General features: G+C 67.3%; 56 protein-coding genes and 1 tRNA gene (1 of these 57 only partly in view). 25 read left to right on the plus strand and 32 right to left on the minus strand.

The window, feature by feature from the left end:
• Both ABZ004_RS36310 and ABZ004_RS36315 read right to left on the minus strand, forming a co-directional pair.
• The coding region (locus ABZ004_RS36310) for a hypothetical protein (protein ID WP_355686222.1) at positions 1–671 on the minus strand (671 nt) is incomplete at its 3' end.
• 70 nt (positions 672–741) lie between these two features.
• A complete protein-coding gene (locus ABZ004_RS36315) occupies positions 742–1,557 on the minus strand; it encodes a helix-turn-helix transcriptional regulator (RefSeq protein WP_355686224.1) in 816 nt (271 codons plus the stop codon).
• Positions 1,558–1,659: 102 nt separating this feature from the next.
• On the opposite strand from ABZ004_RS36315, the gene ABZ004_RS36320 reads away from it, so the two are divergent.
• Entirely contained in the window at positions 1,660–2,403 is a 744-nt protein-coding gene (locus tag ABZ004_RS36320) for an SDR family oxidoreductase (protein WP_355686226.1), read from the plus strand.
• Positions 2,404–2,459: 56 nt separating this feature from the next.
• The gene (locus ABZ004_RS36325) at positions 2,460–3,089 is read left to right on the plus strand and encodes a LysE family translocator (protein WP_355686227.1); all 630 of its coding nucleotides are present in this window, start codon (positions 2,460–2,462) and stop codon (positions 3,087–3,089) included.
• Between the two features lie 6 nt (positions 3,090–3,095).
• Here the strand turns inward: ABZ004_RS36325 and ABZ004_RS36330 are convergent, their stop codons facing one another.
• Together ABZ004_RS36330 and ABZ004_RS36335 are read right to left on the minus strand one after the other, a co-directional pair.
• Positions 3,096–3,971: a hypothetical protein gene (locus tag ABZ004_RS36330; RefSeq protein ID WP_355686229.1), complete on the minus strand. Its 876-nt coding sequence runs from the start codon at positions 3,969–3,971 to the stop codon at positions 3,096–3,098.
• Positions 3,968–4,960: an SPFH domain-containing protein gene (locus ABZ004_RS36335; RefSeq protein ID WP_355686231.1), complete on the minus strand. Its 993-nt coding sequence runs from the start codon at positions 4,958–4,960 to the stop codon at positions 3,968–3,970. Before ABZ004_RS36335 ends, ABZ004_RS36330 begins: the two co-directional genes overlap by 4 nt.
• 82 nt (positions 4,961–5,042) lie before the next feature.
• Here ABZ004_RS36335 and ABZ004_RS36340 point away from each other — a divergent pair, with 82 nt between their 5' ends.
• A complete protein-coding gene (locus tag ABZ004_RS36340; RefSeq protein ID WP_355686233.1) occupies positions 5,043–5,726 on the plus strand; it encodes an NUDIX domain-containing protein in 684 nt (227 codons plus the stop codon).
• Here ABZ004_RS36340 and ABZ004_RS36345 read toward each other — a convergent pair.
• The 8 genes from ABZ004_RS36345 to ABZ004_RS36380 all read right to left on the minus strand — a co-directional run bounded on the left by ABZ004_RS36345 (position 5,713) and on the right by ABZ004_RS36380 (position 11,259).
• The gene (locus ABZ004_RS36345; protein ID WP_355686235.1) at positions 5,713–6,606 is read right to left on the minus strand and encodes a PfkB family carbohydrate kinase; all 894 of its coding nucleotides are present in this window, start codon (positions 6,604–6,606) and stop codon (positions 5,713–5,715) included. The genes ABZ004_RS36340 and ABZ004_RS36345 overlap by 14 nt on opposite strands.
• A 186-nt stretch (positions 6,607–6,792) precedes the next feature.
• Positions 6,793–7,422 carry a CoA transferase subunit B gene (locus tag ABZ004_RS36350; protein ID WP_355686237.1) on the minus strand — a complete coding sequence of 210 codons (630 nt, stop codon included), beginning with the start codon at positions 7,420–7,422 and terminating at the stop codon, positions 6,793–6,795.
• Between the two features lies 1 nt (position 7,423).
• Complete coding sequence (locus ABZ004_RS36355; RefSeq protein WP_355686238.1) at positions 7,424–8,212, minus strand: CoA transferase subunit A; 789 nt, start codon at positions 8,210–8,212, stop codon at positions 7,424–7,426.
• Positions 8,213–8,305: 93 nt separating this feature from the next.
• On the minus strand, positions 8,306–9,007 hold the full coding sequence (locus tag ABZ004_RS36360) for a carbohydrate-binding family 9-like protein (protein WP_355686239.1): 702 nt from the start codon (positions 9,005–9,007) through the stop codon (positions 8,306–8,308).
• Positions 9,000–9,503 carry a hypothetical protein gene (locus tag ABZ004_RS36365; RefSeq protein WP_355686241.1) on the minus strand — a complete coding sequence of 168 codons (504 nt, stop codon included), beginning with the start codon at positions 9,501–9,503 and terminating at the stop codon, positions 9,000–9,002. The genes ABZ004_RS36360 and ABZ004_RS36365 overlap by 8 nt, the downstream gene beginning before the upstream one ends.
• A gap of 24 nt (positions 9,504–9,527) precedes the next feature.
• Positions 9,528–10,157 carry a lipoyl(octanoyl) transferase LipB gene (gene lipB, locus ABZ004_RS36370; RefSeq protein WP_355686242.1) on the minus strand — a complete coding sequence of 210 codons (630 nt, stop codon included), beginning with the start codon at positions 10,155–10,157 and terminating at the stop codon, positions 9,528–9,530.
• A 68-nt stretch (positions 10,158–10,225) separates the two neighbouring features.
• A tRNA-Pro gene (locus tag ABZ004_RS36375) sits at positions 10,226–10,299 on the minus strand.
• A 24-nt stretch (positions 10,300–10,323) separates the two neighbouring features.
• On the minus strand, positions 10,324–11,259 hold the full coding sequence (locus ABZ004_RS36380; RefSeq protein ID WP_355686243.1) for a metallophosphoesterase: 936 nt from the start codon (positions 11,257–11,259) through the stop codon (positions 10,324–10,326).
• Positions 11,260–11,285: 26 nt separating this feature from the next.
• Between ABZ004_RS36380 and ABZ004_RS36385 the strand changes: the two genes are divergently transcribed.
• The 3 genes from ABZ004_RS36385 to ABZ004_RS36395 all read left to right on the plus strand — a co-directional run bounded on the left by ABZ004_RS36385 (position 11,286) and on the right by ABZ004_RS36395 (position 12,957).
• Positions 11,286–11,753 carry a GatB/YqeY domain-containing protein gene (locus ABZ004_RS36385; RefSeq protein WP_355686245.1) on the plus strand — a complete coding sequence of 156 codons (468 nt, stop codon included), beginning with the start codon at positions 11,286–11,288 and terminating at the stop codon, positions 11,751–11,753.
• Positions 11,754–12,020: 267 nt separating this feature from the next.
• Positions 12,021–12,500 (plus strand): hypothetical protein, encoded by a 480-nt coding sequence (locus ABZ004_RS36390; protein ID WP_355686247.1) that lies wholly within the window; start codon positions 12,021–12,023, stop codon positions 12,498–12,500.
• Position 12,501: 1 nt separating this feature from the next.
• The gene (locus ABZ004_RS36395) at positions 12,502–12,957 is read left to right on the plus strand and encodes a DUF2690 domain-containing protein (protein WP_355686248.1); all 456 of its coding nucleotides are present in this window, start codon (positions 12,502–12,504) and stop codon (positions 12,955–12,957) included.
• 81 nt (positions 12,958–13,038) lie between these two features.
• Here ABZ004_RS36395 and ABZ004_RS36400 read toward each other — a convergent pair whose 3' ends face one another.
• Positions 13,039–13,296: a hypothetical protein gene (locus ABZ004_RS36400; RefSeq protein ID WP_355686249.1), complete on the minus strand. Its 258-nt coding sequence runs from the start codon at positions 13,294–13,296 to the stop codon at positions 13,039–13,041.
• On the minus strand, positions 13,280–19,789 hold the full coding sequence (locus ABZ004_RS36405; protein WP_355686250.1) for a colicin E3/pyocin S6 family cytotoxin: 6,510 nt from the start codon (positions 19,787–19,789) through the stop codon (positions 13,280–13,282). Before ABZ004_RS36405 ends, ABZ004_RS36400 begins: the two co-directional genes overlap by 17 nt.
• 582 nt (positions 19,790–20,371) lie before the next feature.
• Here ABZ004_RS36405 and ABZ004_RS36410 point away from each other — a divergent pair.
• From ABZ004_RS36410 to ABZ004_RS36425, 4 genes are all read left to right on the plus strand, one after another.
• Entirely contained in the window at positions 20,372–20,827 is a 456-nt protein-coding gene (locus tag ABZ004_RS36410) for a DUF2690 domain-containing protein (protein WP_355686251.1), read from the plus strand.
• 38 nt (positions 20,828–20,865) lie between these two features.
• Positions 20,866–21,324, plus strand: coding sequence for a DUF2690 domain-containing protein (locus ABZ004_RS36415; protein WP_355686253.1), 459 nt, complete (start codon positions 20,866–20,868; stop codon positions 21,322–21,324).
• Between the two features lie 84 nt (positions 21,325–21,408).
• Complete coding sequence (locus ABZ004_RS36420) at positions 21,409–25,299, plus strand: hypothetical protein (protein WP_355686255.1); 3,891 nt, start codon at positions 21,409–21,411, stop codon at positions 25,297–25,299.
• The gene (locus tag ABZ004_RS36425) at positions 25,296–25,763 is read left to right on the plus strand and encodes a hypothetical protein (protein WP_355686256.1); all 468 of its coding nucleotides are present in this window, start codon (positions 25,296–25,298) and stop codon (positions 25,761–25,763) included. The genes ABZ004_RS36420 and ABZ004_RS36425 overlap by 4 nt, the downstream gene beginning before the upstream one ends.
• 499 nt (positions 25,764–26,262) lie before the next feature.
• Here the strand turns inward: ABZ004_RS36425 and ABZ004_RS36430 are convergent, their stop codons facing one another.
• From ABZ004_RS36430 to ABZ004_RS36445, 4 genes are all read right to left on the minus strand, one after another.
• Positions 26,263–28,653: a penicillin-binding protein gene (locus ABZ004_RS36430; RefSeq protein WP_355686258.1), complete on the minus strand. Its 2,391-nt coding sequence runs from the start codon at positions 28,651–28,653 to the stop codon at positions 26,263–26,265.
• A 260-nt stretch (positions 28,654–28,913) separates the two neighbouring features.
• Entirely contained in the window at positions 28,914–31,265 is a 2,352-nt protein-coding gene (lon, locus tag ABZ004_RS36435; RefSeq protein WP_355686259.1) for an endopeptidase La, read from the minus strand.
• Between the two features lie 257 nt (positions 31,266–31,522).
• Positions 31,523–32,644 (minus strand): ArsA family ATPase, encoded by a 1,122-nt coding sequence (locus ABZ004_RS36440; RefSeq protein WP_355686261.1) that lies wholly within the window; start codon positions 32,642–32,644, stop codon positions 31,523–31,525.
• Positions 32,645–32,759: 115 nt separating this feature from the next.
• Entirely contained in the window at positions 32,760–33,710 is a 951-nt protein-coding gene (locus ABZ004_RS36445) for an ArsA-related P-loop ATPase (RefSeq protein WP_355686263.1), read from the minus strand.
• Between the two features lie 75 nt (positions 33,711–33,785).
• On the opposite strand from ABZ004_RS36445, the gene ABZ004_RS36450 reads away from it, so the two are divergent.
• Genes ABZ004_RS36450 through ABZ004_RS36465 form a run of 4 tightly spaced genes read left to right on the plus strand, consistent with a single transcriptional unit; the run spans position 33,786 to position 36,048 of the window.
• On the plus strand, positions 33,786–33,947 hold the full coding sequence (locus ABZ004_RS36450; RefSeq protein WP_185442327.1) for a DUF4177 domain-containing protein: 162 nt from the start codon (positions 33,786–33,788) through the stop codon (positions 33,945–33,947).
• A complete protein-coding gene (locus ABZ004_RS36455) occupies positions 33,944–34,405 on the plus strand; it encodes a RidA family protein (RefSeq protein WP_355686265.1) in 462 nt (153 codons plus the stop codon). The genes ABZ004_RS36450 and ABZ004_RS36455 overlap by 4 nt, the downstream gene beginning before the upstream one ends.
• 42 nt (positions 34,406–34,447) lie before the next feature.
• Positions 34,448–35,275 (plus strand): NUDIX hydrolase, encoded by an 828-nt coding sequence (locus ABZ004_RS36460; protein WP_355686267.1) that lies wholly within the window; start codon positions 34,448–34,450, stop codon positions 35,273–35,275.
• Positions 35,272–36,048, plus strand: coding sequence for an MBL fold metallo-hydrolase (locus ABZ004_RS36465; RefSeq protein ID WP_355686269.1), 777 nt, complete (start codon positions 35,272–35,274; stop codon positions 36,046–36,048). Before ABZ004_RS36460 ends, ABZ004_RS36465 begins: the two co-directional genes overlap by 4 nt.
• Here the strand turns inward: ABZ004_RS36465 and ABZ004_RS36470 are convergent.
• From ABZ004_RS36470 to ABZ004_RS36485, 4 genes are all read right to left on the minus strand, one after another.
• On the minus strand, positions 36,045–36,722 hold the full coding sequence (locus tag ABZ004_RS36470) for a Crp/Fnr family transcriptional regulator (protein WP_185442333.1): 678 nt from the start codon (positions 36,720–36,722) through the stop codon (positions 36,045–36,047). The genes ABZ004_RS36465 and ABZ004_RS36470 overlap by 4 nt on opposite strands.
• Before the next feature lie 159 nt (positions 36,723–36,881).
• Positions 36,882–37,349, minus strand: coding sequence for a TIGR03618 family F420-dependent PPOX class oxidoreductase (locus tag ABZ004_RS36475; protein WP_355686271.1), 468 nt, complete (start codon positions 37,347–37,349; stop codon positions 36,882–36,884).
• Positions 37,342–38,685, minus strand: a complete 1,344-nt coding sequence (locus tag ABZ004_RS36480; RefSeq protein WP_355686273.1) for a carotenoid oxygenase family protein — start codon at positions 38,683–38,685, stop codon at positions 37,342–37,344. Before ABZ004_RS36480 ends, ABZ004_RS36475 begins: the two co-directional genes overlap by 8 nt.
• Before the next feature lie 11 nt (positions 38,686–38,696).
• A complete protein-coding gene (locus tag ABZ004_RS36485; protein ID WP_355686274.1) occupies positions 38,697–39,251 on the minus strand; it encodes a hypothetical protein in 555 nt (184 codons plus the stop codon).
• Positions 39,252–39,351: 100 nt separating this feature from the next.
• On the opposite strand from ABZ004_RS36485, the gene ABZ004_RS36490 reads away from it, so the two are divergent.
• A complete protein-coding gene (locus ABZ004_RS36490; protein ID WP_355686276.1) occupies positions 39,352–39,867 on the plus strand; it encodes a PadR family transcriptional regulator in 516 nt (171 codons plus the stop codon).
• A gap of 13 nt (positions 39,868–39,880) precedes the next feature.
• Here ABZ004_RS36490 and ABZ004_RS36495 read toward each other — a convergent pair whose 3' ends face one another.
• Both ABZ004_RS36495 and ABZ004_RS36500 read right to left on the minus strand, forming a co-directional pair.
• A complete protein-coding gene (locus ABZ004_RS36495) occupies positions 39,881–40,318 on the minus strand; it encodes a hypothetical protein (protein WP_355686278.1) in 438 nt (145 codons plus the stop codon).
• 12 nt (positions 40,319–40,330) lie between these two features.
• On the minus strand, positions 40,331–41,161 hold the full coding sequence (locus ABZ004_RS36500) for an NAD(P)H-binding protein (RefSeq protein ID WP_355686280.1): 831 nt from the start codon (positions 41,159–41,161) through the stop codon (positions 40,331–40,333).
• A 69-nt stretch (positions 41,162–41,230) separates the two neighbouring features.
• Between ABZ004_RS36500 and ABZ004_RS36505 the strand changes: the two genes are divergently transcribed.
• The 6 genes from ABZ004_RS36505 to ABZ004_RS36530 are packed head-to-tail and all read left to right on the plus strand — an operon-like array spanning position 41,231 to position 46,129.
• Complete coding sequence (locus ABZ004_RS36505) at positions 41,231–41,905, plus strand: TetR/AcrR family transcriptional regulator C-terminal domain-containing protein (RefSeq protein ID WP_355686282.1); 675 nt, start codon at positions 41,231–41,233, stop codon at positions 41,903–41,905.
• Positions 41,906–41,942: 37 nt separating this feature from the next.
• Positions 41,943–42,656: a response regulator transcription factor gene (locus ABZ004_RS36510; protein ID WP_355686283.1), complete on the plus strand. Its 714-nt coding sequence runs from the start codon at positions 41,943–41,945 to the stop codon at positions 42,654–42,656.
• 44 nt (positions 42,657–42,700) lie between these two features.
• Positions 42,701–43,468 (plus strand): endonuclease III, encoded by a 768-nt coding sequence (gene nth, locus ABZ004_RS36515; RefSeq protein ID WP_355686285.1) that lies wholly within the window; start codon positions 42,701–42,703, stop codon positions 43,466–43,468.
• Positions 43,465–44,196 (plus strand): TlpA disulfide reductase family protein, encoded by a 732-nt coding sequence (locus ABZ004_RS36520; protein ID WP_355686287.1) that lies wholly within the window; start codon positions 43,465–43,467, stop codon positions 44,194–44,196. The genes nth and ABZ004_RS36520 overlap by 4 nt, the downstream gene beginning before the upstream one ends.
• Entirely contained in the window at positions 44,193–44,960 is a 768-nt protein-coding gene (locus ABZ004_RS36525) for a CoA pyrophosphatase (protein ID WP_355686288.1), read from the plus strand. Before ABZ004_RS36520 ends, ABZ004_RS36525 begins: the two co-directional genes overlap by 4 nt.
• Positions 44,957–46,129, plus strand: coding sequence for a MarP family serine protease (locus ABZ004_RS36530; protein ID WP_355686290.1), 1,173 nt, complete (start codon positions 44,957–44,959; stop codon positions 46,127–46,129). Before ABZ004_RS36525 ends, ABZ004_RS36530 begins: the two co-directional genes overlap by 4 nt.
• On the opposite strand, the gene ABZ004_RS36535 is transcribed toward ABZ004_RS36530, so the two are convergent.
• On the minus strand, positions 46,126–47,256 hold the full coding sequence (locus ABZ004_RS36535) for a hypothetical protein (RefSeq protein WP_355686292.1): 1,131 nt from the start codon (positions 47,254–47,256) through the stop codon (positions 46,126–46,128). The genes ABZ004_RS36530 and ABZ004_RS36535 overlap by 4 nt on opposite strands.
• A 57-nt stretch (positions 47,257–47,313) precedes the next feature.
• Between ABZ004_RS36535 and ABZ004_RS36540 the strand changes: the two genes are divergently transcribed.
• Together ABZ004_RS36540 and ABZ004_RS36545 are read left to right on the plus strand one after the other, a co-directional pair.
• Entirely contained in the window at positions 47,314–47,826 is a 513-nt protein-coding gene (locus ABZ004_RS36540; RefSeq protein WP_355686294.1) for a SigE family RNA polymerase sigma factor, read from the plus strand.
• A 1-nt stretch (position 47,827) separates the two neighbouring features.
• On the plus strand, positions 47,828–48,595 hold the full coding sequence (locus tag ABZ004_RS36545) for a hypothetical protein (protein WP_355686295.1): 768 nt from the start codon (positions 47,828–47,830) through the stop codon (positions 48,593–48,595).
• Here ABZ004_RS36545 and ABZ004_RS36550 read toward each other — a convergent pair.
• The 4 genes from ABZ004_RS36550 to nhaA form a co-directional block, all read right to left on the minus strand.
• Positions 48,592–49,155, minus strand: a complete 564-nt coding sequence (locus tag ABZ004_RS36550; protein WP_355686297.1) for a YbhB/YbcL family Raf kinase inhibitor-like protein — start codon at positions 49,153–49,155, stop codon at positions 48,592–48,594. The two genes, ABZ004_RS36545 and ABZ004_RS36550, sit on opposite strands and share 4 nt — an antisense overlap.
• Positions 49,156–49,190: 35 nt before the next feature.
• A complete protein-coding gene (locus ABZ004_RS36555; RefSeq protein ID WP_355686299.1) occupies positions 49,191–49,979 on the minus strand; it encodes an alpha/beta hydrolase in 789 nt (262 codons plus the stop codon).
• A gap of 113 nt (positions 49,980–50,092) precedes the next feature.
• Positions 50,093–50,491 carry a phage holin family protein gene (locus ABZ004_RS36560; protein ID WP_355686301.1) on the minus strand — a complete coding sequence of 133 codons (399 nt, stop codon included), beginning with the start codon at positions 50,489–50,491 and terminating at the stop codon, positions 50,093–50,095.
• Positions 50,492–50,546: 55 nt separating this feature from the next.
• Positions 50,547–51,764, minus strand: coding sequence for a Na+/H+ antiporter NhaA (nhaA, locus tag ABZ004_RS36565; RefSeq protein WP_355686303.1), 1,218 nt, complete (start codon positions 51,762–51,764; stop codon positions 50,547–50,549).
• 275 nt (positions 51,765–52,039) lie between these two features.
• Between nhaA and ABZ004_RS36570 the strand changes: the two genes are divergently transcribed.
• The gene (locus ABZ004_RS36570; protein WP_355686305.1) at positions 52,040–52,798 is read left to right on the plus strand and encodes a GntR family transcriptional regulator; all 759 of its coding nucleotides are present in this window, start codon (positions 52,040–52,042) and stop codon (positions 52,796–52,798) included.
• A 17-nt stretch (positions 52,799–52,815) separates the two neighbouring features.
• Here ABZ004_RS36570 and ABZ004_RS36575 read toward each other — a convergent pair whose 3' ends face one another.
• The 3 genes from ABZ004_RS36575 to ABZ004_RS36585 form a co-directional block, all read right to left on the minus strand.
• Positions 52,816–53,700: a hypothetical protein gene (locus tag ABZ004_RS36575; RefSeq protein WP_355686307.1), complete on the minus strand. Its 885-nt coding sequence runs from the start codon at positions 53,698–53,700 to the stop codon at positions 52,816–52,818.
• Entirely contained in the window at positions 53,697–54,338 is a 642-nt protein-coding gene (locus tag ABZ004_RS36580; protein WP_355686309.1) for a hypothetical protein, read from the minus strand. The genes ABZ004_RS36575 and ABZ004_RS36580 overlap by 4 nt, the downstream gene beginning before the upstream one ends.
• Positions 54,339–54,461: 123 nt before the next feature.
• Positions 54,462–54,902, minus strand: a complete 441-nt coding sequence (locus tag ABZ004_RS36585) for a hypothetical protein (protein WP_355686310.1) — start codon at positions 54,900–54,902, stop codon at positions 54,462–54,464.
• A gap of 141 nt (positions 54,903–55,043) precedes the next feature.
• Between ABZ004_RS36585 and ABZ004_RS36590 the strand changes: the two genes are divergently transcribed.
• Positions 55,044–55,476: the 5' portion of a hypothetical protein gene (locus ABZ004_RS36590; protein WP_355686312.1), read on the plus strand. Its footprint extends 980 nt past the window's final position; only the first 433 of its 1,413 coding nucleotides appear in the window; it begins with the start codon at positions 55,044–55,046; its stop codon lies off the right edge, out of view.

Consider the following 55,476-nt stretch of genomic DNA (forward strand, 5'->3'; position numbering starts at 1 on the left):
CAGCCGCCACCGGCGCCGGCGTCGGCCTGGCGGTCGAAGGCGGCGAGGGCGACGAAGCTCGCGCCGGCACCTGCTCCGAAGTACCCACGCCCGTACGGCGCGATTGCGGCGCCCGCCTCCCAGTACGGAACCCGGCGATGGCCGACCATGACGTACCGGACCTCGGGCTCCTCGCCCGCCTTCAGTCGCGCCGCGTCCTGTGCGCAAGCCGGCACCTTCCGGGTACCGCGAGCCGGCTGGTTCCAGAGAACGTCGGTCGTGGACGGCCCGTGCTGCGGGTTGAAGAAGCATGGCACCCGTCGCTCGGGCACCGGTTCACCGGCGACACGCGCCCGGACGCAGACGATCGCGTACCGCCCGGCCGCGAGAGCATCCGTCACGGAGCTGATCGAATCCGCCGAGTTGATGTCTCCGACGGCGCGCTGGGCGGCCTCGTAGGCATCGAGCCCGGCCTGGTAGTCGAGCCGGGTCTCCGCGTCGAGTTCGACGCCCTCCACGACCCCGCCAAGCCGGGTGAGTTCTTCGCCGAGCAGCGTCACGTCCTCGTCGGCCAGCTTCTTGACCTGTTCGAGCTCCGCCGCGTCGCCCCGCCTGGCAGCGCGCCGGTCCCACACATAGCGGCCGGCCAGCGCCACTCCGCCCCCACCGAGCACAGCCAGTAACCAGGTCACACCTCGACGATAGGTCCTGAGGCGTTCACCAAGACCGACCTGTCTTCTTCCGGCCGAATAACGCTCGGTCTCAGGCGGTCTGGGTGAGCAGGTTCCTCAGCGTGTACTTCGTCGCCGGGTCGGCCGGTGTGTAGGTGACGACGGTCTGGTCGTCACCGGGCAGCTCCAGCGACTCGAGCGAGAAGACCAGCCGCCCGGCGGTCGGGTGGTTGAGGACCTTCGGGCAGTGCGACCGGCTGCTGACGTCCTGCGTGTTCCAGTACGCCGTGAAGTCGGCGCTCCGGGCCAAGAGTTCGCCGACGAGTTCCGCGAGCTCAGGGTCGTCCGCGTACTCCGCGGAAGCTCGCCGGAGCTGGGCAACAGCGTCCTTGGCGACGAGTTCCCAGTTGTCGTACAACGTCCGTGCGGAACGGTCCAGGAAATAGTGCCGCGCCAGGTTCCGTTCGGCCGGCTCCATCGCGTCGAAGTCGGCGATCAGCGCATCTGCTGCGGGGTTCCACGCGAGCACGTTGCTGAGCCGGTCCAGTACTAGGGCCGGCACCTCTCGCAGCGACTCGATCATCGCCGCGAGCGCGGGTCGTACGACAACGGGCGCCGGCCCGGTGCGAGGGGCCGGTGATGCCAGCGACAGCAGGTGGTTCCGCTCGTCCTCGCTCATCCGCAACGCATCCGCGACGGCCTTCAGTACTACGGCCGACGGGTTCGCGGCGCGGCCCTGTTCCAGCCGGATGTAGTAGTCCATGCTCACGTTCGCGAGCATCGCGACTTCCTCGCGGCGCAGGCCGGCCACCCGGCGGTCCGGGACGGCGGGCAGACCGACCTCCTCGGGACGCACCCGGGCGCGGCGGCTCTGGAGGAACTCTCCGAGCTGGGGCCTGGTCGTCACATCGGCAAGTATCCACCACCCTGGGGCGACCTGGGTGGTACTGCCAGACCCACGGTCGAGGCGGATCTGGTTCTGCGGGCAGCCGCCCGCGACGGTGGAGGTATGACACATCGTGTAGCCCTGATCACCGGCGCCGCCAGCGGAATCGGCGCCGCCATCGCAACCCGGCTGGCTGCGGACGGCGCCGCTGTCGCTCTGCTGTCGCGGCGTCCGGACCGGCTGGAGAAGCTCGCCGCGGGGATCGCGGAGTCCGGCGGCACCGCACTCGCAGTACCGGCCGACGTGACGGACGCCGGATCACTCGCCGCGGCCGCTCAACTCGTGCAGAGCCGGTTCGGAGATCTGGATCTGCTGGTGAACAACGCCGGCGTGATGCTGTTCAACCCGTTCGAGCAGCAGCCCGCGGAGGACGGCCGGCAGATGATCGACATCAACCTGGCCGGCGTCCTGAACACCACCCGCGCCTTCCTCCCCGCCCTGCAACGCTCGGCGGCGACTCGCAGTACGGACCTCGTGAACGTCTCGTCGATCGGCGCCGACCGCTATCTGGCCGGTATGGCGGTGTACGGCGCGACGAAGGCCGCCGTCAGCTATCTGTCCAGGGCCCTCCGCCTGGAGGTGGCGGGACAAGGCATCCGCGTCACCAACCTCGAACCTGGAATGACGGGCGGCACGGAGCTCGCCGACAATTTCCCGGCGGACCTCCAGGCCATGGTGAACGACCTTCGCAGCTCGCTGCCGGCAGTCCAGCCGGAGGAGGTCGCCGACCTGATCTCGTACGTCGTCAGCCGCCCGCGGCACGTCAACCTTCCGCACCTCGTCATCCAGCCCTCGAAAGAAGTCTGAGTCCGGTGGGTGGAAATTGAGCCGCCGCGGTCCGGGCGGGGTGACAACATGACCGTATGGTCGACACTCAGCTGCTGCTGGCGTTCATTGTCACCACTGCGGTGGCGATGATCGTGCCCGGACCGGACATGTTGTTCATCCTCGGCTGTGGCATTCGTGGCGGACCCCGGGCCGGGCTGCTCGCGACGTGTGGCGTGGCGACGAGCGAGACGATTCACGTGGCGCTCGCCGCGGCCGGGTTGACCGCGTTGTTCGTGGCAGTCCCGACGGCGTTCACCGTCGTACGGATCGTCGGTGCGGCCTACCTCATCTACCTGGGTGTTCAGGCGATCCGCGGCCGGGGCAAGCTCGACGTCACCGAGGACTCCGGGCAGGCCGGGATCGGCGGTCGCCAGGCCTACCTGCGCGGCCTGACGACCAATCTGCTCAACCCCAAGATGGTCACCTTCACGATCGCGCTGCTCCCGCAGTTCATCAACCCGGCCCTCGGGCACGTCTGGATCCAGTTCGCGATTCTCGGCTCGATCCTGGTCGTCTTCGAGTTCCTGGTCGACGGCACCGTCGGCGTCCTGGCCGGCCGGATCGGCTCCACCCTGCGCCGTCGCCGCGCAGTACGCCGCGGCCTCGACGTCACCGCCGGCGGCATCTTCATCGGCCTGGGTGTTCGCCTGGCCGCTGAGCGATAGGCCCGTTCAGCGGGCCAGGTGGAGGTGGATGTCGGCGACGGAGATCTCTACTCGCTGACCCCAGCCAACTGACAACGTGTCGGACTCTATGCCGTCGCCGAAGATCACCAGGTCGGACTCGGCGGTGATGAGTAGCGAGTCGGTGGCGGTCAGAAGCCCTTCTGTGTAAGAGGTTCCGGTGGCCGGGGACGGCCAGGCTTCGCGAACGAACCAGCAGAGCGCCGGATCGGTCGCTCCTGGCAAGCGCAGTGGCGAGTGGCGTTCCTGCCAGGCTGAGCGGCACCACCCCGTTGACCCTGTGCCGGTGCCGACCAGCAGCCCTGAGGAGGATTGGCGTTCCTCCAACCCCTCCGGTGTCGCGAGCCGATAGCGCGCCGACTGATGCGTCCGATGCCCCACATAAACCTCATTTAAAGCCAGCAGTCGCTGCCCGTCATCGGTGCTGGCGGCAACCATCGTGCGTTCCTCGACCGAGAACCCCCGCAGCAACCCCGCCACCGCACCAGGCTCATGCGGAACCAGTACGCCGGGGTTGCGCGACGGCTCCGGATCGACTCCGATCACCGGCTGCCCGTCCAGGTACTTCGCGACGTTGGCCACCAGACCGTCCTGCCCGACCGCGATCACCAGATCCTCCGGCCCGAAGACGAACCGGTCGAGATCGTTGCGCTCGGCAACAGCTCGTCGCCAGTCCAGCGGAATCGCGACCGATACCGCGGCGAGCGCCTCCTGCTGGGCCTGATGGCGGGCATCGAGTTCGGCCAGATCGCGACCGCGCGAGGTCAGGAAGAAGCCGGCCTGCTGGCGGGTGCCGTGCCGGGCGACCAGCTCCGTGAGTTCGGTCGCCCGGTGCACCACCACCGCCCGGGGTGGCAGGCTCATTCCTGGCTCGCCAGCTTCGCCAGCAGCGGGGTGATCAGGTCCGGCGTCAGGTTCAGCGTGCCGATCTCCGGCAGCGCGCCCTGCTTGATCGCGAGCGCCAGGATCGTGCCCTGGCTCAGCTCGGCGTACGCCTCGAGCAGTGCCTTCTCGGCAGCAGCTTCGGCCGCACCCAGCACTCGCTTCGCGTCGGCGTCGGCCTCGGCGAGCTGCCGGCGCCGGGAGGCCGAAGCCTCCGTCTCGATCCGTCCGGCCGCGGCCGCCTCGGTCGCGCGCTGCCGCTCGTTCTGTCCCTTCTGCGTGACGAGTTGCTCCTCGCGCCGGGCCAGCTCGATCTGGTTCTGCAGCTCGTTCTCCGCGATCGACCGCTCCCGCTCGACGGCCATCGCACGCCGTTCGTACGTCGCCTTGTCGGCCGCCTGCTGAACCATCTCCCGGGTCGGAGTCTGCAGCGCCCGCTCCACATCACTTTCAGCCCGTACGGCGACCACGCGGACGTCCTCGACGCCGATCCCGATACCGGTCAACCGCTGGTCTTCCCGCAAGCCAGTGCTCACCGCGAGCCGCAGCGAGGCCATCCCCTCGGACAGTGCCTGCGTCAACGTCATCCGGGCGAGCAGATCGAGTGCCGTCTGCTGAGCCAACTCGGTCAGCAGGCCGCCGAGTTGTTCCAAGGGGGTGGCCCGCCAGAGCCCGGTGTCCGGGTCGATCCCGAAATCGAGCCGGGTCGAGGCCAGCGCCGGATCGATCACCCGGTAGGTGACCGTGGCCTGCACCACCACGTCCTGGAAGTCGACCGTCCGGCCGTGGAACAGCAGCGGCTGCTCGCGGTCGTCGACCGGGATCTCGCTCAGCGACGAGTTCAGGGCCCGGAACCAGAAGGCCTGCCCTGCCCCGTCGTGCGCGAGCTTGCCGTTGCGCAGGTGCCGCACGTGGGTGGTCGGGTTGGCCCGCAGGTGGCTGATGAACCGGAACCTGGTGATGTCCGCCATGGCACTGTCTCCTCTTTTGTCGTCACTTTGACGATAAGGGTTCGATCGCTTTTCGTCAAGATGACGATTAGAGTGCTTCTTCATGGACTTCGAGCCGATGGGCGTCGCCGCCGACCTGGTGATCCTCACCGTTCGTGACGGGGAGCTGCAGGTGCTGCTGATCCGGCGCGGGATCGAGCCGCACAAGGGTCGCTGGGCGTTACCGGGCGGCTTCGTCCGGCCGGCGGAGGATCTGGAGGCGGCCGCCCGGCGTGAGCTCGCCGAGGAGACCGGCCTGGTGTCCGACCGGATCCACCTCGAGCAGGTCGCGACGTACGGCGAACCAGGTCGCGATCCACGCGGCCGGGTGGTGAGCGTGGCGTACCTCGCGCTCGTTCCGGATCTGCCCACCCCGGTGGCGGGGACCGACGCCGCTTCGGCGAGGTGGGTGGCCGCTTCCGGCGTACTGGCTGATCCTGATCGGATCGCATTCGATCACCATCGGATCCTGGTGGACGGGGTGGAGCGGGCCCGGGCGAAGCTGGAGTATTCGCCGCTGGCGACGGCGTTCTGTGCGGACGAGTTCACGATCTCGGAGCTGCGGGGGATCTACGAGGCGGTCTGGGGGACGCCGCTCGACCCGCGGAATTTCCACCGCAAGGTGACCAGGACCGACGGCTTCGTCGTACCGGTCGGGGCGACCACTACGCGCGACGGCGGCCGGCCGGCGCAGCTGTTCCAGCGCGGCCCGGCGACGTTCCTCTACCCACCGCTCAATCGCGGCTGAGAACCAGCGTCATGAGCTGCTCGGCGGTGATCAGCTCGGTGTGAGTCCCGGCTGACCCGCACGCCCAGGCGCCCGCGATGGTGCCCGCCTGCGCTGCTTCCTCCCAGCTCCGGCCGTCGAGCCAGGTCGCGAGGAAGGCGGCGACATAGGCGTCACCCGCGCCGTTGGTGTCGACGACCGGCCGATCGGGGATCTCGATCGCCGGGATGTGCACCGGCTTCTCGGTGGGGACGTGCAGGTAGCTGCCGCCGGCGCCGGCCATCGCGACCACCGCCTGGGCGCGGCCGTGCGCGAAGATCCAGCCGATCGCGTCGTCGGGCAGCGCCGCGGCGGAAACGAAGACCACATCGGCCGCGGTCGCGAAGTCGCGGTGGTAGTCGTCGACGCCGTTCCAGTCGTGCAGATCGGTGGAGACCGAGCAGTCGGCCATCGCCAGGTCGGGCAGCGCCTGGCGGGCGAAATCCATGATCGAGACGTGCACGTGCCTGGTCCGGACCACGTCCGGGCGCCACAGATCGGGGTGCACCTTGAGTCCGTCGTACTGCGGCCGGCGGGCGTCGTAGAGCGAGACCCGGCGCCCGTCGGGGGAGACCAGGTTCACCGCGCGCCGGGTGCCGCCGGGGGTGAGCACCGCGGTGAACGGGATGCCGAGCTTCTGGTAGGTCCAGCGGATCCGGTCGCCCTCGTCGTCGTCACCGATCACGTCCGCGATCGCCGCGTCCAGGCCGAGCCGGTGGCAGCCCAGGACGACGCCGTGCCCGGTGTGCCCGACGTACGACTCGATCGGATCGACGGTGATCGTCTCCCGCGCCGGCAACGGCAAGGCCGGCACCCGCACGATCGTGTCGACGCCCACGCCACCGATCACGAACACATCCACGCCTACCACCTGTCCCCACTCGCCCGCCTCATTCCCGCACAGTCAACCGCCCACCACAAGACCGCATCCACCTTTGTGGGACGACTTGACCCAGGACTGAGGTTGGCATCGGCAGCCGGCCCGGACCGTGTTCTCGACCACGTTCCGAGCCGTGCGTACCGGACTGGTGCCGTTCAGTGAGAAGGCCTACTGCTTGATCGGGGCGCCGGTCTTTTCCTGGAGTTCTTCGAAGGTGACGCCGTCGGCGAGTTCGACCAGGTGGAGGCCGTCGTCGGCGATGTCCAGGACGGCGAGGTCGGTGATGATCCGGTTGACGACGCCGCGGCCGGTATAGGGCAGGTCGCACTCCTCGAGGATCTTGTGCGAGCCGTCCTTGGCGACATGCTCCATCAGCACGATCACCTTCTTGGCGCCGTGGACCAGGTCCATCGCGCCGCCCATCCCCTTGACCATCTTGCCCGGGATCATCCAGTTCGACAGGTCGCCCTTGGCGGAGACCTGCATCGCGCCGAGGATGGCCGCGTCGATCGCGCCGCCGCGGATCATCCCGAACGACAGCGACGAGTCGAAGAACGATGCCCCTGGCAACGTCGTGACGGTCTCCTTGCCGGCGTTGATCAGGTCCGGGTCCTCGTCGCCCTCGACCGGGTACGGGCCGACGCCGAGGATGCCGTTCTCGCTCTGCAGGACGACGGTGACGCCGTCGGGGATGTAGTTCGGCACCAGCGTCGGCAGGCCGATGCCGAGGTTGACGTACGAGCCGTCCTCGAGTTCGGCCGCGGCCCGGGCGGCCATCTGCTCACGGGTCAGTGGCATCTCAGGCCTCCAGCTTCTGACGGGCGGCCTCGTAGGCCTCGCGGGGTTGGACCGTCCGCTTCTCGATCCGCTTCTCGATGTCCTTGCCGACAGCAACGATGCGCTGGACGTAGACGCCGGGCAGATGGATCTCGTCCGGGTTCAGCTCACCAGGCTGGACCAGTTCTTCCACCTGCGCGATCGTGATCCGCCCGGCCATCGCCGCCAGCGGGTTGAAGTTGCGGGCGCTCCGATCGAAGATCAGGTTGCCGTGCGTGTCGCCCTTCAGCGCGTGCACCAGGCCGAAGTCCGTCGTGATGGAGTGCTCGAGCACGTACGTCGTACCGTTGATCTCGCGCGTCTCCTTCGGCTCCGAAGCCTTCGCCACCGAGCCGTCGGTGTTGTACTTCTGCGGCAGCCCGCCCTCGGCCACCTGGGTGCCGACACCCGCCAGCGTGAAGAACGCGGCGATCCCGCAGCCGCCGGCCCGGAGCTTCTCGGCGAGCGTGCCCTGCGGGGTGAGCTCCACCTCCAGCTCACCGGAGAGGAACTGCCGGGCGAACTCCTTGTTCTCGCCGACGTACGACGACGTCATCTTCGCGATCCGCTTGTCCGCGAGCAGGATGCCGAGTCCCCAGTCGTCGACGCCGCAGTTGTTCGACACGACGCTGAGCCCGCTCACCCCCTTCGCGTGCAGGGCCTCGATCAGCTGCATCGGGTTGCCGCACAGTCCGAAGCCGCCGACCGCGAGGCTCGCACCGTCGCCGATGTCGTCGACCGCTGCCTGCGGCGTCTCGTACGTCTTGTCCATCAGGCTGCTCCATTGCAGTTGGGTGTCCGCTCGACTCTAACCAGCGCCCAGACATCCGGCGAGAGTCATCCGCTGTGGCCAGAACCACAGCCGTCAGAACTCGAGTACGCCCCACTCGCTCGGCTTGTGCATGTTGACGACGTACTGCGGGGACCAGACCCAGAAGTCCTGCTCGGAACCCTTGCGGTACTCGCCGTCCACGACCTGGTGGTTCCACTCGATCCGCATCAGGTTCATCCGCCACTCGTCACCGGCGTCCGGCCGCGGCTTGCCCTGGTTGAACTGCGCCAGCTCGGCCCACGGCAACGCCAGCTCGACCGACCAGGCCGCATCGGTGTCCGACGGGTCGTTGAGGGTTCCATCGACGTGTACTGCGGAGCGCAGGCCCGGCAGGTTCGTCGGGCTCACCGCGTGACCGCCGTCGTCGTACGGCTTGGTGAGCGTGAGCTCCCAGAGGGTGCTGAGCGGGTTGACCTCGAGCTCGTAGTAGTTGAGCCCGTCGCCGTCCGGGTCGAGGAACAGTTCGAAGTTGTTCTCCTCGAACAGGTACGTGTTCATCTCGGTCATCGTCGACCAGACATGCGGCTCCTCGAGCAGGCCGCCGACGTACAGGAAGTCGTCGTCGTACATCAGCTTGGCGCGGGTCCGGAACCGGGGCGCCGGGCTGTCGCCGCCGCGGATGTCGACGAAGTCGGTGGTCCAGGGCGCGTTCTCCCAGGCCGGGTCGGTCAGGGTGCCGTCGAGATTCGGTACGGCGGTGGTGCGCAGGCACTTGTAGCGGGGGAGTTCAGGCATCGGCTCGCTCCAACCGTCCGGCGATCAGGTGTGCGACAAGGAAGGTGACGGCGGACAGCACCGGTACGACGAGCAGGTTCCACGTCGACGACAGGTGATCCGTGAGGAAGGCCAGCACGATCAGGAGCATGAACATCACCCCGAGGAACGCGACCAGCCGCGGATGCGGCATCGCCAGCTTGGTGAGTGCCAGCGCGGCCAGGACGATCGTGACGACCACGGTCAGGACGAGCAGCGGGAACCCAACGGCACCGCAGTTCGGGGTGTCGCGGATCTGGTTGCAGCCCTGTTCGCTCAGCCAGATGCAGGCGATCATGACGAAACCAGCCAGCAGCCCCACCACCGCCAGAACCAGCAGCGGCGGCAAGGGTGGCGCGTCGAACCGCCCCTCGTCGGCCTCTTCCGCTGCTTCCGCGTCCGCCTCCTCGAGCGCCTCCTCCAAGTCGGCCGGCACGCCGTGCCCCGCCTCCTCGGCGTCGCTCACGTCGTCGCTCATGCCCGCAGGCTATCGATATCCCGCTCAGGTTGCGCCGAGGGACGTGGCCACCGCAGTGCGGAGTTCTTCGTCGGTGGGCAGCGGGACGCCGGTCTCGGCGGCGAGTTCGGCCAGGGAGACCATCGTCACGTCGTGCAGGCCGCAGGTGGTGAAGGTGTGGAAGACGCTCATCTCCGGATCGCGGTTGATCGAGAAGCCGTGGCTGGTCACGCCGCGCCTGATCCGCATGCCGATCGAGCACAGCTTGCGATGGTCCTCGGTCCAGACACCCACCAGGCTGCTCGCGCCCTTGGGAGTGTCGCGCCGGATCAGCGGGAATCCCAGCGACCCGAGGGCGTCGATCAGCCCGTTCTCGACCCAGCGGACGACGTCGACCACGCCTCGCCGCTTCAGGTCGATGACCAGATACCCGACCAGCTGCCCGGGCCCGTGGTACGTCGCGAAGCCGCCGCGGTCCACCGCGACGGTCGGGATGGCCGCGGCCTCAGCCGGCAGATCGGCAAGCGAGGTGCGCGGCCCGTACGTGATCACCGGCGGATGACTGAGCAGGAACAGCCGGTCCTCGGCCTCGCCGTCGATTCGTTCGGCGACCCAGGTCGCCATGTCCTTCGTGGCGACCTCGTACTCGACCTCGCCCAGATCCACCCTCTGCACGACACCACCCTAGGCAGTGCCGCAAAAGAAAGTGAGGGTGGTGACCAAGTGGTCACCACCCTCATCTGTCGGGCTGACAGGATTTGAACCTGCGACCTCGTCGTCCCGAACGACGCGCGCTACCAAGCTGCGCCACAGCCCGAAGTCGGCGTTAGCTTACATGCGCCTACCGCTGGGACGAAATCGGGTTAATCCGGGGCACCAGAGTGAGCAGCGTCGCCTCCGGCCGACAGGCGAAACGGACCGGCGCGTACGGCGAAGTGCCGAGGCCGGCCGACACGTGCAGGGCTGCCTGGCGGCCGTTGTAGCCCCAGCTGGTCAGACCCTTCACCCGCGACGTGTCCAGGTCGCAGTTGGTCACCAGAGCGCCGTACAGCGGTACTGCGAGTTGGCCGCCGTGGGTGTGTCCTGCAAGCACCAGCGGATACCCGTCACCGACGAAACCGTTCAGGACCCGCTGGTACGGCGCGTGGGTGACCCCGATCGACAGATCCGCCGCGGGATCCACCTCACCCGCGACCTCGGCGTACCGGTCTCGCTTGATGTGCGGGTCGTCGGTGCCGGCGAAGTCGAGGCGGAGCCCGTTCACCTTGAGGCTGCCCTTCGCGTTGTTCAGGTCGGTCCAGCCGGCGTCGGTGAAGGCTTTGCGCATCTCCTCGAACGGGAGGTCGGGACCGTGCGGCTTGTGGCGCTGTTTCTGGGCCGGGAGCAGGTAGTTGACCGGGTTCTTGAAGTGCGGCTTCCAGTAGTCGTTGGAGCCGAAGACGAAGACACCGGGCAGGTCCAGCAGGGCTCCGTGTGCGCGCAGAAGGGGCAGCACCGAGTCGGGGCTGGAGATGTTGTCGCCGGTGTTGACGACCAGGTCCGGCTCGAGCTTGGCGAGCTCGTTGACCCAGCGGATCTTGCGCTCCTGGTTCGGCATCAGGTGCAGGTCGGACAGGTGCAGCACCTTGATCGGGTCGGCGCCGGGCGGCAGCACCGGTACCGTGAACCGGCGCAGCGTGTACCAGCGGACCTCGATCCCCGCCGCGTACGCCACGCAGGCGGCGCCGACGCCGGCCACGACGGCAGCGGTCTTCAGGGCAGACCCCGTGAAACTCATTTCACCAGCCTGCCACAATCGTGGGCATGTCCAACTCCGAGATGAAGCAGCGCCTGCACGACGACATGACCGCGGCCCTCAAGGCGCGCGACGAGATCCGCAAGTCGACCCTGCGGATGGCGCTCACGGCCGTGACCAAGGCGGAGGTGGCCGGCAAGGAGGCCCGCGAGCTGTCCGACGCGGAGGTTCTCGAGGTCCTCGGTGCAGAGGCCAAGAAGCGCCGCGAGTCCGTCACGGCGTACCGCGAGGCAGGCCGGGCCGAACTGGCCGACAAGGAGCAGGCCGAGGCGGACATCCTCGCCGAGTACCTCCCCGAGCAACTGACCGCCGAGGAGATCGCCGCCCTGGTCACCGAGACCATCGCCGCGACCGGCGCCGCCGAACTCGGCCCGCGCGGCATCGGCAAGGTGATGGGCGCCCTCCAGCCCAAGGTCAAAGGCAAGGCCGACGGCGGCGCCGTCTCCGCCGAGGTAAAACGCCAACTGGCCGGCTAGCGCCCGGCGCAAATTGCAACAGCCTGCAAGTGTCAAAAGCTGCAACTTCCACAACTCGCATTTTGCAGACGTAGGGTCCGGGCAGGATTGCAACAAAATGCAATCTCGTTCGGACCACTTCCCGGTGTCAACGGGGCGGGGTTAGCGTCAGGCAAGAAGTCGTTTCCGTCCATTGCCTGACCGCTCCGTCCGGCATTTGCATACGACGCGTTATCTTCGCTGCCGCATGCCCCGGTTCGGAGCTCTGAGGTGCTCACCGGAGGTTTTATGTCGAAGAATCTGTTGCGTCGGGTGGTGCTGGCTCTGGGCACATTCGTGGCCATGGTGGCGCTGACCGGACTCACCGCGACCACCGCGTCGGCGGTCGGCTGCACCGGTACTGGTTGTTACAACAAGGGCCCGGTCGCCATGGGGTGCACCGCGGACCAGCGAGCGATCTCCAGCGGGGAGTACGACGTCGTGGTGATCTATTCGCCGGCGTGCAGGGCGGCGTGGGTCCAGTCCTATGCGACACCGAGCTTCTGGTGCATCTCGTTGCAGATCGAGCGCGGTTTCTACGACCACGATCACAACCTGATCGTCGACAAACGCCTCAGCACCAGTTCTGCCCCGGCGAGACAAAAGAGTGGACCAACATGTTCGGCGGCGGCTGGTACTGGCGCGGTGTCTGGGCCGACTCCCAGGGACCGGATTCGTACAGCCCGTGGGTCTACCGGTGATCCACCGATAAGGAATGTGAGTGATTGACATGCGCAATATCACTGGCGTACTGCGGGTGTTCGCCGCCGTCACCCTAGCTGCTGGCGGATTGACGGGGCTGACGACGGCGCCCGCTCTCGCCGCACCGCCCTGCACCTACGCAGGCTGCAACGGCCTGGACCCGGAGACCACCGGATGCTCCAAGGATGCGGTCACCAAGGACGACCTCGAGGCCAGTCTGATTCTGGCCGAACTGCGCTGGTCGCCGAGCTGTCACGCCTTCTGGACAAGGCTTCGCCACGATTCGTCGGTCGGTGGACTCGGCGAGTACGCCTTGATTCAGGGTGGCAAATGGAACGAGAACGGTGATCCGACGGCCATGATCACCTACACCAGCAATCCCAACGGGCACCAGTGGACGAAGATGATCTCCCAGGCCTACCCGTGGGAGATGTTCTGTGTCTACACGGCCAGGGACGACGGCTGTCGCCGGGTGACGCTGTAGGAGAGTGCAGAAGATGCACAACCACCGATCGTAGCAATGTGAAGGCGGGCCGCACAGAACGTGCGGCCCGCCTTCCTGTGCTCAGCGTAGCGTTCCGTCACCTTCGTAGGACAGGAAGAACGACGCACCGGTCACCGGTCGGTAGCCCGCCCTGGCGGCAATTCGGGCGAGCGCTTCACCATCCAGACGGTAGGTGCCGCGAATGTCCTCCTCCTCGGGGAGAGCCAGGATCTCGCGGACCTCCCGGCCGAGCAGGCCCGGGACCGTCACTTCGTCGATCAACCACTCCGTTTCGTCGGAGAAGACTTCGATCGTCCAATCGCTACTTTTCGACTTCACGGCCGGGCTCCGGGGGTTTCGTCTGTTCGCCGGTGTCGGGATCGTATTCGCCGAGATGTTCCTTGCCGCTCTTGCTGTACTTCTCGACAGCGCCGTGCTGGCTGTCCCATTCGTAGATACAGCCCTTCTTGTCCTTCCAGCGCTTTCTGAGCTTACCGCCGCCCTGCACAGAGGTCTTAGGCTTCGCAGGTTTGGCATCCGGGAACGCAGGCAGCGTCTTCGGCGGCGGATAGTAGTTCTGACCACTGTTGTTGGACCAGTTGCTGAGCCCGTAATCGATGGCTGAGGAGACCGCCCAAGCCACGACCACGACCGCTACAACCACCACCACGGCGACCACGACGGCCGCGACAAGGGCCGCGAGTGGCGCCAGCAGGAAGGCGAACCTCCCGAGCGGATCGACCGCGTTGAGCGGGTTGTTCTGGGCATAGCCGTAGGCGCTCTGGGTGTTGCGGACGTCCGGGTCGACCGACAGGAACTGGGCGGTGGACGGGTCGTAGTACCGCGCTCGCAGGTAGAGCAGACCCGACTCCGGATCGGCGTACTGGCCTGCGAACTGGAGCGGAGTGGATGCGCTGCCTCCGTGGCCCACGACCACGCCGTACGGGCCGTAGCTGTAGCTGCCGGTCAGGGCACCGGCCGCGTCGGTCAGACCTCGCGTCGAGCCCAGCTGGTCGTGGAAGTACCACTGGCTCGCGGTCGGCGAGATCTGTTCGATCGGTGTGCGGCCCGGGCCGTAGAGGTAGCTGGTGGTGCCGTCGGAAAGCAGGCTCGCAATCTCACTGCCGTCCCAGGTGAACTGGGTGGTTGTGCCGCCGACGGTTTTGGACGCCCTTAGTCCGTTGCCGTCGTAGCGATAGGTCGCGGATGTCGAGCCACTGATGCCGACCAGGTGGTTCGCCTGGTCGTAGGCATAGTTCGTAACCGTGGCGCCGGCGGTCTTCTTGGTGCGGTTGCCCTGGTTGTCGTAGGCGTAGACAGTGGCGCCCGCGACCGGACTCCCGCAGGTCGGGTTGGCCGGCGCCGTACCGGTGACCGACCAGCACAACTGCTGGGCGGCGTCGAAGACCTGGTTGGCCGCGCCGAGCTGGATCGGGTTGTCGGCTGCGTCGTAGCCGAAGCTGACCGTGCCGGTGCTCGAGGTCGACGACTTGAGCTGCTCGGTCGGCGTGTAACCGAAGGTCTGCTGACTACCGGGCAGACCTGTGGGGGTCTCGCCGACGACCTGATTGGCTGCGTCCCGCGCGTAGCCGAGCGAGGCCAGAGTGGTCGTCCCCTTCTTGAGGGTGTCCGAGATCGGAGTTCCTGCATCGTCCAGGACAGTGGTTGCGACGGTCCCGTTCGGAGAAGTCGTCGATTGCCAGTGGCCGTCGGCGTCGTAGCCGAACGTCGTCGATCTGGCATTCCAGTCCTTGACCGCGCTGAGCCGGTCGGCCTTGTCGAAGGTGTTGGTCACCGTTCGTCCGGTCGCGCCCGGATAGCCGATCGAGACCTGGTTGTTGTTCTCGTCGTACCCGAAGGTGGTGACAGCGCCCGCGCCCGTGGTCCGGGACGCCGGCTGACCGAATGTCGTGTAGGTGCTGGTGGTCGTCCCGGTTCCGTCGGTCATCGTGGTGACCCGGCCTGCCGGGTCGTAGGTGATGGTGCTGACGTCGGGCGTGGCGCTGTCCGAATAGTCGATCGAGGTCGGCCGTCCGGACGGATCGTAGGCGTAGGTCGTCACCCGGCCGGCCGGATCGGTGATGGTCTTCAGATTGCCTGCGGAGTCGTAGCTGGAGGACGTCCGCCGGTTGTTCGCGTCGGTCCGGCTGACCTGCCGGCCCTGGGCGTCGTAGCTGTAGACCGTGGCCGCGTTCTTGCCGTCGATCGTCCTGGCGACGGTCGAGTCGCCGTTGTACTCGGTGCGGTTCGAGCTGTTGTCCGGCCGGGTCACCGAGACGGCCCTGTCCAAGGCGTCGTAGGCGGTAGTGGTCGTCCGGTTGTTCCCGTCGGTGCCTGAGATCTGGTTGCCGTTGGCATCGAATTTTGCCGAGACGACGTGCCCCAACGGGTCGGTGGCCCTGATCCGGTTGCCCCAGCCGTCGTAGCCGTAGCTGGTGCAACCCTTCGTCGGTGGGGTGCACCCCGGCACAACGCCCGCGGCGACCCCGATCGGCGAGACAGTCGAGGTCAACAGACCCCGGGCGAGGTCGTAGCCGTACCTCGACTTGTTGTTCAGCGCGTCAGTCGAGCTGATGATGTTCCCGGCGGCGTCGTAGCTGGTGCTGACCGGGTTCCCGCGCGCGTCCACGGCACGAGTGGCGTCGCCCGGATGGGCCGCGTCCTCGTAGTACAGGCTGACCTGTCGTGCTGAGGTCTCGTCGCCGATCTCTTGCTGCGTGACGCCGGTCAGGACGCCGATGCCCGCGGTGCCGGCCGGGATGTGCCCGGCCTCGTCATAGGCATAGAGGGTTTCCAGGCCGGCCGGATCGACTGTCCTGACCAGGTTGTCCTTGTCGTCGTACTCCGAACTGGTGGTGAAGCCCCGGGCGTCGCTGGCCAGTGTCTGGTTGCCGTGGTCGTCGTACGTGAAGGTCTGGAGGTTCCCGATCGGGTCGCTGATCGATGTGACGCCGAGGCTGATCGGGTCATAGGTGTAGGTCCAGGTGCCCGCATCCGCCGTGCCGGCGCCCCGGGTCTCCGACTGCAGCATCCCGTCGGAGTACGTGTAGAGCACTGCATGCCCGGCCGGATCGGTGACCCGCACCTGACCGGCTGTCGGTCCGTAGTCGAAGACGGTGACGCCACCCGCCGGGTCGGTCTGTTGCGTGACCCGCTCTGCCGCGTCGTAGACCATCGAGGTGACCGGCGTCGGACTCGCTGCACTGCCGTACTGCGCCGGCTGCCGCATCGTGGTCATCAGATGCGCCGCGTTGTAGCCGAACTGGGCGTGATCATCGTTCTGCAGAGTCGGCGTACGGGTTGTGCCGACGCCGTACACATCGGTCAGATTGCCTGCCGCGTCATAGCCGTAGGTGACTGTACGTCCGGCAGTGTCCGAGAGGCCGGTGATGTGGCTACCCGTCCAGGTCAGCGTGTATCGGCGACCGCCAGGGTCGGTGATCGTGCTCAGCTGACCGGAGGAGTTGTAGGCCAAGGTCGTCGCGTACTGCGTGGTTGCCTTCAGGCCGGCCAGGTCGGTCTCGGACGTCAGGTGCCCGGTGGCCACATCGAAGCGGAAGACCTCCTTCGACCGTCGAACGAACGTGTAGACGGAGCCCGATCTGGCCAGGGTCGCGTTGTAGCGCGGCGAAGAAGGCGTATAGGTACCGTTGGCATTGGTGAAGACGACCTGTGAACCGTCCTCCTGCTTGACAGTCACATCACCGCTGGTTCCGTCGGTGCTGGAGCTCAGGTTGTACGAGTGCGTCCAGCCCCAACCGAACGGACCATTGATGGCGAGAGATGCGTTCGGTCCGGACGGGCTCGCGGTCGCCGAGGCGTAGGTCCGGGTGAAGTCGAGCGGCATGCCTCGACCCGGTGTCGACAGATCGGTGAAGGACTCGCCGAAGAACCCGGTGCTGGTGTCGACCGGGTCTCCCGCGGTACGGCGGACGCAGCCGCACTGCACCCAGGCCGGGTTGCTCCCCTTCGGTGCGTCCTTGACGCCGGGTGGGCCGCCGATCGGCTGACCCGGCGTACCGCCCATCGGGATGAAGGCGACCGCGTCGTACGCGACGTCGAAGTCGGCCAGGTGCATGTTGCCCGACCCCGTGACGTCGCTCTTGTTGGTGAGCTGGACATTGCCGCCGTTCTCCATCGCGAAGGTGCCGATGGTGACCCACTCCTCCGACCCCCAGTTCTGGTTCACCCGGAACTTCCATGGCCGCACACCACCACCGGGATAGATCGAATAGACGACGTTGGTCGCCGTGGCAGCGGTGGACGGAAAGTGGAGTTTCACCTTGTAGTACTGGAGTTTCGGCAGGTTCGGTGTCCACGTACCGGTGTTGATCAGATCCGGGTTCTCGCCGGTCTCGGTATGGGTGAACAGGACGTGACCACCGAATCCGACGCCGGCCTGGTGGGTGTCGATCGCGCCGATCTGATCACCGGAAGCGTTGGTGCCGTACGAGTAGGTGAAAGTGCCACCTTGGGTCCAGTTCGAGGCGCCGCAACCGACCCGGTTGAGTGGCGGCTGGCTCTGCGACTCGTCGACGATGATCGGCGCTCCATGGCCGGTGTTCGGGACCTTGCCGGTGTCGAGCGAGCAAGTCGGTGGATGAGGGTGTGGATAGACCATTGCCGGTTCGGTCGACCCGGCAGTAGCTGTATAGGCACTCGTGGCGCAGGTCGTCGTACAGTCCGTCACGGTGGTCACCGGCTGGTGCCACCAGCATTGGAAGCTGGCGAGAGTGCAGTACTTCGGGTTCTGCTGACCCGTCGCATCGCACTTGTTGTCGGTGGTGCAGAAGGTGCCCACCGGCGGTATCTGTAGCCAGCTCTTGCCACCGTGATAGTCAGGCTTCGCATAGGCGGCCTCCCCGAATCGCTTGATGGGCTGCCCCATCCAGCCCATCACCCGTTCCTGGTAAGGCCAGTCACCCGGATGAGCTGCATCCGCGTAGGTGTCGCGGAGGTACGGCGGGCGGTTCGGTGGATAGTCCGGGTTGCGAGGGTTGTTCGACCATCCGAGACCCCACGTCCCGTCCGGGCCTGTGCAGGTCGGACTGGGGATGCATCCGGTCGTGTTGCCGAAGGCGGCAGTGGGCTGGATGCCGGAGTTGTAGGCCCAGGCAGCCAGATACCAGTTCTCCAGGTAGCGTGGGTTGCCTCCGTTGAGCGTGATGCCCGCGTCGTACAGCTGGTTCCAGGTGCGCTCCAGGATCTGCAGGCCGGCGGAGACGTTCTCCTGGTAGTCCACGCCGATCTTTGTCTGCCCGTTGACCGAGTAGACAGTGTCGCCCTTGGACATTCCTGTGGTGACCTGACCGAGGCCGTAGCCGCAGTCGGCCTTGGTGTAGTCCATGTGCGAGATCGACCCGCCGGCGCCGTAGTAGTCGCCGATCAGCGGGCCGCCCGCGATGCCGGGCAGCGCGTGCCAAGAGGCCTGGCTGAAGTTGCTTTCCTGAGCCACGATCGCCTGGTACACCGACCGCGGCACGGAATCGAAGCTGTCTGATGCCGGATGCTTGAGCGGAACCCGCGCGAAGTCGGTGTTCGGCGCGTAGGACGCCAGGCCGAGATTCGCGTAGCCCGGAGGACGGGTGTAGCTGGTGCCGGTCAGCAGGCCTTGCTCGGCCATCTGGATTCCCCAGGCCACCTGGGCGGTGCCGGGCTGCAGGACCTGCCGGTTCTCCGCCAGGCGTTCTACCGCACACTTCGGCGTACCGGCTGCTGCGACCTTCTCCCCGGAAGCTGCCGCCATCTGCCCAGCCACGGTCACGGATGCCGGCAGCTCGGTAGTGACCTTGGCGGAGGCTGCGGGCGCTTGCTGGGTGACCAGCATGCCGGTGGAGGTCTCCGCCATCAGTGGTGCCGCAGACTCTGTGCTGGGACCGGACCCGGTGAGGATGCGGCCATCCAGGGATGCGGACGAGACACCCAGTGGCAACCTGGCCATGCCGGCGCGCAGTAGCCCGGTCGAGGCCGAAAGAGCGGTGGTGCCCGCGACGACCGACCGGCCGGATCTTCCCTGCAGCAGTCGGACAGCTCGGGCCGGGCCTTGCCCCAGCTTGCTGAGTTTCCCGCCCCGGAACCTCATCACCGAGGCGACCGCTTCGTCGTCCGGCCGGACGACGAAATCGACTCCGCCCGATGACGGGCGGAGGTCGTAGGCCACACCGGTCAGCTGAGCGAGTCCCACCGGAGACGACTTACCGGCTCCGTCTTCAGGGATCCGCACCAGCATGTCGCCCTGAACGCCGACCGGCCCGTCGATGGTGGGAACGACCGAGGTGATCTGACCGTCGACCTCGGTGGTGTGGCGGATTGATCCGGAGGCCAGGTCGACCGAGAGGATCTGGGTCTTGCGCTGGTTCTCGCCTGGATTGACGACGAACTCGGCCAGGTCCGTCGTACCGCAGCCTGGGGAGTGGTACTTCACGGCCACGCCGCTCGCGACGGGTTTCACGGCACCGGTGGCGAGATCTACCGAGTAGGCGAAGCCGCCATGATCGCGAGCGGCGGCCCGGTTGACGGCTGAGGTGGGCAGAACTGCCACAGCGGCGTACCTGCCGTCGCCCGACACGCACTGATAGCCGGTCCACGACTCGGCATCCAGACCGCCTGGTCTCAGCACCGCCAGGTCTCGCCACTTGTAGCCACTAGGGCCTGTCGCGGCACTCAGGTGATAGCCCGACTGATCGCCCCAGCCGTTCAGCACGACATCAGGGGCTGGTTGCGAGGCTGTTGCCCGGCTTGCTGTCGCGGGGGCGGTGACCATTTGGGCTGGGATCGCGTCAGCACGGATCCCGTTTCCGCTGACCAAGGAGGTCGCGAGAAGAAGAATCATGGCCGGCATTCGTGCAGAAGACACGTGACCTCACTTAGTAAGAGGCGTTGGCCCGGCGACGCTGCCGATGGGCCTGGACCCGCAGGGCAACCTATTTCCGTCGGCCCAGCGGAGCAACGCACCTTCCGAGAATTGCATGTTGTTGCAACGCCCGGGAGCGGCCCGCGTTGCAACAACATGCAATCTCCGCCCGTCCGGCTTCCCGGTTCAGCGGTCCGGGGCTAGCGTCAGACCGAGTATCGATTCCGTCCCGCTCCGGTCTTCGCACACAACCCATTTCATTCGCTGTCGCATGCCTGACTCGGAGCCCTCTGTTGCTATCCGGAGGTTAGTGTGCCGGAAATCCTTCTGCACCGGTTGCTATAACAAGTGCCCTGATTGCCATGGTTGTACAGCGGATCAGCGAGCGATCTCAAATTCGGATCACGACATTGTAATGATCTATTCGCTGGCCCGGGTTCAGTCGTATTCCATGGCGAACTTCTGGTGCATCTCGTTGCCGATCGAGCAGGGCTACTACGACCGCGATTCGTACAGCCCGTGGGTCTACAGATGATCCACTGACAAGAATGTGAGGGATTGATGCACAAGTTGAACACTGTGTTGCGGGTCGCCGTCGCGTCTGCGGTAGCGGCGGGCGGTCTCGTCGGTTTCGCGTCTGCGCCCGCGCAGGCCGCTGCCCCGTGTACCTACGCAGCCTGCAACGGACTGGATCCCGAAACGACCGGATGCTCGAAAGACGCGGTTACCAAGCTGGATCTCCAGGCAAGTTTGATTCTTGCAGAATTGCGCTGGTCGCCGAGTTGTCATGCGTTCTGGACCCGGCTCAGGTGGGATCCGGCCAACGGTGGAATCGGTCAGTATGCCTACATCGCCGGCGGCGTTTACGACGCAAACAACAAGCCGGTGACGAAGATCGTCTACACATCCGACCCGGAGGGCCATCCCTGGACCAAGATGATCTCCCAGGCTTATCCGTGGGAGCGGTTCTGCGTTTTCACGGCCACTGACGACGGCTGCAAGATTACCAATCTCTGAATTCACTGACCTGACACACGGATTGTGAGAGGACTTCGATGTCGAGCTTGGAAAATGCGGTACGAGTCGTTGCGGCGGCCGCCGTGGCCGGTGCTTCGCTGGTAGGCATCAACGCGGTTCCGGCCAGCGCGGCCACCTGCACCTATACACGGTGCAACGGGCTGGACCCGGAGGCTTCAGGGTGTTCGAAGGACGCTGTGACGAAGCTGGATCTCCAGGCGAGCCTGATCCTCGCGGAACTGCGGTGGTCGCCGAGTTGTCACGCGTTCTGGACCCGGCTTCGCTGGGACTCGGAAAATGGCGGGATCGGCCAGTACGCCTATATAGCAGGTGGAATTTACGACGCCGACCACAAAGCCATCACGAAGGTCGTCTACACCAGCAATTCGGATGGCAGCGGGCCCAGTTGGACCAAGATGATCGGTCAGGACTATCCGTGGGAGCGGTTCTGTGTCTTTACCGCAAATGATGATGGCTGCAAGATCACGAACCTGTAGGCCCGATACGCCTTCGTCATTCCTGTGTTCGTTGCAGGTCGAATGCCTGTGAACTCCGTTCCGTCCAATTCGGAGAAGGTTCCTATGCGTGTTCAAAGATTGAGAAGCCGGGTCGCGACTGTTCTCGTCGCCGCGGCGGTCGTTGTTTCGCCGCTCACCGGCGTGTCCGCGCGGGCTGCCGCCGGTGTCCCGTCGCCCGGCGCCGGGAGTGGGCCCTCGGAGCCGTCTGTGGCACCGCCGGCGGGGCCGAAGGCGGTGCAGGTTGACGTCAAAGTCGCGGAGCGGGACCGGTTGCTCGGGCCCGGCTGGCAGAAGTCGACGGGCCGCGCCTGGACGTTGATCGGGTCGAGCGCTGGGCTCCAGGTGCTCGCCGCCGATGAGTCCAAGGGCTACCGCTGGCAGGTGCGGGCGACGCTCGGGGAGATCGGCTTCGACACCGATCAGTGGATCGGCAACGGGTGCCTGACCGGCTCCGGGCGGTATCTGGTCGTCGTTTACGCCCCGCGGAGCTTCACCAATGATCAGGTGGCCTTCGACAAGGCGGGCTTCTCGGCGGTCGTGGATCTGTCGAACGGGAAGGTGCGCAAGCTGGCTACGACCGCCAGCCTCGCCTACGCCAACCCGGGTTGTGGCACCGGCGAAACCGCCGTACTGAGCCAGTTCGATCACAAGAGCTCGCCGCGGACCCGGCTGATCGTCGTAAATGCGGCGACCGGCGCCGGTGCCGCGCCGAGGGTCGCCGCGGGCGAGTTGACCTCGGCCGTGCCGTACCAGGGCTCGGTCTGGGCCGCACAGGGCAGCAGCCTGGTCGAGGTCGGGCCCACCGGGCAGGTACGGAAGAGGGGATCGGCCACGGGAGCCCTCTCCCGGCTCCGGCCGACCACCGACGGGCGGATCGTGGCTACCGAGACGATCGGTGAGACCGCGCGCGTACTCGCCTTCCGCGCCGGTGGCTCGATGACCGGCTCTGTGCTGGGCTCGGGGCCGAGGAGCGCGGTCAAAACTCATCAGCTACCGCACGGCCAGGTGGCGCTGACCGGCACGACTCAGACCAAGGCGCTGGGCGCCGGGATCAAGACTCTGCCCTGGGCTGGTGAGGCGGAGAAGGTCGCGGACACCGGTGGGCTTGCGGTTCGTTCGGTGACAACGGAAGCCGGCGATCAGGTGACCATCGACGCGGTGACCGACCAGGCGAAACCGGTGCAGTTCGTCGTACCCGTTGCCGCTCTGTCGCCGGGAGACTCGTCGCCGGCACTCCGGACGGCCGCCGCGGGTGACGCCGACAATCCCATCGACAGCGCCGCTACCTGTGCGGTTCCGCGTAACGATGTCCGGACCCAGGCCTACCAGCCGAATCCACGGCAGGTGGAGTGGGCTGTCGATCAGGCGGTCAAGAACAACCTGAAGACTGCGCGGCCGGCCAACTGGAAGCAGTCCGGCCTGCCGTCGTACACCCCGCAGTTGATGACGAAGTTCCAGCTCCCGGCACTGCACGGTGGCGGGATGATCCCGCCGCAGATCCTGCTGGGTGTGCTCGCCCAGGAGTCGAACCTCTGGCAGGCGTCCGGCCACTCGATCGAGACGCTGACCGGAAACCCCCTGATCGGAAATTTCTACGGGCGGGTCAGCAACGGCTGGGAAATCGACTTCAGCAAGGCGGACTGTGGCTACGGCATCGGTCAGATCACCGACGGTATGCGGAAAGGCAGCACCGTGTGGGGTGGTCTGAACGAGCAGCGCGCCATCGCACTCGACTACACGGTGAACATCGCCGCGGCCGCGAAGATCCTGGCCGAGAAGTGGAATCAGCTGTACGACGCCGGTGTCCTCATCAACGGTGGCAACAGCGCCCGGCTGGAGTCCTGGTTCGGGGCTGTCTGGGCTTACAACAGCGGGTTCTACCCGCAGGGCCAGGATCCGACCGGAGCCTGGGGCCTCGGCTGGACGAACAACCCGATGAGCGGGCTGTGGGATCCGGCGCGAAAGCCCTTCCTCGACTTCAACCACTACGCCGACGCGGCCCATCCGCAGGACTGGCCCTACCAAGAGAAGGTGATGGGCTGGGCCGCATATCCGTTGGTCAACCCCCGGCTCGGTGCGTCGTACCGGGCGAGTTGGTGGAGTGATGCCGGGATGGCCGGGACGATCAAACGCTCGGCGGTGAAACCGCCACTGGCCGCCTTCTGCGACGCGGTGAAGAACGAGTGCAAACCGCCGGTGCCACCCAACACCTCCAACTGCAGCAGGTCGGATATCAAGTGCTGGTGGCACTTCCCGGTCTCCTGGAAAGACTGCCTGAACGGGGCGGACGATCCCTGCGGTCACTATCTCGACCGGTTCGACACCACCTATCCCGAGCCGCAGCCGGACTCGTCGCACACGCCACCCGACCCGGAGCAGAACCCTGCTGCCTGCAGTACGGCGGGTCTGCCACCAGCGGCCGAGGTCATCGACGACATGCCGAACGGAGTGACGTCCTCGAGATGCTCCTCGGGATTCAGCTCGGCCGGAACCTTCAGCCTGCATTTCGCTTCGCAGGGAAACCCCGCTCAGTACACGTCGAAGATCGACTTCCATCAGATCGGTATGGGCTTCATGGGCCATGCCTGGTTCACCCACAGTCAGGCGAACAAGCCCGAACGTGAGGTGACGGGGACTTGGCAGCTGGGGCGCAGCCTGAATGGCTGGGCGAGGGTCATGGTGCACATGCCGGACACCCTCGGCGATGCCCAGCAAGCCCGGTACGTCGTCAATCTCGGCGACGGAACCACCAAGACGAGAGTGCTGCTGCAACACACCTATGCCAACAAATGGGTGTCTCTCGGCGTCTTCAAGTTCGCCGGTACGCCGAAGGTCTCGCTGTCCTCGAAGACGTTCGACGGCGACGGCAGCGAGGACATCGCCTGGGACGCGATCGCCTTCCAGTCGCTACCGGGCAAGCCGAGCACGATCGCGGTCTCGCTCGGTGACTCGTACTCCTCCGGCGAAGGTGCGTCCGAAACCGATGGCCGCGACTTCTACCGGGAATCCAACAACCACGGCTGGAACAGCGGTACCGGCGAGGCGGACCCGCACCGCAACGCCTGCCACCGGTCGCCGTTCGCCTGGTCGCGACTCGGCGTCCTGGCCGGCAGTTCGCTCCCGATCGGGCAACGCGCCGATGCGTGGGATCCCGCCGTCGAGCACGATCTGCTGGCCTGTTCCGACGCACACACCGAGAACCTGCTGCCCAATCTCACGGTGCCCGCCGGTCAGACGCCCCCACAGAACGGGTTCGGGCTGGATGGGAGAGGGCAATATCGCGAGGTGAGCGAACTGGACCGCGGCTTCCTGGACGAGAACACCACCCTGGTCACCTTGTCCATCGGCGGCAACGACGCGCGCTTCGGTCCGGTGATCGAGAAGTGCATCAAGCTGCTGACGGACGTGTGCCAGAACTCGACGCTCGAAGGAGACGGCTCACCGCTGAAGGATATCGAGCCGAATCTGATCGCGGGGCCGGTCGAGGACTCGGTGGTGACCGTGCTGACCGAGATTCGCAAGAGAGCACCGGCGGCCAAGATCATGCTGATGGGCTACCCGGGCCTGCTCGAGGGAGACGGTGGCTGCGTTCCTGGCATCGGTACGGCGGAAACTCCCTGGCTGAACGCGATGGGGGCACTGATCGCCCAGCACCTCGGCGAAGCGGTCGACCGGGTCGGCGGTGCCGCCGCGGGCGTCTACTTCTCCGACCCGCGGGACGAGTTCAAACCGAACGGTCCGAATCAGGTTGGCTACGGGATCTGCGGCAACCCGGCGAAGATCCGTGGCATCGTGACGACGCTGACCGACGGGGACGAACCGCTCACCTCGATCAGCTGGCCCGGAAAGGATCCTGCGGTCGGCTACTCGATCCAGTCGTTCCATCCGGACAAGAACGGCCAAATAGTCTATGCGCAATCCTTCAACGAGACTCTGCGGCGGATGGGCCTATGACCGACGGGCGGCGTAGTGCGCAGCGAGTTCGCTGGCGTTACGCCGCCGTCGTACCGGTGCTCCTCGTTGCGCTCGCGGCGTGTTCCGGCGGGCCTTCGGTGCAGGAGCGATCCCGTACGGAGGTTCGCGCGAAGGTGACCGCGGCCCAAGGACGGTTCGAGCAGGTACTGCGAACTCCCGGGGACTCGTATGCGGATCGGGCCAGGTCCGCCGTCGGTGACGACCAGTTCCCGGTCACCCTCGTCACCGAGGCTCGGGAGCAGTCGGGCATGGTCGAGGTTGTCGCGATCGTGACGGCGAAGACGACGAGCACCAAGCACGGATACGCCGAAGACTACGCCGCTCGCGCTTGCATCCGGCTGTCCGCCAGACCCGGCGCCGACGCGACCGCCACGGTGGCCGACGTGAACTGCCCCGACGTCAGAACCGCCGAACCGGCCGACGAAACCATCAGCGTCGCCTGACCCAACTGCGGCGACGAAATACCAAATCACGTGTGGACCGCCAATAACGACGACTGCAAAGAGATTCTCTAGCTTTGCTACTCGCGCAAGTGTGGTTCGTGCTGGAATCGAATCAGTTGGGCATTACGGCGAAAGAGGTCAGCTATCACCACGGTGATGGCGACTACCGAATTGAGCTCCGGTACTCGGCGAACTGTCACGCGGTGTGGACCCGCATGACATCTCAAACCTTTAATTTCCCTCGCGCCTATCTGGAGTCCGGGTACATTCCGAAGAGCTCTGGACTCCCATGTCATCGCGGGGGCGCGAGATCTTCACCTATGGATATGCACTACACGATAGCAAGACACCGATCGAGACGGTCAGTTGGTACACCGGTTGCGATGACTGTTATTACTAAGCATTAAAGCTCGCCTGTTCATGGCGATGGGTGATCGCCGGCAGTTCTGGTAACAGCAAGGAGGCCTTACCTCGAGAGGTGAGGCCCTCCTTGGCTTGTCTAGCGGCCGCCGCAGTTGGGGTTCCAGACCGGGCAGGTGGGGGGTTTGGGCTTGCCGTGGCCGCCGCCGGGGGTGGTGGGGGTGCCGGGTGGGTTGGGCGGCTGCTGGCCCTTGGAGCCGTCGGAGATGTAGAGGGTGATGGTTGCGCCCTCCGGAGCGCCGTCGCTCTGGCGGGGGCTGGTCCAGGCGACTGTTCCGGCCTGCTCGCCGGACTTCACGGTGCCGCTGGCGACCTCGACGCCGAAGCCGGCCTGCTGGAGCTTGTCGGTGGCGTCCTGCGGGGACATCCCGGTGACGGAGGGGATGTCCTTCACGTCGCCGCGGATGGTCTTGTCGTCCGGCGCGACGAAGTGGGTCGCGGGCAGCCCCTTGAGAATGCCGCGCATGGCCGCCTCCCAGATCGGTCCGGCGACCCCCGAGCCCGAGACCTCGGAGAAGCTGAGCGTGTCGCCGTCGTGGGTCTGGCCGACCAGCGACCTGGCCTTCGGATGCACGTCTGCCACGACGGCGGCGGCGGCGAACCGGTTGGAGTAGCCGGAGAACCAGACGGCCTTGTTGTCGCTGATCGTTCCGGTCTTGCCGGCCAGATCGCTACTGCCGAAGTTGAGGTGCCCACCGGTGCCGCCCGGCTGCATCACCTGGTGCAGCACATAATTCGTGCCGTCGGCCACCTGCTGGCTGATCGCCTGCCTGCACTTCGGGCCGAAGTTCCCCATCTGCTTGGCGGCGGCGTTCAGCACGCTGGTGACACCGACCGGAGTGCAGTACATGCCGCGCGCGGCGAAGGTCGCGTAGGCGTTGGCCAGGGTCAGCGGCGCGATCAGGCCGACACCCAGCGTCATGGACGGAACCTGCTCCAGGGCGGCACCGGTCTGACCGTCGTGCATGCCCAGCGCAGCGGCCACCTTGCCGACCTGGCAGAGGCCGACCTTCTGCGACAGCTGGACGAAGTAGGTGTTGGTCGACGCGCGCGCGGCGTCGACCATGGTCAGGTCACCTGACACCTTGGTGGAGTTGCTCGGATGGTAGCCAGGCGACCGGACGGTGCCGTCGCAGGTGCTGAACTTCACGTCGCCGAGGTCGATGGTCGGCGGTGAGTTGATCCGGAAGGTGAGCGGGAAGCCCTTCTGGATCGCGGCGGCGATGGTGAACGCCTTCATCGTCGAACCGTTCTGGAACCCGCCGTACCCACCGGCGTACGTCTTCTCGGTGTTGAAGTTGTACGCCGTTTCGGTCTTCTTGTCGCTGCCGTACCTGCGGCTCTGCGCCATCGCCTTGACCACGCCGGTGCCGGGTTCGACCACCGTGGTCGCAGAGACGGCTTGGTCGGTCGGTTTGCTGTTCTGGTCGATCGCCTTCTGCGCGGCGGCCTGGATCCTCGGGTCGAGACCGGTCTTGATGGTGAGGCCGGCGGTCTTGATGTAGTGCTCGGACTCTTTGGTGGTCTTGCCGAACAACTTGCTGTCGACCAGCTGGGAGATCACCCATTGGCAGTAGAACGGGTACGGACCGTTGGCGCAGCCGTTCGGGTCCTTCCTGATCTTCTTCGGGTCGATCACCGGGGTGCGGATCGCGTCGGCCGCCTGCTTGGCGGTGATGACGTTGAGTTCCTTCATCCGGTTGATCACCACGTCGCGGCGATCCTTCGAGCGCTTGGCGTAGTTCGTGGGGTCGTAGCCGGTCGGGTTCTTCACCAGGCCGGCCAGCATCGCGGCCTGCTGGAGATTGAGCTGGGAGGCGTGCACGGAGAAGTAGTGCTGGGCTGCCGCCTCGATGCCGTAGGCGCCGTCGCCGAAGTTCGCCAGGTTCAAGTACTTCTCGAGGATCTCGTCCTTGGAGAACTGCTTCTCGACGGCCACCGCGTAGCGCAGTTCGGCGATCTTCCGCTGGTACGTCTCAGCGGTCGCGGCCTTCACCTGCTCGGGAGTCTGCGCCTTCTCGATCAGGCTCAGTTTGACGAACTGCTGGGTGATGCTCGAACCGCCCTGTGAGACGCCGCCCTCGCTCTGGTTGCGGACCAGCGCGCGCAAGGTCCCCTTTGCGTCCAGGGCACCGTGCTCGTAGAACCGGTCGTCCTCGATGGAGACGATCGCCTTGCGCATGATCGGGGCGACCTGGGCCAGCTTCACCGGCACCCGGTTCTGCTCGAACAGGGTCGCGATCAAGGAGCCGTCGGCGGCGACCATCTTGGACTTCACCGCAAGTGGGTCGGTCTTCAGCTCGATCGGGAGGTCCTGCAGGGTCTCCGCCGTCTTCTCGGTGCCGAATCCGGCCAGTCCCGCGAACGGGATCGCCAGGCCGGCGGCGAGGGCGCCGGACAGCACACTCACGCCGAGGAACAGAACCACTGATTGGACGACGCCACGGTCGCCCTTCTCCCTTGCGCGCATGCGCAAAAGGGTACGTGATGCGAGAGCCACGCCGAATTCGGCAACGTGATCTACCTCACGCCAACCTGAGCGTGGCTCCAAGCGTCAGAGGACCTCAAAACAGCCCGTACTACGGCCTGCCGACGCCCGGGGCCGGCCGAATTTCATCCGAAAGGACGACGGCCGGCGAAGTCTTCAAGACTCCGCCGGCCGTCTACCGGTAGCACCCGGGCAAGCCGAGCGCCGCGTCGTACCCGGTCAGCCCGAGTACGTAGTACCGATCAAGCCGCGAACTGCCGTGCGTCCACCTGGGCCGGCTCCAGGGCCAGCTCCAGCACCTCGCGGACGTCGCTCACGGGGTGCACCGTCAGCTCCTTCAGCACCGACTCCGGCACGTCCTCCAGATCCGGTTCGTTCCGCTTCGGGATCAGGATCGTCGTGAGCCCGGCCCGGTGCGCCGCGAGCAGCTTCTGCTTCACGCCACCGATCGGCAGCACCCGTCCGGTCAGCGACACCTCACCGGTCATCGCGACCTCCGAACGGACCGGCCGTCCGGACAGCAGCGACGCGAGCGCCGTCGTCATCGTGACCCCGGCGGACGGACCGTCCTTCGGGACCGCACCGGCCGGAACGTGGATGTGCGTGTTCCGTTCGGCCAGGTCGCCGACCGGCAACCCGAGCTCCGCACCGTGCGACCGCAGGTACGACAGGGCGATCTGCGCCGACTCCTTCATCACGTCGCCGAGCTGTCCGGTCAACGTGACGCCGGTCGGGCCGGTCTCCTTGTCCGCCAGCGACGCCTCGATGAAGAGCACGTCACCACCGGCACCGGTGACGGCTAGACCCGTTGCCACACCAGGCAGCGCAGTACGTTCAGCCGAGTCCGGCGTGAACTTCGGCGTACCCAGGTAGCCCTTCAGGTCTGCCGCACTGATCGCCAGCGTCCCCAGGTCTTCACCGAGCGCCAGATTCGCAGTCACCTTCCGCAGTACGCGGGCGATGGACCGTTCGAGCTGCCGTACGCCGGCCTCCCGGGTGTACTCGCCTGCGAGCAGCCGGAGCGCCGAGTCGTCGATGCTGACCTCGTCGGCCCCCAGCCCGGCTCGGTCCAACTGCCGCGGCAGCAGGTGGTCGCGGGCGATGGTGACCTTCTCGTCCTCGGTGTAGCCGTCGAGCTGCACCAGTTCCATCCGGTCAAGCAACGGCGCGGGGATCGAGTCGAGCACGTTCGCCGTGGCCAGGAAGACAACGTCGGACAGGTCCAGCTCGACCTCCAGGTAGTGGTCCCGGAAGGTGTGGTTCTGGGCCGGGTCGAGGACCTCCAGCAGGGCGGCCGTCGGGTCACCCCGGTAGTCCGCACCCACCTTGTCGATCTCGTCCAGCAGCACCACCGGGTTCATCGAACCGGCCTCGGTGATCGCCCGGACGATCCGGCCCGGCAGCGCACCGACGTACGTCCGCCGGTGACCACGGATCTCGGCCTCGTCCCGTACGCCGCCCAGCGCGACCCGGACGAACTTCCGGCCCATCGCACGAGCCACGGACTCACCCAGCGAGGTCTTACCCACACCAGGAGGACCGACCAGAGCCAGTACTGCGCCACTGCGGCGTCCACCGACTACTCCCAGCCCACGGTCAGCCCTGCGGCGCCGTACGGCCAGGTACTCGGTGATGCGCTCCTTCACGTCGTCCAGGCCGGCGTGGTCGGCATCGAGGATCGCCCGGGCCTCACGGAGGTCGTAGCTGTCCTCACTGCGCTCGTTCCACGGCAGCTCCAGGACGGTGTCCAGCCAGGTCCGGATCCAGCCCACCTCGGGGGACTGCTCCGCCGTACGCTCCAGCTTGTCGACCTCGGCGAGTGCCGCCTTCTTCACGTGCTCGGGCAGCTCCGCAGCCTCGACACGGGCGCGGTAGTCCTCCTCTTCGGACTCGGCCTTGCCATCCAGCTCCGCGAGCTCCTTGCGGATCGCGGCCATCTGCTGGCGCAGCAGGAACTCCCGCTGCTGCTTCTCCATACCCTCCTGGACGTCCTTCTGGATCGTCTCGGAGACCTCGAGCTCGGCGAGGTGGTCCTTCACCCAGCCGATCAGCTTGGTGAGCCGCTCGGACACGTCCGGCGTCTCCAGCAGCCAGCTCTTCTGCTCGTTGGTCAGGTACGACGCGTAACCGGCCAGGTCGGACAGCTCCGCCGGGTCGTTCACCTGCTTCACGGAGTCGATGACCTGCCACGCACCACGGCGCTGCAGAACAGTGGTCACCAACTGCTTGTATTCACGGGCCAGTTCGGCCGAATTGTCGGTTGTCGTCTCGTCCAGCACCGTCGCGCCGACCCACAGAGCGGCTCCGGGACCAGTGGTCCCCGCGCCGATCAGGACCCGGCTCACGCCGCGGATGACGGCTGCCTGGGCGCCGCCCGGCAGCCGGCCGATCTGCTCGATCTCGCCGAGCGTTCCGGCCTTGGCATATTTCCCGTCCAGCCGGGGGACCAGCAGGACCTGGTCGGTCCCGGAAGCCTGCGCGGCATCGATCGCCGCCCGGGCCTCGCTGTCGGCGAGCCGCACGGGGACGACCATTCCAGGCAGGACCACGACGTCGTCGAGTGGCAGAACAGGAAGATTCAACGTCTCAGTCACGCTGTCACACCCTCTATCGGAAGATTGAGTCTGCCAGGCTCAACCACCCCCTCCACCAGGTCATTCCCCGCCCGCCACGTCGTTCGCTCAGGGTGAACCTCACCCCCCCCGTCATCGGTCCCTTGATCCCCGGCGTGTCGCCGTTCATCGGTCCCGAGAGACCAAAGCTCCTGCCGCCGACGCCCTGGTGCAACTTCGGACCGATGAGTGCCGACACGCCGGGGATCAAGGGACCGATGACCGGGGTGGGGAGGGGGTCAGGGGGTGAGGAGGTTGGCGATTGTGCGGAGGCCGGTTAGGTCGTGGACGTCGTCGGGGAGGGCGGGGACGTCGACGGTGGGGATCGAGCGGTGGCCGCGGTGGAAGCGGTCGGCCCGCTTCCGGTCGCTGACGACCTGCTGCATCTTGTCAGCGTGCAACCGCAGTACGGCGGCCGTCAGGTCCGACTTCCCGGACTCCTCGAGCTTCTCGGCGGCGGCCAGCGACCGCTCGGCCGACAGATCCGGCACGTGGGTCGTCGTCACTCGATTCAGTACTACGCCGGCCAGCGGCATCTTCTCGGCCCGCAGTCGCTCGGTGAAGTACGACGCCTCCCGCAGTGCGTCGTTCTGCGGCGCAGCGACCACCAGGAACGCCGTGTGCGGCTCACGCAGCAGGGCAACCGTCTTCTCGGCCCGCTCCCGGAATCCGCCGAACAACGTGTCGAAGGCCGCTGCGAATGTCTGTACGTCGGTCAGCACCTGTGCGCCGAGCACCTTGTTCATCACCGACATCGCCAGATTCACACCCGCCGACATCAACCTCAACGGCCCGCGCGCGGGCGCCAGCAGCAGCCGGAGGAACCGCCCTTCCAGCAGTGAGGCGAGCCGCTCGGGTGCATCGAGGAAGTCCAGCGCGGACCGCGACGGCGGCGTGTCCACCACGATCAGGTCCCAGTCGCCGGTCCGCTCGGCCTGCTTGTGCAACTGGCCGAGTTTCTCCATCGCCATGTACTCCTGCGTCCCGGCGAAGGACGACGAAAGCGCTACGTAGAAAGGGTTTGCGAGGATCTGCTGGGCCTTCTCCGGGGTGGCGTGCGCCAGTACGACGTCGTCGAACGTGCGCTTCATGTCGAGCATCATCGCGTCCAGCCGGCCGCCGTTCGCAGGGTCCACGTCGGCAACCGCACGAGGGGTGTTGTCCAACTCGGTCAACCCGAGCGACTGCGCCAACCGCCGGGCCGGGTCGATCGTCAGGACGACGACCTTCCGCCCGCGCTCGGCCGCCCGCAACCCCAACGCAGCAGCCGTTGTCGTCTTGCCCACCCCACCCGAACCGCAGGTCACGATGATCCGCGTCTCCGGATCGTCGATCAGCGAATCCAGATCCAGCTCGGTCATGGGGCCTCCCGGCCTGGACTGAGGAGTGGAGGGAGCGAAGCGACCGGAGGGACGAGGGAAGGACGGGAGCTCAGCCCCATGACCCGCCGAGCCGGAGGCGAGGCAAACAATAGAGTCATGAGCGGAGCTCCTCGGCGAGGTCGAAAAGAGCGCCGTGGTCGATGCCGTCCGGCACCAGGGCCAGCTCGGTCACCTTCTTGCCCAGGGCATCGATCCGGTCGCGGTTCTCGCGCTCCAGACCGACCCGTACGGCGTGGTCGTGCGCCTCCGCCGCCAAGGTCGCCAGCATCTCCTTACCCGCGGTGATGCCGGCCGCCCGCAGTCCGCGGGTCAGCTCCGCGACCGGGAGTTTCTCCTTCACCGCAAGGGCAAGCGTCTCGTCGTCGAGCGGACTGCGGCGGACCATGTTCACCACGATCGACCCGATCCGCAGGTCGAGGGCCTCCAGTTGCTCGACGGCATCGAGCGTCTCCTGGACCGGCATCTCCTCGAGCAGCGTGACCAGGTGCACCTGGGTTACGTCCGAACGCAGCATGCCCATGATCGCGTCCGCCTGGTTGCGGATCGGCCCCATCTTGGCCAGCCCGGCGACTTCATGGTTCACGTTCAGGAACCGGCCGATCCGCCCGGTCGGCGGCGCGTCGAGCACCACCGCGTCGTACGCGAGCCGGCCGTGCGCCTTCCGCCGGGTCGCCTCGTAGACCTTGCCGGTGAGCAGTACGTCGCGGAGTCCCGGCGCGATCGTGGTGACGAAGTCGACCGCACCCACCTTGTCGAGCGCCTTCCCGGCGCGGCCGAGGTGGTAGTACATGTCGAGGTACTCCAGCAGCGCCGCCTCGGCGTCCACCGCGAGGGCGAACACCTCACCGCCCGCGGGTCCGACGGCGATCCGGCGTTCGACGTACGGGAGCGGCGGTACGTCGAACAGCTGCGCCAGCCCCTGGCGGCCCTCGACCTCCACCAGCAGGATCCGCTTGCCCGCCTCGGCCAGGGCAAGTGCCATGGCGGCGGCCACGGTCGTCTTCCCGGTGCCGCCCTTGCCGGTCACCACATGCAGCCTCGCCATGGGGTCCAGCGTAGGACCCCCGAAATAGACACAGCCCACAGCACCGGCTGAGCCGCGCCCGTTAGAGTCCACCCCATGAAGAAGTTCGAGTACTTCACCGCGCCGCTGCTGGTCCACTCGACCAAGGAGATCCTGGACAACTTCGGCCAGGACGGCTGGGAGCTGGTCCAGGTCGTCCCGGGCATGAACCCGGAGAACCTGGTCGCCTACTTCAAGCGGGAGATCACCGAATCATGAGCCACCCCGAGGAGAAGCTCGCCGAGCTCGGCCTGAAGCTGCCCGAGGTCGCCAAACCGGTCGCCGCGTACGTGCCCGTGGTGCGCACCGGCAACCTGGTCTACACCTCCGGCCAGCTGCCGCTGCGCGAGGGCGCGCTGATCGCCACCGGCAAGAACGGCGACTCCGTGGACGCCGCCGTCGCGGTCGAGTGCGCCCAGCAGTGCGCGCTGAACGCGCTGGCCGCGATCAAGTCCGAGATCGGTGACCTGGCGAACATCACCCGGATCGTCAAGGTGGTCGCCTTCGTCGCCTCGACCCCGGATTTCACCGGTCAGCCGCAGGTCGCCAACGGCGCCTCGGAGCTGCTCGGCCAGGTCTTCGGCGAGGCCGGTCAGCACGCCCGCAGCGCGGTCGGCGTACCGGTGCTCCCGCTGGACGCCCCGGTCGAGGTCGAACTCATCGTCGAGGTCGCCTGACCCGTAGTACGGAGGAGTCGGCCGATCGAGCTGGAGGTGCATGTGCGGGATCTGAAGTCGCAACTGCTCTCCGGACGGATGGCCGCCGAGGCTCTCTCGTTCACGCGAGAGGGCCGTACTCCGGTCGGGCCGCGGGCGGCTTCGACGGTGATCCTGTTGCGGGACACCGCCCAGGGCCCTGAGGTCTACCTGCTGCGGCGGCAGCAGTCGATGGCGTTCGCCGCCGGGATGACCGTCTTTCCGGGCGGCCGGGTCGATCCGACCGATGCGAGCATCGCCGACTCCTGGTCGGGGCCTTCGCCGGAGTCCTTCGGTGAGCGCCTCGGTTGCTCGGCCGACACGGCCGCGGCGTACGTGGCAGCCGCCGTCCGGGAGACCTTCGAGGAGTCCGGTGTCCTGCTCGCCGGCCCGTCCACCGAATCGGTCGTCGAGGACACCACCGGCGACGACTGGGAGGCGGATCGGGTCGCCTTGGAGACCCGCGAACTCGGGTTCGCCGACTTCCTGCACAGACGAGGGCTGGTACTCCGTGCCGACCTCCTCGGCGCCTGGGCGCACTGGATCACGCCCGAGTTCGAGCCGAGGCGGTACGACACCGCCTTCTTCGTCGCCGCGCTTCCGGCCGGCCAGGTGACCCGCGACGTGACCTCGGAGTCCGACCAGGTCGCCTGGCTCAGGCCGGCGGACGCCGTACGGGCTGTCGAGGCCGGCGAGATGTTGATGCTGCCGCCGACGTACCTGTGTTGCCTGGACCTCAGCCCGTACGACGCGGTTGCCGATGCGCTGGCGTCGTCCGCGCACCGGGAGATCCCGGTGATCCAGCCGACGATCCGGGTCGAGGGCGACTCGGTCTATCTGGAGACGACATGACAGCCGAGGTAGTCACGCCGTACGCGACCCGCGTGCTCGCCGCCAACCCGGGGCCGATGACGCTGGACGGCACCAACACCTGGATCCTTCGGGCACCTGACGCGTCCCGGTCGGTCGTGGTCGACCCGGGGCCGATGCTCGAGGAGCACCTCCGCGCAGTGCTGGACGTAGCCGGCCAGGTGGAGATGGTGCTGCTGTCGCACGGGCACTTCGACCACTCCGAGGGCGCCGCGTGGTTCGCCGGGCAGGCCAATTGCCAGGTGCGCTCGGTCGATCCGGCGTACCGGATCCCGACCGACCATGCGCACGGGCTGGCCGAGGGTGACGTGATCACCGTCGACGGGCTGCGCATCGAGGTACTGCCGACGCCCGGTCACACGATGGACTCGGTCTGCTTCTGGCTGCCGGACGACGGGTCGCTGCTCACCGGGGACACGGTGCTCGGCCGCGGTACGTCGGTGGTCGCGCACCCGGATGGTGCCTTGGGCCCCTATCTGGAGTCGCTGGAAAGCCTTCGTGCGTTCGCGAGTTCGGCCGCCGGGGTCGAGCGGCTGCTGCCCGGTCATGGTCCGGTGATCGATGACGCCGGTGCCGTGCTGTCGTTCTACCTCAAGCACCGCCGCGAACGGCTCGACCAGGTCCGCCAGGCCGTTGCCGACGGCCACAAGACGCCCGAGGCGATCGTGGCCCACGTCTACGCCGACGTGGACCCGATCCTCTGGCCGGCCGCCGAACGCTCGGTCCGCGCCCAGCTGGACTACTTGAACAGTTAGCGGGCGCGGCGCTGGAGGCGGTCGACGTCGAGGAGGACTACTGAGCGGGGCTCGAGGCGGACCCAGCCGCGGGAGGCGAAGTCGGCCAGGGCCTTGTTGACGGTTTCGCGGGAGGCGCCGACGAGCTGGGCGAGCTCCTCCTGGGTGAGGTCGTGGTGGACGTGCACGCCGTCGTCCGCGGTCCGGCCGAAGCGGCTGGCCAGGTCGAGCAGAGCCTTGGCGACGCGGCCCGGTACGTCGGAGAAGACCAGGTCGGCGACGACGTCGGAGACCTTGCGGAGCCGGGAGGCGAGCTGGAGCAGAAGGCCACGGGCCACCGCGGGGCGGCCGTCCAGCCAGCGGAGCAGCTCGTCGTGGGTCAGCGACATCATCGCGGCGTCGGTGACGGCGGTGACGGTCGCGGACCGCGGGCCCGGGTCGAACAGGGAGAGTTCGCCGAACATCTGGCCGGGGCCGAGCACCGCGATCAGGTTCTCCCGGCCGTCGGCGGAGGTCCGGCCGAGCTTGACCTTGCCCTCGGTCATCACATAGAGCCGGTCGCCGGAGTCGCCTTCGTGGAACAGCACCTGGCCGCGGCGCAGCCGGCTCTCGGTCATCGACGAGGCCAGCGCCTCGGCCGCGTCGTCGTCGAGCTGACTGAACAGCGGTGCCTGTCGGAGCACTGCGGCGTCCACGAATGGGCCTCCTCGGACCTAAACCACGTACGTTCGGACCAGCTTCACGCCGGCCCGGCACCAGGTCATTTCCACCCGGTCGCCCCAAAACCGTAGCCCCTCGGGTAGCAGAACCGCCACGTAGGCCTGTCGGGACGCGCCGGAAGGGCCTCCCAGGCGCTAACCGGTGACGTCCAGAGCGGTCCCGTAGAGGCGGCTGACCTTCAGCCTGATGACAAGTCGGCGCTCGGCGACCAGTTGGTCGAAGAAGGCCCTGCCGAGACCGGCCTGGGCGTCGGCAGGCAGCATGCCGAGCAGTTCCTTGCCGGTGGCATCACCGGGCGTCGTGGTGACGTCGGAGAGCTCGGCCTCCCCTTCGGCGACCGCGAAGGACCAATGATCGGGAGCCGAAACGTGCAGCGCGGCCCGCGGATCGTTCCGCAGTTGCTTCACCTTGATGCGGTCGGCCGTGGTGGAGAACCGGACGATCCGGGCCGCCGGATCCCAGCTGTAGAGCATCGTCGTCAGGTGGGGGTGGCCGCTGCGCTTGTTGGTCGCCAGTACGCCGAACTGTTGGCCGGCGAGCAGAGCGGACAGGGCGTCGTCCGCAAGCACGCGGGGCGCCGGACCGCCTTGGTCGTCAGTCATACGTCTCCGAGGTTTGATCGGCAAGCCAGTTGCCGTGGAACCCGTACGGGACTCGGACGGGGAGATGGATCGCTGCCACCGGCGGTGCGGCCAGATCGGTGGCATCGAGGATGACCAGGTCGCTCTTGCCGGTGCCGGCGTCGTAAACGTAGGTCATCAGCCAGCCGTCGCCGCCGGGGCGGTCATCGGCCGGGACGAAGGCGGCCTCGCCCGGCGTACGGCCAGGTCCGAACTCGTGGGAGCTGACCGCGTCGTCGCGCAGGTCGTAGCGAACCACGGCGCCACCGGTAGGAGTCCGGGAGACGGTGGCGTGGCCGAAGCGGGTGTCGAGCCCGGCGAGCCGGTCATCGATCCGGGGGAACTCAGCCGCCCGGTCGTGGAGCTGTTGCTCGCCAACGGTGCCGGTCGTCAGATCGATGGTCCAGCGCCACAGCGTCGCCTGGTGGGATTCCTTGCTGTCCTTGCGGAACAGGTCCCGGTAGCGCATGACGTGCAGGACGATCTGCTCGTGGCCGTCCGCCCCGATCTGGTCGTGCGCATTGAGGGTGTGGAAGACATAGCAGGGATCGATCGCGAACCAGCGCACTTCGCCGTACGGGTCGTCGCGCCGGAGCACGCCGAGACGTGCGCCGTAGCCGTCGTTCCAGCGGAAGGGCATCCCGCTGCCGGATCGTGCCGTCTCCAGGTCGAAGACGACCGGCAGGTCCATGAAGATGACGTGCCCGGCGGACAGGTTGAAGTCGTGGTTCATCGTGGCGGCCGGAACGTCGATCGGCCGGCTGATCACCAGCTCCCCGGTCGCGTCGGCGCGGTGATAGGTCAGGTACGGCGCGGTCAGGCTGTAGCCGAAGAAGTGCAGCTCACCAGTCGTCGGGCAGGTCTTCGGGTGCGCGGTCATTGCCGTCCGCAACTTTCCGTCGAAGTCGTAGGAGCCCACGGTGTCCAGCTCACGGGTGAGCTCGTAGGGGTAGGAGGACTCGACCAGGGCCAGCGTGCGACCGGCATGCCGTACGACGTGTGTGTTCGCGACGCCGGCCGTCAGATCCAGGTTTCCTTCGGTGTCGTTGACCTTCGCGCCGTCGGTGAAGGTCGAGGTGCGAACCCAGCAGTTGCGGTAGGAGACCGCCCGGCCGGCTTCGATCCGGACGCCGTGGATCATGCCGTCGCCGAAGAACCAGTGGCCGCTGGCGGCGTCGTGCGGGTTGGGGCCGTTGCGCAGGTACCAGCCGGTCAGTTCGGGCGGGATCTGGCCGGTCACCGGCAGGTCGTAGGCGGTGAGTTCGGTCTCGACCGGTGCGTAGTTGCCGGCCAGATGCGGTGCTGTCGCGGTCTGCACGGGACTCTCCTTCAGCGAGTGCGGAGCTGGGCGGCCTTGGCCTGGATGTGGGCCACGTAGCGGAGGGTGAAGACCATCGGTACGACGAACGCGGCGATCTGGACGATCGTGCGGACGGTCGAGCCGGAGTGCGCGAGGCCGGCGAGGGCGATCGCGCCCGCGGCGAAGCAGCCGGTCCAGACGGCGGTGATGATCACGTTGGTCCGGATGAACAGCGGCTGGTCCCAGAACTCACGAGGCGTGGTCTGCTTGGCGATCCCGAGCGTGAACGGCTTCCGCACGGCCAGCGAGAGCCCGGCGATGAGGGCGAGCGCGGCCGAGGACAGCGCCGGCGTGTAGGGGTGTAGTCCGCTGTCCGGAGAGACGAAGGCGACCACGGTGATGACGGCGAAGAACACGGCCGAACCGAGCTCGATGATCTGGGCGTCGAGGCCGCGGCCGGCCCGGGTCTGCTGGGCGATCAACGCGATCGAGAGGACCAGTGCGATCAGTGCGGCCCAGTTCCAGTGGGCAGACGGAATGACCGCGTAGACGATCCACGGGGCGAAGGTCCGCAAGTACGACATGAGGAGGGTGCTCCTAGCTGATTCGGTATTCCAATCTCGACATGTCAAAACTAGAACGTCCGTACTAGACATGTCAACAGTGGAATGTAGGATGGGCGGCATGAGCCTGCGACACGCCCTGCTCGGGCTGCTGGTCGACCGTCCGGCCAGTGGTTACGACCTGCTGAAGACCTTCGACACCTCGCTCGCCAACGTCTGGCCTGCCACCCAGAGCCAGCTGTACGGCGAGCTCAGCAAGCTGGCCGACAGCGGATTGATCACTGTCTCGGAGCAGGGTCCACGTGGCCGTAAGGAATACACGCTCACCGATTCCGGCCTGGCAGAGCTTCGCCACTGGCTGACCGAGACCGAGCCGCAGCGCACCCGCAGCGACGTGCTGCTCCGCGTGTTCTTCCTCGGCGTCCTCGCCCCGGACCAGGCCCGCGCCTACCTCGACGGCCAGGCCGCCCGGGCGGCCGAGCTGCACGCCGAGCTCAAGGCCATCGACGAAGCGATCGACTGGGACGACGGCGACCTGTCCGTCTACGGCCACATCGCCCTCGAGTACGGCCAGCGCCTCGCCGCCATGCAACAGGAGTGGGCCCAATGGGCCCGCACCCAGGTCAAACCTGGCTGAGGGCCCACGCGGATCAGAAGAGCGGCAGAAGCTCCGATCCGATCGTGTAGTAGCCGGAGGCGGTCACGTAGTCGAAGGCATCGATGGAGGCCTCGTTGTGCGACGAGCCCCGGAGCCAGGTCAGCTCTTCGTACTTCGCGATGCCGCCGGAGTACTTTCCGACCGCCTGGATGCAGGTGGTCCAGACATAGGTGTCGTCCCGGAGGTAGATGGTGCGGGATTTCCATTCGGACGTGTGGTTGACGAACTCCGACCACACGTAGTCGCCGGCGGCAAGGCGCAGCGTGCGCTGGACGCAGGCCTGCGGAGAACCGACCGGTGCGTCGTAGGCCAGATACTGGCTCTTCTCGTTGTAGGCCGGCGGGTAGTAGGCGAACGCCGGCGGTGCCGCGAAGCCGGCTGCCGTGCCGAGCAGGGCGGTGGTCGTCAGGAACTTGGTCAGAAGGCGCATGGGAGTCCTGTCTCAGAAGTCGTTGAGGTGGTCTTGCGCCCAGGTGGCGAAGGGGCGGGCGGGGTGGCCGGTGAGTTCTTCGACGGTGTTCGTCAGCTGGACGGGCTTGCCGTCATTGGACTTCCACCAGTCGAGAAGCGCGTCGGCGTACAGGGCAGGGATGTAGTCGGCCATCTCCTTCTTCCATTCGTCGGGAGTGACCTGGTTGACGGTGATGGGACGCCCGATGGCGGTAGAGAGCTGGTCGATCTGCTCGGCGAAGGTCAGCGACTCGGGTCCGCTGAGGACGTACTCCCGCTGCTGGAGCTGCGGATCGGTCAGTACTGCGAAGGCGGCCTCGGCGATGTCCTGTTCGTGGATCGGATCGTTGTGGGAGCCGGGAAACGGCAGGCTCACCGGCCGCCCGGACTTGATCGGCCAGGCCCAGGCGCCGGCATTGCCGGCGAACGATCCCGGCCGCAGGATCGTCGAAGCGATCGGAGCGGATCGGACCGCGTTCTCGACGTCCAGGTGCGACTTCGCCAGGTGGTCGACGGTGGCGTTCGGTCCGAGCACGGCCGCGGTCGACAGTACGACGATGTGCCGTACGCCGGCCGCGACCGCCTCGGCGACGAACTCGGTGATGTGCGCCGGTTCGGCGTACAGGAAGACGGAGCCGACGCCGGTCAGGGCGGCCGCGAAGGTCACCGGGTCGGTCAGGTCCAGCGGGACCGTCTCGACGCCCGGTGGTGGTTCGAGTTTGCCGGGATCGGAGGAGCCGACCCGGACGGAGTGATTGTGCTCGGTCAGCAGGCCGGTCAGCTGAGTGGCAACCGCGCCGCGGCCGCCGGTGACGAGAATCATCGAGGAGTCCCTTCGGGTCTGACGAACGGAGTTCGTCACGAACGTTGTTCGGTAGTAGGGTCGGCGGCTATGAATGCTGAACCAGTCAGTCGTCGAGCCCGGCCGGCCAAGGCGCCGCTCAGCCGGGACGTGATCGTGCGGACGGGTCTGGAGGTGCTGGACCGCGAGGGCCTGGACGCGTTGACCATGCGCCGGGTGGCCCAGGTGCTCGACACCGGCGCAGCCTCGCTCTACGTCTACGTGGAGAACCGGGACGACCTGATGGCCGCCATGCTCGACGAGGCGTTAGGCCGGGTCGCGCTGCCGACGGATGGGTCGTGGCAGGAGCAGTTGCAGACGCTGGTCGCCAACTCGATCGACGCGATGAGCCGGCACGAAGGGCTGGCGCTGGTCGCCCTCGGTGGGATCCCGACCGGCCTCAACGCCCTGCTCGTGATGGACCGGATGCTCACGATCTTCAAGGAGGGTGGCGTCGACGACACGACGGCCGCCTGGGCGGTCGACCTGCTCTACCTGCACATCACCGCCGCCGGCGCCGAGCAGGCCGCCTACAACACCAGGAAGCTGACGCCGGCGGAGCACATCGCCGAGGTCCGCCGCCGGTACGCCGAACTGCCGGCCGACCGCTATCCGATGGTCACCACGATGGGCGACGCGCTGTTCTCGGCCGGCGACCGGGACCGCTGGGCGATCCAGGTGCTGGTCAACGGCATCCTCGCCACCGCGGCTCATCCGGTGCCCTGATGATCGGTACGCACTCGGCAGTCCCCACTCTCGAACGATGTCTGCCGAAAGTCTGCGGGTCGGCCGGGCCCGGAAACAGAGCACCGGTCACCGACTCGGCTGTGAATATCTCACGCGGTCCGCAGGCCGCGGAAAGGCGAACGCCATGATCCGGGTGCTGCTGGCCGACGACATGAAACTCTTCCGGGCCGCGTTGAAGAACCTGCTCGAGAAGTACGCCGACTTCGAGGTGGTGGCCGAGGTCTACTGCGGCGACCTGATCGTGCCCACCGCCCTCGAGCTGCGGCCGGACATCGCCGTGATCGACATCGAGCTGCCCGGTCAGGACGGCCTGGCCGCGGCCGCCGCCCTGCGCGAGCAGTTGCCGAGCTGCCGGACGCTGATCCTGACCGCGTTCGGCAGCCCCGCCAACCTGCGCCGGGCCTTGACGGCGCAGGCCGGTGGATTCCTCAGCAAGGACGTCTCGCCGCAGGCCCTGGCGGATGCGATCCGGCAGGTGGTGGCCGACATCCAGGTGGTGGATCCACAGGTCGCCGCGGCAGCGCTGAAGCTCCCGCCCAACCCGCTGACCCCGCGCGAGATCGACGTCCTGCGGTTGTCCGCGGAGGGCTCGGCCGCCCAGCAGATCGGGGCCGAGCTGTTCATCTCCACCGCCACCGTGCGCAACTACCTCAGCTCGATCGTGGCCAAGCTGCACGCGCGGACCCAGCTGGACGCCGTCCGGATCGCTACCGACGCGGGCTGGATCTGAGCACGGGCGGAAATCTGTAGGTGGGCGCACGTAGGCTGGCGGGCATGCCGATCCAGTCTGTCGCGGCGCTGCCGATCTCTGCGGTCCCGCTCAAGCTGCCCCGGAAGGCGCCGGTGTTCACCGGTGAGACGCACAGCCAGTTGGTGCGCCGGGCGCGGAAGATGCACAAGGTGCTCACCGAGACGTATCCGGACGCTCACTGCGAGCTGGACTTCACGACACCGCTCGAGTTGCTGGTGGCCACCATCTTGTCGGCGCAGACCACCGACGTGATGGTCAACAAGGTGACCCCGACGCTGTTCGCGAAGTACCCCGACGCGAAGGCGTACGCCGAGGCGGATCGCGAGGAGATGGAGGTGATCCTCAAGCCGACCGGGTTCTTCCGGGCCAAGACCAACAGCCTGCTCAAACTCGGCCAGGCGCTCGTCGACGAGTACGACGGGGTGGTGCCGGGCAAACTCGAGGAGCTGGTCAAGCTCCCCGGCACCGGGCGGAAGACGGCCAACGTCGTACTGGGCAACGCGTTCGGCGTACCGGGGATCACCGTCGACACCCACTTCGGCCGGCTGGTCCGCCGGTTCGGCTGGACCGAGGAGACCGATCCGGTCAAGGTCGAGCACCTGATCGGCGAACTGTTTCCGAAGAAGGACTGGACGATGCTGTCGCACCGGCTGATCTTCCACGGCCGCCGCCGCTGCCATGCCAAGAAGCCCGCCTGCGGCGCCTGTCCGATCGCCCAGTGGTGCCCCTCCTTCGGCACCGGCCCCACCGACTTCCCCACAGCCGCAAAGCTGGTCAAGGAACCAGCGTGAGTCAGCGCCCCGCGCCGGACCACACCGCCGCAGCGAGTCAGCCGCACTCGCCGGAGCCCACCGCCGTACGCCGGTGCGCGCCGCCCCGAGCGCCGCAGCGCTCTGCGCTCCACGGGTCCGGCGTCCGCCGGTACGCCGTGCGTGGGACCGCTGTGTCGGCGGCGATCGTCATCATCGCCCTGGCCGCCGGATGCGGGGACCAGAAGGCGAATGATCCGGGCGCGACCGGGAGCAGCACGAGCCGGACAGTTGCCGGCGCCGGGAAACTGGTGGCCTGTCCGAAGACTCAGTCGCGACCGCCTGTCGCCAACGGGCTGCCGGATATCAACCTGCCGTGTCTGGGGAACGGCCCGGACGTCCGGCTTGCGGATTTGCGAGGTCCGCTGGTGATCAACGTCTGGGCGCAGTGGTGTCCGCCGTGTCGCCAGGAGTCGCCGTACCTGGCCGAGCTGCAGAAGAAGGCCGGTGACAAGGTCCAGCTGATCGGCATCGACTACGACGACCCGCGCGCCGACGAGGCGGTCAAGTTCGCGACCGAGCAGAAGCTGGACTATCCGCATCTGATCGACGCGGACAAGCAGACCAAGGTCCCGTTCAAGATCGGTGGACCGCCGCTGACCGCCTTCGTCGACAAGAGCGGCGCGCTGGTTCATATTCACTACGGCGTGCTCAAGTCCCAGCAGGAGCTGGATCAACTGGTCAAGGACAAGCTGGGAGTGAGCTGGTGAAGACCAGTACGGCGTACGACGTCCCGCTGCCCGACTGGTTGCAGCCGCTCGCTGCCGCGTCGAAACAGGTCGACCCGCTGGAGCTGTCGCGGTTCCTTCCACCTGACGACCCGAGCGTCCGGCAATCCGCAGTACTGATATTGCTTGCCGACGGCAACGAAGACGGTCCGGACGTGTTGCTCACCGAGCGGGCCTGGACGTTGCGGTCGCACGCCGGCCAGATGGCGTTCCCCGGTGGACGGGTCGACGAGGTCGACGGCACCGGCGTCGAGGGGCTGATCCGGACGGCCCTCAGAGAGGCGAACGAGGAGACCGGGCTCGCGCCGGCCGGGGTCGACGTGTTCGCGGTCTGGCCGGCGCTCTGGGTGCCGGTCAGCAACTTCGGCGTCTCGCCGGTGCTCGGCTACTGGCGCGAGCCGTCGCCGGTCGCGGTGGTGGATCCGGCCGAGGTCGCCTCCGTGCACCGGGTCTCGATCGAGGCGCTGGCCGATCCGGCGAACCGGATCAGCTGCCTGCACCCGTCCGGCTTCACCGGGCCGGCGTTCACCGTGGGGGACCTCTACATCTGGGGATTCACCGCCGGGCTGCTCGACAAAATGCTTGCCCTCGGCGGCTGGGCGCGGGACTGGGACCCGGCGAACGTCGTACCGTTGCCCGACCGGCTGGTCGAGTTGGCCTGGCGGAATGAGGGGCGGCGGTCGGAGGAGCTCCGGCGGCTGACGGCCATCGAGCACGACCTGGGTCATCCGGAGGGCATGGAGTGAGCGGACTCGACTACGCGCTGCTGGTGGTGACCCTGCTGGTGGCGATCTCCGGGTACGTCGAGGGCTTCGTCCTCGGCGCCTGCGCCACCCTCGGGTTGCTGGCCGGCGCGGCGATCGGCGTGTACGGCGTACCGCGCGTGCTCGACAAGTTCTCGCCCAGCGTCGAGGTGTCGTTCGCCGCCCTGGTGCTGGTCGTGCTGCTGGCCTCGATCGGCCGGACGATCGGCGCGATCCTCGGCTCCCGGCTGCGGAACAAGATCTCCTGGAAACCGGTGAAGGCGGTCGACGCGCTCGGCGGCGCCGCGCTGGCCGCTGTCTCGGTGCTGATCGTGGCCTGGGTGCTCGGCGTCGCGGTGAGCGGTGCGCGGATCCCGAGCGTGACGTCCGCGGTCCGGGGTTCCGAGGTGCTGGCGAAGGTCGACGAGGCGTTGCCGGGCAGTGCCGACAAGGCGCTGCAGGCGTTCAACGACGTGGTGAATACCGATCTGTTCCCGCGCTTCCTCGACCCGTTCGTGCCGGAGCGGATCCGGGACACCCAGCCGCCGGACGCGGCGATCGCGCGGCAGCCCGCCGTACGGGATTCCTACAGCCGGATCGCCAAGGTGACCGGGGTGGCGAACTGCTCGCGTGGGCTCGAAGGGTCCGGGTTCGTCTACGGGCCGCAGCGGGTGATGACGAACGCGCACGTGGTCGCCGGGGTCAGTGATCCCCGGGTCGAGGTGAACGGGAAGTCGTACGACGCGACCGTGGTGCTGTTCGATCCGAGCGTGGACATCGCCGTGCTCTACGTCCCGCAGCTGAACGTCAAGCCGCTGGTCTTCGACGAGAGCGGCAAGGCCGACGCCGCCGCCGTCGTGCTCGGCTACCCGGAGAACGGGCCGTTCGACTCCGAGCCGGCCCGGATCCGTTCCGAGGAACGCCTCCGCGGCCCGGACATCTACGGCGACAAGACCGTCACCCGGCGGGCCTTCTCGATCTGGGCCTCGGTCCGCCCGGGCAACTCCGGCGGCCCACTGCTGTCACCCAAGGGCACGGTGTACGGCGTGGTCTTCGCCGCCTCCGTCGAGGACAACCGCACCGGCTACGTCCTCACCGCCGGCCAGGTGTCGGCCGATGCCGCTGCCGGTCTCAAGGCAACCCAGGAAGTCTCGACGCGCAGCTGCACCTAGCTGATCCCCAGCGTGCCGGTGCGTTCCGCGATGCCTTGCCAGATGCCGCTGGGTGCTGCCTTCTGGCAGGCGGCCGCGATCGACCTTGCGGGACCCGCGACGTCGCCGAGCTCGAGCGCGTACCGGCCGTCCTTCGCGAAGAGTTGCATCTCGGGATGGCGCTCGGCGAAGTCGGGGTCAGCCGGCGTCAGGTAGACGTGCACGGAGTGCCTGCTGAGTGTTGCCGAGGGCACCGTGACGAGCTCCAGTGAAACGCCGGCCAGCTCCTGCCAACTGACGGTGAACGAAGTCTCGGTTGGATCCGCCCACGTGAAGGACTCTTGGTCGATCACGACCCAGCGTCGGCGTACGACGACCTGAATGCTCAGCAGGGTCGCAAACCCCATCAGCACGAAGGGTGTGCCGACCACGAGGAAGGCCGTCCTCGATCCCGTGCCGCCGATCACCCCGAAAGCGGCGAGGTAGGCAACGACGCCGAAGAAGGCGGCCAGAGCGCCACCGGCCAAGGCTTGCCAGGCGATCTCTGTCGCCACGTCGATCCGCTGCTGCTCGGGCGCGGCCGGCGGCGCCGGGATCTCGACCCGCTCGCCAGGCGCCGCGATCAAGGCCGCCCAGCCATCGCTGTCGCGCTGCTCCCAGTCGCCAGGCTTCCCGTTCAGGATCGCTTCCACGACGCCGGTACGCCGGGGGATCGGCGCGGCCAGCGGTTGCGGCCAACCAGGCGGCCCGAATCCGACGTACAGGTGGAGGTCGTGCCGTCGTTGCTGGGGGAAGAAGACCAGGAGTAGGCCGGGGCGGGCCGGATCGTCGATCACGCCGAGGGATTTGAGGTCGGTCCAGTCGATCCGGAAGCCGCGGCCCTTCTTGGTGTCGTCGCAGAGGCCCTTCTCGTCCAGCCGTAGCGAGCGCGGCCAGAGCAGGGAGCGCCAGCCGAGCAGCCTCAGGCCGTCGACGAGGCAGAGGATCGCGCCGACGACGATCAGCAGGATTCCGAAGGTGTGGGCGAGCCAGCCATGCCACTGCACCAGGGCGCCGGTCAGGATGAGACCCACGCCGAGCAACGCGAGATCGATCGCCAGCGTCAGTTGATCGAGCTGCGTCTCCCAGCCGAGCCGGATTCTCGTCACGGCCGCGAGTTTAGTTTCCGGTGCAGCAGATCGGGACGGCCGCCGCGTTGGGAGGGTATGACGGTGACGACGGGCGAGACAGCAGTGTCGTTCGACGAGGCGGTCCGGTCGAACGAACGCCGGCTGCTGCGGCTGGCGCTGATGTTGTCCGGCGGCGTGCACAGCGCGGAGGACCTGGTGCAGACGGTGCTGGCGCGAGCGCATCGGCGCTGGGACCGGATCGGCACGCTCGAACATCCGGAGGCGTATCTGCGCACGATGGTGGTGAACGAGTTCCTCAGCTGGCGGCGGTTGCTGCGGAACCGGGAACAGCCACTCGGCGAGTTGCCCGAGCAGCCGACCGGTGAGGACATCAGTCTCCGGCAGGCGCAACGGGACGCGGCCTGGCGGATGCTGGCCGAACTGCCCCGCCAGCAACGCGCAGTACTGGTGCTGCGCTTCTACGAGGATCTTCCGGACGACGAGATCGCCGCCGTACTGCGGTGTTCGGCGAGCACCGTCCGGTCCAATGCCGCGCGCGGCCTGGCCCGCCTGCGAGCCGGGCTGCCGGCGCACGAGGAGGAACACTGAGATGAAGGACGAAGAACTCGGCGACCTGCTGCGAGAAACCTTTACCAGCAAGGAACATCAGGTCGATATCTTGCCTGAGGCAATCAACCCTGCCAAGCGCCGGACCGGTCCGATCCTGCTCGCGGCGGCGTCGGTGCTGGTGGTGCTCGGCGGCATCGTGTACGCCGTCAACGCCGGCGCAGGCACGGGGTCGCACCAAGCCGGACCGGGCGGCGCGACAACGGTGCCGAGGGCAACAGACGGCCCACGCTGGACGATGCCCGGCTCGACCCCGACCGGCTCGACCCCGACCGGCTCGACCCCGACCGGGTCGTCGGGGACGGATGAGCCGGAAGCGTCCGAGAACGCGCAGATCTGGTCGGCAGTGATCGCCGAGATCCTCAAGATCGAGAAACCCGCTGCCGGCTGGCCGGGCGCCCGCGTGCTGGACGCACCGAATGCCGGAGCCGGCGGCGGCAGCGTCACCTACGAGCTGGCCAACCGGTTCACCGCGAAGGAGCGGGCCGCGATGGAGCACGCGCTGAAGGGGATCGCACGGCTGGAGTGGGTACGCAACAGACCCCTAGGCGGCAAGGAACTCTGCGAGCAACCGGCGGCCAAGGAGCCCTACGTCACGGTCGGCCCAATCGTCTCCGTGCAGGGCCACATCGAGGTCGGTGCCTGGGTCTGGCGAGGTTGCCTCGACGCCCACTGGCTCACCTACCGCCTGGACCAGCAAGCGGGCGGTTGGAAGATCACCGGCACTGTTGGTGCGCAGGGAGTCTCCTAGGACCGCTTGTAGGTAGCAGTGAAGTCGCTGGTGGCCAGCACGAGCGGTTCTGCGGCGTCGAGCACCTTACGGGCCGCAGTACCGTTCGGCAGGTCGATCGGCTTGGACAGTGCGAGCAGAGTGAAGCGGTAGTGGTGTGTCTGGCCTGCAGGCGGGCACGGGCCGTTGTACGTCGCTTCGCCCAGGTCGCTGAGTGCTTCGCGAGCCTCAGGAAGCTTGGTGTGCTCCTGCAACCCAGTGGCCGTCGCGGGGATCTTCCACTGCACCCAGTGGATCAGCGGATCGCCCTGCGGGCTGGTCTTGTCGTCATCGACCATCGAGAGCAACAGCTCCGCAGTCCCGGCGGGGACGTGCCGGAAGACCAGCGCTGGGGAGTAGTCGCCGGCACCGTCGCAAGTCAGCCGTGGGTCAAAGCTCCCGTCCGAGTGGAAGCCGTCACCGGCCACGACAGCAAACTGGCCAGTGTCCGCGACAGCCGGCGGGCCGGACGGCTTCGGGTCGTTCGAGCAGCCGGCTAGGCCGAGTACCAGAACCAGAACAGCAATCCCTGTGCGAGTCACTGCTCAAACGTAACCGCGGACAGCCAGAAGCGGGCTTAAGGCTTGGAAACGTCGAGCCAGTCGAGCAGTAGCCGGTTGAAGAGTTCCGGTGACTCCTCATGCGGGAAGTGCCCAGCAGCAGTCAGTACTTCGTAGCGCAGCGACCCGGTGATCAGCCCATCTGGCGTGCGAGCGGCTCCGACGGCCCCGTCCTGCGCTCCACGCACCTGGAGAACCGGTACGTCGATCGGCGTACGCATCCGCGCGGAGTACCGGCGACCGTCGGAGCGCAGACGGGAGCGGGCGAACCATCGGTGGTACTCGAGCGCACAGTGCGGTGCTGGCCAGACCTGCAGAGCTGCGCGGTAGCGGCGCGACGCCTCGGCATCAGGGAAACCACCGCCGGGAGCCGACCAGTCGCGGAGCAGTTGCTCGATGTGGATGCCACCGTGGGCGAGCAGTCGCCGCTCAGGCAGGATCGGCAGCTGGAACCAGCCGGCTCTCGCGATAGCGCGCGGCTGACCCGACCGCATCAGCATCAACGGGTGCGGAGCCGACACTGCCGCCAGTGCCCGCACCTGCCGCGGCGCGAGGACAGCAGTGGACCAGGCGACGAAGCCGCCCCAGCCATGTCCGACCACAACTGCGTCAGCGGCCCCTAGCGAGCGGATGACTCCGGAGACGTCCGCTGCGGCTGTGAAGGGGTCGTAGCCGCGCGGGGTCTTGTCGCTGGCGCCATAGCCGCGCAGATCCATCGCGACGGCGCGGTAGCCGGCAGCCGCGACGGCAGGCAGCTGATGCCGCCAGGCCCACCAGAACTCGGGGAAGCCGTGCAGGAACAACACCAGGGGATCGTCAGCGGCGCCGCATTCGGCGACGTGGAACCTGGCCCCGTTGGCCGCGACCAGCGCGTGCGACCAGGGTCCGTCGACCAGCAGGTCCGAGACGCCGGCCGGGCTCAGTCGCCCTTGCCGATCGACTTGAGCGCCTCGACCGACTCCTTCGAGGTCTCGATCGCGCGCTCCGGTCCCTTCGCCTTCTTGATCAGCCGCAGCCCGACGAAGACCAGCCCGGCCCCGATCAACAGGTAGACGACGGCAACGATCAGGAAGGACAGCGCCGGGTGCAGCCCGAGGGCACTCACGCCGTACGCCGCGGCGATGGACAGCAGGATGATCGCCAGCAGCGCCAGGAAGCCGGCCGCGCCGAACATCCCGGCACCGGTGCCGGCCGCGATCGCGGTCTTCTTCAGCTCGGTCTTCGCCAGCTCCAGTTCGCTGCGGACCAGGCTGGACAGATCCCGGCTGGCATTGGCGACGAGCTGCCCGACCGTGGGCTCATCCTCGTTCTGCCCCATCGACATGGCACTCCTTCCTAGGGTCCGTGCACCGACCCTAGCCGGTACCCCCGGCTCAGTCCTCGGCATACGCGCGGTTGCGCCGGAACAACAGCGCGGAGGCCAGCAGCGCGGCCAGCAGTGACCCGATCAACACGGCCGCCTTCGCCCGCTCGATCTGGGCCGCGTCGTCGCCGAAGGCCAGCTGAGCGATCAGCAGGGCGACCGTGAAGCCGATCCCGGCGAGCACCGAGACGGCCCCCACATCCCGCCAGGACAAATCGGAGTTCAGCTCGGCGCGAGTGAACCGGGCCGTCAACCACGACCCGCCGAACACGCCGATCGTCTTCCCGGCCAGCAGCCCCGCGACCACGCCGATCGCCACCGGATCGGTGAGCATCGTCCGTAGGGCGTTGCCGCTCAGCGTCACCCCGGCCGCGAACAGCGCGAACGCCGGTACGGCGACGCCCGCGGACCACGGCCGCAACCGGTGCTCCACCCGCTCGGCCGGCGACTTCTTCTCGCCGGGATCGGGCAGCACCCGGGTCGCCAGGCCGAGCGCGACGCCGGCGATGGTGGCGTGGATGCCGGACTCGTGCATGAACCACCAGGCGCCCAAGGCAACCGGCACGTACAGGAACGGCGTACGGAATCTGAAGCGCTGGAGCAGGGCGAAGACCACGATCAGCGCTACCGCCGCGAGCAGCGCCAGCAGGTGGAAGCCGTGCGAGAAGAAGACCGCGATCACCAGGATCGCGCCGAAGTCGTCGACCACCGCCAGCGTCAGCAGGAAGGCTCGCAGCGCGCTCGGCAGCGACGATCCCACGATCGCCAGCACCGCGAGGGCGAAGGCGATATCCGTTGCTGTCGGCACCGCCCAGCCCGACGGCCGGCCGCCGTCGGCGGTGAAGTTGACAGCCAGATAGATGATTGCCGGCAGCACCATTCCGGCCGCGGCCGCGACCACCGGCACCACCGCCTCGCTGATCCGCGACAGCGTGCCGACCACCAGTTCGCGCTTGAGCTCGACGCCGGCCAGGTAGAAGAACAGGGCCAGCGCTCCGTCGGCGGCCCAGGCCTCGACGGTGAGCGGACCGAGCTGGGCGTCGCGGAGGTGGTGATAGGCGTCCTGCCAGGGCGAGTTCGCCCAGATCAGGGCGATCAGGGCGGCGCCGACCAGCACCAGACCACCGGTGGTCTCGGCCCGCAGCGTCTCGGCCAGGAACGCCCGCTCGCCGGCGAGGATCCGCGGGAACGCGCGGCGCTTCTGCAGCAGTCGGTTGACGGGGCTCATCACGGCGCCCTTCGCTCGGGGTCGTCGGATACATCGCCGACCAGACTTCCCGGCACACCAAGCCCACCCGCGCGGCTCTGCCGGAATTCTACCGTCCGCAGAGCTGTCCGGGCGGGGCGCATTGCCGCGAAGTTTCGATGTGGACGACAATGGTCAGTGGCCGTGCTGGGGCACCGGACAGTAATGTCGGGCTGAACGGTGCAGTTGTTGGACAGTCACCAACCCATCGCCCCGGCAACCGGTTTGCCGGGCAGATTCGCAGGGATACTGACCTCATGGCCCGCCCAAGGAACAACCCCGGTGAGCTCGCCGAACTCCCCACGGCGCTACGCCCGGACCGGCCGAAGGGCGACCAGATCCGCGAGATCCTGCACACCCTCACCCGCAGCCTGGCGGCCGGCACCGTGCTGCCGTCCGAGCGGGTGCTGGCCGAGCGCTTCGGCGTGGCCCGGATGACGGTCCGGCAGGAAGTTGACCGGGTGGTGGCCGAAGGCCTGGCCGCCCGGCGCCCCGGCGGCGGCACCTTCGTCGCGGAGCCGCGGCCGGCCCGGATGCTCACCTCGTCGTTCAGCCAGGACATGCGCGCCCGCGGCATTACGCCTGGCGCCAAGGTGCTGGAGCACCGGGTCGCCACCGCCGGCCCGGAACTGGCCCGCGAGCTGGAGGAACCGGTCGGTACGCCGGTACTGCACCTGGTCCGGCTGCGGACCGCGGACGGCGAGCCGATGGCGGTCGAGCGCACCGCACTGTCACTGCGCCGCTACCCAGGGCTCGACGAACTCGACCTGAGCGAGCTCTCGCTCTACGACTCGCTCGCGTCCCGCTGGGGCGTCACCCTCGGAATGGTGTCGGCGTCGATCGTGGCCGGCCCGCCGGACCCGTCCGACGCCGAACTGCTCGGCATCGAGCCCACCTGTCCCTGCCTGATCATCACCTCAGCCCCCCGCACCGCGCACGGCGAGGTGATCGAGTTCGGCCGCTCCATCTACCGCTCGGACCGCTACGACATCACCGTCGCCTACCGCGCAACCTGATCAAGTATCAGACCCGTTCAGCTGGAGTAGATCGGGACCGGGCGGGAGCCGAGATTCCGCACCGAGTCCACCAGCAGGTGGTTACCGCGGGCATCGATCGCGCACCGGGCCGGATCCGGAGAGTTGCTGACGACGTTCATCGCACGGATCTGGAGTTCGTCCACGACGTTGGCAGGCGTCTGGTCCATGTACTGCACCGCGGCGACCTCACACTCCTCCGTGGTGGCTCGCCGGAGACTGCCGGTGGCGAAGTACTCGCTGGAATGCAGGCTGGAGCAGGCGACAATCTTTCGGATCCGGCTGTCGTTGCAGCGCCGCCACGAGGCCGAGGCGGGTTTCGTCAACACATCCTTTGCTGACGTCGGCAAGTCATGACCGGCATCGACCGCGCAACTGCCGAGCGGACTTGTGGCCGGCCGTGCCAAGACCACATCAAGATCGGCCCTGCCACCCATGAACGCGATGACGGTCGCCTGTGTGCACTGCGTCGCTCCAGAAATCTCTTCGAACCGATGGCTCTCCCGGCAGTCGACGAGGATGCGTCCTGCCGTCCAGCACCCCGGCAGAACCGGGGTCGAGCTGGTCGGCGGCACCGACGAGCTGGAGCTCGGAGTGGCCGCAGGCGGAGCTGTCGTCGGTCCGGTCGTCTCCGTCGCCGGTGATCTCGAGCTGTCTGCGTCACCCGATCCACCGGGTCCGGCCAGGTGGGCGACGCCGGCGATCGCCCCGGCCACCACGCCTACTGCGCCGATCACCTCGCAGACCGACACGAACCGCTTGGTTCCTTTGTGCTCGAAGAAGCGATCCAGATGCCGAAAGATCCGCCACGAGTCAGACTCGGGCGAACCGGCTGCGGGTGGAGCGCCCGCACTGCCGGGGTCTTCCGGGTCGTGCTCGGTCAAGAGAGGATCGGATTCATCAGCACGGCATCGACCGACCCGACTCCGCACTGGCTGGATTCCTTGAGGTAGACGCTGATCTTCAGCGCGTTGACCTTCTGTACCGGGAGGTCGAAAGACGTGATCTGGTTGAGTTTGTTGCTCTTCTGATCCCGGTACTGCCCATTGGCGTCGATCCGCACGACCAGCACCTGGTCAGAATCATCCGAAGAATTGCTCTGCCCGAACTCGAGCCGGAATCTGCTGAAGTTGTTGGCCAGCCGCAGTTCCAGCACTTGCGCGCTGCTGTCCCCGCAATAGGTGATCGTCCCGCTGATCCCGGTGGTTTGTTTGCGATCGGCTACGTCGTAGCGCCCATCGCGCCAGCCATCGGGGTATTTGAAGATATTGCTCAACGTCAACGGGCGCCCCGCCACGTCGGTCGGCAATACCGCGGGACTCTGCGAGTCGCCCGGATCGGACGGGTCGGGCGGCTCCGACGCGTCCGTCATCGGCGGATCGCTCGACGGCGTTTCCACCGTCGGCATCGTCGTTTCGGTCGGTGGCGTGAATGTCTGCGTCACGGTTGCTCCGGCCGTCGGCGAATTTTCCGCACCACAGCCGGACGCCCCCACACTCATGGCGCCGATCAGAATCCCCACCGAAATTACTTGATATCCACCCCTGGATCCCCACACCCGACGGATCGTACGCAGTCACTCTCCGTGCGTCGAGAGGTCATCGCCTTATTTTTCAGTAGTCGCCATTCCGTTATTCAGTTCCCATCAGAGATGTGCGGCAGCGATGCCGAGGGCGAAGGCGGTGGCGGTGAGGGTGAGCATGGTGCCGGCCAGGAGGTAGAGCTGGCGTTGGAGGGCTGGGCGTTCGGCGGGGGTGGCGAAGACGCGGCGCGGCCAGTGGCGCCACGAGACGTACCAGAAGATGGTGGTCGCGGCGAGGAGCAGGACGGCCTTGAGTAGGTGGATCCACCAGTGCTCGTGGTCGAGGAGGAGTAGGACAACTCCGGTCGCGGCGATCACGCCGATCAGCGCGAGCACCTTGTAACGGTTGCCTGAGGCAATGACTGCGGTGAGTGCCTCGCGGCTCTCCTCGTCGGCACCGAAGAACCTCTTGAGTTTCGGCTGGACGACGAGCAGCGAATAGGCCATCCCGCCGACCCACGCAGCAGCGAGTCCCGCATGAACGATCACCATCAGGACGGTCACGCCGTGAGCCTAGTGCGGCGACGTGTCAATCGGATGTCCGGAACTGGCCGTTGGTCGTTCACTCGTTCTGCTCGAAAAGGATTGCCCTGTGTCAGCGGGTGAGCTGTTCTGGTGACCGTTGTGACCAGACAGAGAGGGAGCATGATGATTCCTGATCAATCGCCGTTCCGGAGTGCCGTCCAGGGGGTGGGCCGCCGCGCGGTACTGCGGGGCGCGGTGATCGGTGCGCTCGCGGCCGCCCCGGTGCCCTTCGCACGCCAGTTGGCCGGCGGATCTGCTGCCGGACAAGCAACCCAAGCAGCCTCGAGCCCGGCGGCAGCAGCGGCGGGGTGTACCGATCTGCCGCTGGTCGGCGGGGCCGAGTTCCCGATCGGGTTGTACTGGCCGCCGCATCCCTTCGCGACGACGGTCGAGCGGTACGCCCAGATGCGCGAGGCCGGGTTCGGATTCCTGATCACCGGCAACTACGTCGACGACTCGGCGATCATCAGCCACGCGCTCGCGATCGCCGAGCAGGTCGGCCTCAAGGTACTGGTCGCCAGCGACCCCGACGTACAGAACTTCGCGCAGCGGT

Source organism: Kribbella sp. NPDC006257 (assembly GCF_040613535.1).
GTDB lineage: Bacteria > Actinomycetota > Actinomycetes > Propionibacteriales > Kribbellaceae > Kribbella.

Excerpts from the sequence above, each read along its gene's own strand:
- ABZ004_RS36355 (WP_355686238.1), bottom strand. The coding sequence starts at position 8,212 with ATGGACAAGACGTACGAGACGCCGCAGGCAGCGGTCGACGACATCGGC.
- nth (WP_355686285.1), top strand. The coding sequence starts at position 42,701 with ATGCCGATCCAGTCTGTCGCGGCGCTGCCGATCTCTGCGGTCCCGCTC.
- ABZ004_RS36385 (WP_355686245.1), top strand. The coding sequence starts at position 11,286 with ATGTCCAACTCCGAGATGAAGCAGCGCCTGCACGACGACATGACCGCG.
- nhaA (WP_355686303.1), bottom strand. The coding sequence starts at position 51,764 with ATGAGCCCCGTCAACCGACTGCTGCAGAAGCGCCGCGCGTTCCCGCGG.
- ABZ004_RS36490 (WP_355686276.1), top strand. The coding sequence starts at position 39,352 with ATGAGCCTGCGACACGCCCTGCTCGGGCTGCTGGTCGACCGTCCGGCC.
- ABZ004_RS36465 (WP_355686269.1), top strand. The coding sequence starts at position 35,272 with ATGACAGCCGAGGTAGTCACGCCGTACGCGACCCGCGTGCTCGCCGCC.
- ABZ004_RS36320 (WP_355686226.1), top strand. The coding sequence starts at position 1,660 with ATGACACATCGTGTAGCCCTGATCACCGGCGCCGCCAGCGGAATCGGC.
- ABZ004_RS36475 (WP_355686271.1), bottom strand. The coding sequence starts at position 37,349 with ATGACTGACGACCAAGGCGGTCCGGCGCCCCGCGTGCTTGCGGACGAC.
- ABZ004_RS36390 (WP_355686247.1), top strand. The coding sequence starts at position 12,021 with ATGTCGAAGAATCTGTTGCGTCGGGTGGTGCTGGCTCTGGGCACATTC.
- ABZ004_RS36450 (WP_185442327.1), top strand. The coding sequence starts at position 33,786 with ATGAAGAAGTTCGAGTACTTCACCGCGCCGCTGCTGGTCCACTCGACC.
- ABZ004_RS36545 (WP_355686295.1), top strand. The coding sequence starts at position 47,828 with ATGAAGGACGAAGAACTCGGCGACCTGCTGCGAGAAACCTTTACCAGC.
- ABZ004_RS36335 (WP_355686231.1), bottom strand. The coding sequence starts at position 4,960 with ATGGCGGACATCACCAGGTTCCGGTTCATCAGCCACCTGCGGGCCAAC.
- ABZ004_RS36350 (WP_355686237.1), bottom strand. The coding sequence starts at position 7,422 with ATGCCACTGACCCGTGAGCAGATGGCCGCCCGGGCCGCGGCCGAACTC.
- ABZ004_RS36420 (WP_355686255.1), top strand. The coding sequence starts at position 21,409 with ATGCGTGTTCAAAGATTGAGAAGCCGGGTCGCGACTGTTCTCGTCGCC.
- ABZ004_RS36560 (WP_355686301.1), bottom strand. The coding sequence starts at position 50,491 with ATGGGGCAGAACGAGGATGAGCCCACGGTCGGGCAGCTCGTCGCCAAT.
- ABZ004_RS36405 (WP_355686250.1), bottom strand. The coding sequence starts at position 19,789 with ATGATTCTTCTTCTCGCGACCTCCTTGGTCAGCGGAAACGGGATCCGT.
- ABZ004_RS36360 (WP_355686239.1), bottom strand. The coding sequence starts at position 9,007 with ATGCCTGAACTCCCCCGCTACAAGTGCCTGCGCACCACCGCCGTACCG.
- ABZ004_RS36495 (WP_355686278.1), bottom strand. The coding sequence starts at position 40,318 with ATGCGCCTTCTGACCAAGTTCCTGACGACCACCGCCCTGCTCGGCACG.
- ABZ004_RS36540 (WP_355686294.1), top strand. The coding sequence starts at position 47,314 with ATGACGGTGACGACGGGCGAGACAGCAGTGTCGTTCGACGAGGCGGTC.
- ABZ004_RS36445 (WP_355686263.1), bottom strand. The coding sequence starts at position 33,710 with ATGGCGAGGCTGCATGTGGTGACCGGCAAGGGCGGCACCGGGAAGACG.
- ABZ004_RS36415 (WP_355686253.1), top strand. The coding sequence starts at position 20,866 with ATGTCGAGCTTGGAAAATGCGGTACGAGTCGTTGCGGCGGCCGCCGTG.
- ABZ004_RS36505 (WP_355686282.1), top strand. The coding sequence starts at position 41,231 with ATGAATGCTGAACCAGTCAGTCGTCGAGCCCGGCCGGCCAAGGCGCCG.
- ABZ004_RS36365 (WP_355686241.1), bottom strand. The coding sequence starts at position 9,503 with ATGAGCGACGACGTGAGCGACGCCGAGGAGGCGGGGCACGGCGTGCCG.
- ABZ004_RS36395 (WP_355686248.1), top strand. The coding sequence starts at position 12,502 with ATGCGCAATATCACTGGCGTACTGCGGGTGTTCGCCGCCGTCACCCTA.
- ABZ004_RS36455 (WP_355686265.1), top strand. The coding sequence starts at position 33,944 with ATGAGCCACCCCGAGGAGAAGCTCGCCGAGCTCGGCCTGAAGCTGCCC.
- ABZ004_RS36410 (WP_355686251.1), top strand. The coding sequence starts at position 20,372 with ATGCACAAGTTGAACACTGTGTTGCGGGTCGCCGTCGCGTCTGCGGTA.
- ABZ004_RS36485 (WP_355686274.1), bottom strand. The coding sequence starts at position 39,251 with ATGTCGTACTTGCGGACCTTCGCCCCGTGGATCGTCTACGCGGTCATT.
- ABZ004_RS36570 (WP_355686305.1), top strand. The coding sequence starts at position 52,040 with ATGGCCCGCCCAAGGAACAACCCCGGTGAGCTCGCCGAACTCCCCACG.
- ABZ004_RS36500 (WP_355686280.1), bottom strand. The coding sequence starts at position 41,161 with ATGATTCTCGTCACCGGCGGCCGCGGCGCGGTTGCCACTCAGCTGACC.
- ABZ004_RS36330 (WP_355686229.1), bottom strand. The coding sequence starts at position 3,971 with ATGAGCCTGCCACCCCGGGCGGTGGTGGTGCACCGGGCGACCGAACTC.
- ABZ004_RS36340 (WP_355686233.1), top strand. The coding sequence starts at position 5,043 with ATGGACTTCGAGCCGATGGGCGTCGCCGCCGACCTGGTGATCCTCACC.
- ABZ004_RS36325 (WP_355686227.1), top strand. The coding sequence starts at position 2,460 with ATGGTCGACACTCAGCTGCTGCTGGCGTTCATTGTCACCACTGCGGTG.
- ABZ004_RS36425 (WP_355686256.1), top strand. The coding sequence starts at position 25,296 with ATGACCGACGGGCGGCGTAGTGCGCAGCGAGTTCGCTGGCGTTACGCC.
- ABZ004_RS36380 (WP_355686243.1), bottom strand. The coding sequence starts at position 11,259 with ATGAGTTTCACGGGGTCTGCCCTGAAGACCGCTGCCGTCGTGGCCGGC.
- ABZ004_RS36430 (WP_355686258.1), bottom strand. The coding sequence starts at position 28,653 with ATGCGCGCAAGGGAGAAGGGCGACCGTGGCGTCGTCCAATCAGTGGTT.
- ABZ004_RS36510 (WP_355686283.1), top strand. The coding sequence starts at position 41,943 with ATGTCTGCCGAAAGTCTGCGGGTCGGCCGGGCCCGGAAACAGAGCACC.
- ABZ004_RS36440 (WP_355686261.1), bottom strand. The coding sequence starts at position 32,644 with ATGACCGAGCTGGATCTGGATTCGCTGATCGACGATCCGGAGACGCGG.